43 protein-coding genes and 13 pseudogenes (1 of these 56 running past the window's edge) are annotated in these 57,671 nt (G+C 49.1%); 27 read left to right on the top strand and 29 right to left on the bottom strand.

Annotated elements, in window-relative coordinates; genetic code table 11:
- From KHX94_RS17445 to KHX94_RS17410, 8 genes and pseudogenes are all read right to left on the bottom strand, one after another.
- Positions 1–1,329 (bottom strand): annotated as a pseudogene (locus KHX94_RS17445) (DUF1329 domain-containing protein); it reaches 25 nt to the left of the window's first position.
- 23 nt (positions 1,330–1,352) lie between these two features.
- Positions 1,353–3,391: pseudogene (locus KHX94_RS17440) on the bottom strand (DUF1302 domain-containing protein).
- A gap of 484 nt (positions 3,392–3,875) precedes the next feature.
- Entirely contained in the window at positions 3,876–4,091 is a 216-nt protein-coding gene (locus KHX94_RS17435) for a DUF2835 domain-containing protein (RefSeq protein WP_213681574.1), read from the bottom strand.
- A gap of 25 nt (positions 4,092–4,116) precedes the next feature.
- Positions 4,117–6,689: pseudogene (pepN, locus tag KHX94_RS17430) on the bottom strand (aminopeptidase N).
- A gap of 116 nt (positions 6,690–6,805) precedes the next feature.
- Positions 6,806–8,875, bottom strand: coding sequence for a carboxy terminal-processing peptidase (prc, locus tag KHX94_RS17425; RefSeq protein WP_213681573.1), 2,070 nt, complete (start codon positions 8,873–8,875; stop codon positions 6,806–6,808).
- Positions 8,876–8,913: 38 nt separating this feature from the next.
- Positions 8,914–9,594 (bottom strand): RNA chaperone ProQ, encoded by a 681-nt coding sequence (proQ, locus tag KHX94_RS17420; protein WP_213681572.1) that lies wholly within the window; start codon positions 9,592–9,594, stop codon positions 8,914–8,916.
- Between the two features lie 228 nt (positions 9,595–9,822).
- A complete protein-coding gene (locus KHX94_RS17415; protein ID WP_213681571.1) occupies positions 9,823–10,281 on the bottom strand; it encodes a GAF domain-containing protein in 459 nt (152 codons plus the stop codon).
- A 14-nt stretch (positions 10,282–10,295) separates the two neighbouring features.
- Positions 10,296–10,580, bottom strand: coding sequence for a YebG family protein (locus tag KHX94_RS17410; RefSeq protein WP_213681570.1), 285 nt, complete (start codon positions 10,578–10,580; stop codon positions 10,296–10,298).
- Positions 10,581–10,712: 132 nt separating this feature from the next.
- Here KHX94_RS17410 and KHX94_RS17405 point away from each other — a divergent pair, with 132 nt between their 5' ends.
- Genes KHX94_RS17405 through KHX94_RS17395 form a run of 3 tightly spaced genes read left to right on the top strand, consistent with a single transcriptional unit; the run spans position 10,713 to position 14,617 of the window.
- Positions 10,713–11,396, top strand: a complete 684-nt coding sequence (locus tag KHX94_RS17405; protein WP_213681569.1) for a paraquat-inducible protein A — start codon at positions 10,713–10,715, stop codon at positions 11,394–11,396.
- Positions 11,383–12,012 (top strand): paraquat-inducible protein A, encoded by a 630-nt coding sequence (locus KHX94_RS17400; RefSeq protein ID WP_213681568.1) that lies wholly within the window; start codon positions 11,383–11,385, stop codon positions 12,010–12,012. Before KHX94_RS17405 ends, KHX94_RS17400 begins: the two co-directional genes overlap by 14 nt.
- Positions 11,999–14,617 (top strand): MlaD family protein, encoded by a 2,619-nt coding sequence (locus KHX94_RS17395; protein WP_213681567.1) that lies wholly within the window; start codon positions 11,999–12,001, stop codon positions 14,615–14,617. The genes KHX94_RS17400 and KHX94_RS17395 overlap by 14 nt, the downstream gene beginning before the upstream one ends.
- 43 nt (positions 14,618–14,660) lie before the next feature.
- Here the strand turns inward: KHX94_RS17395 and KHX94_RS17390 are convergent, their stop codons facing one another.
- Entirely contained in the window at positions 14,661–15,887 is a 1,227-nt protein-coding gene (locus KHX94_RS17390) for a nucleoside recognition domain-containing protein (RefSeq protein WP_213681566.1), read from the bottom strand.
- A 71-nt stretch (positions 15,888–15,958) separates the two neighbouring features.
- Here KHX94_RS17390 and rsmF point away from each other — a divergent pair, with 71 nt between their 5' ends.
- The gene (rsmF, locus tag KHX94_RS17385; protein WP_213681565.1) at positions 15,959–17,371 is read left to right on the top strand and encodes a 16S rRNA (cytosine(1407)-C(5))-methyltransferase RsmF; all 1,413 of its coding nucleotides are present in this window, start codon (positions 15,959–15,961) and stop codon (positions 17,369–17,371) included.
- Positions 17,372–17,581: 210 nt separating this feature from the next.
- Here the strand turns inward: rsmF and KHX94_RS17380 are convergent, their stop codons facing one another.
- From KHX94_RS17380 to apbC, 10 genes and pseudogenes are all read right to left on the bottom strand, one after another.
- Positions 17,582–18,373, bottom strand: coding sequence for a TatD family hydrolase (locus KHX94_RS17380; protein ID WP_213681564.1), 792 nt, complete (start codon positions 18,371–18,373; stop codon positions 17,582–17,584).
- 46 nt (positions 18,374–18,419) lie between these two features.
- On the bottom strand, positions 18,420–18,746 hold the full coding sequence (locus KHX94_RS17375) for a PilZ domain-containing protein (RefSeq protein WP_213681563.1): 327 nt from the start codon (positions 18,744–18,746) through the stop codon (positions 18,420–18,422).
- Between the two features lie 9 nt (positions 18,747–18,755).
- Complete coding sequence (locus KHX94_RS17370) at positions 18,756–19,109, bottom strand: hypothetical protein (protein ID WP_213681562.1); 354 nt, start codon at positions 19,107–19,109, stop codon at positions 18,756–18,758.
- Positions 19,040–19,590, bottom strand: a pseudogene (locus KHX94_RS20740) (DNA polymerase III subunit). Before KHX94_RS20740 ends, KHX94_RS17370 begins: the two are co-directional and overlap by 70 nt.
- An 83-nt stretch (positions 19,591–19,673) precedes the next feature.
- Positions 19,674–20,313: pseudogene (tmk, locus tag KHX94_RS17355) on the bottom strand (dTMP kinase).
- Entirely contained in the window at positions 20,313–21,323 is a 1,011-nt protein-coding gene (gene mltG, locus KHX94_RS17350) for an endolytic transglycosylase MltG (RefSeq protein WP_213681559.1), read from the bottom strand. Before mltG ends, tmk begins: the two are co-directional and overlap by 1 nt.
- Positions 21,320–22,153: an aminodeoxychorismate lyase gene (gene pabC / locus KHX94_RS17345; RefSeq protein ID WP_213681558.1), complete on the bottom strand. Its 834-nt coding sequence runs from the start codon at positions 22,151–22,153 to the stop codon at positions 21,320–21,322. The genes mltG and pabC overlap by 4 nt, the downstream gene beginning before the upstream one ends.
- 9 nt (positions 22,154–22,162) lie before the next feature.
- On the bottom strand, positions 22,163–22,744 hold the full coding sequence (gene dcd, locus KHX94_RS17340) for a dCTP deaminase (RefSeq protein WP_213681557.1): 582 nt from the start codon (positions 22,742–22,744) through the stop codon (positions 22,163–22,165).
- Between the two features lie 24 nt (positions 22,745–22,768).
- Entirely contained in the window at positions 22,769–23,407 is a 639-nt protein-coding gene (udk, locus tag KHX94_RS17335) for a uridine kinase (protein WP_213681556.1), read from the bottom strand.
- Positions 23,408–23,413: 6 nt separating this feature from the next.
- Positions 23,414–24,529 carry an iron-sulfur cluster carrier protein ApbC gene (gene apbC / locus KHX94_RS17330; RefSeq protein WP_213681555.1) on the bottom strand — a complete coding sequence of 372 codons (1,116 nt, stop codon included), beginning with the start codon at positions 24,527–24,529 and terminating at the stop codon, positions 23,414–23,416.
- 161 nt (positions 24,530–24,690) lie between these two features.
- Between apbC and metG the strand changes: the two genes are divergently transcribed.
- Positions 24,691–26,715: a methionine--tRNA ligase gene (gene metG, locus KHX94_RS17325; protein WP_213681554.1), complete on the top strand. Its 2,025-nt coding sequence runs from the start codon at positions 24,691–24,693 to the stop codon at positions 26,713–26,715.
- Positions 26,716–26,809: 94 nt separating this feature from the next.
- Here metG and KHX94_RS17320 read toward each other — a convergent pair whose 3' ends face one another.
- Entirely contained in the window at positions 26,810–27,562 is a 753-nt protein-coding gene (locus tag KHX94_RS17320) for a Nif3-like dinuclear metal center hexameric protein (RefSeq protein WP_213681553.1), read from the bottom strand.
- 83 nt (positions 27,563–27,645) lie between these two features.
- Between KHX94_RS17320 and KHX94_RS17315 the strand changes: the two genes are divergently transcribed.
- Positions 27,646–28,101 (top strand): hypothetical protein, encoded by a 456-nt coding sequence (locus KHX94_RS17315; protein ID WP_342345779.1) that lies wholly within the window; start codon positions 27,646–27,648, stop codon positions 28,099–28,101.
- 46 nt (positions 28,102–28,147) lie between these two features.
- Here the strand turns inward: KHX94_RS17315 and KHX94_RS17310 are convergent, their stop codons facing one another.
- Positions 28,148–28,615, bottom strand: coding sequence for an outer membrane lipoprotein (locus KHX94_RS17310; RefSeq protein WP_213681552.1), 468 nt, complete (start codon positions 28,613–28,615; stop codon positions 28,148–28,150).
- Positions 28,616–28,669: 54 nt separating this feature from the next.
- Here KHX94_RS17310 and aat point away from each other — a divergent pair, with 54 nt between their 5' ends.
- The 3 genes from aat to infA are packed head-to-tail and all read left to right on the top strand — an operon-like array spanning position 28,670 to position 30,378.
- Positions 28,670–29,380 carry a leucyl/phenylalanyl-tRNA--protein transferase gene (gene aat / locus KHX94_RS17305; RefSeq protein WP_213681551.1) on the top strand — a complete coding sequence of 237 codons (711 nt, stop codon included), beginning with the start codon at positions 28,670–28,672 and terminating at the stop codon, positions 29,378–29,380.
- Positions 29,370–30,104 carry an arginyltransferase gene (locus KHX94_RS17300; protein ID WP_244859219.1) on the top strand — a complete coding sequence of 245 codons (735 nt, stop codon included), beginning with the start codon at positions 29,370–29,372 and terminating at the stop codon, positions 30,102–30,104. Before aat ends, KHX94_RS17300 begins: the two co-directional genes overlap by 11 nt.
- A gap of 55 nt (positions 30,105–30,159) precedes the next feature.
- Positions 30,160–30,378, top strand: a complete 219-nt coding sequence (infA, locus tag KHX94_RS17295) for a translation initiation factor IF-1 (protein WP_037439960.1) — start codon at positions 30,160–30,162, stop codon at positions 30,376–30,378.
- Between the two features lie 140 nt (positions 30,379–30,518).
- On the opposite strand, the gene clpA is transcribed toward infA, so the two are convergent.
- Together clpA and clpS are read right to left on the bottom strand one after the other, a co-directional pair.
- Positions 30,519–32,777, bottom strand: coding sequence for an ATP-dependent Clp protease ATP-binding subunit ClpA (clpA, locus tag KHX94_RS17290; protein WP_213681549.1), 2,259 nt, complete (start codon positions 32,775–32,777; stop codon positions 30,519–30,521).
- A gap of 30 nt (positions 32,778–32,807) precedes the next feature.
- Positions 32,808–33,115: pseudogene (clpS, locus tag KHX94_RS17285) on the bottom strand (ATP-dependent Clp protease adapter ClpS).
- A 351-nt stretch (positions 33,116–33,466) separates the two neighbouring features.
- Here clpS and cspD point away from each other — a divergent pair.
- Positions 33,467–33,673, top strand: a complete 207-nt coding sequence (gene cspD, locus KHX94_RS17280; protein WP_133039094.1) for a cold shock domain-containing protein CspD — start codon at positions 33,467–33,469, stop codon at positions 33,671–33,673.
- A gap of 95 nt (positions 33,674–33,768) precedes the next feature.
- Here the strand turns inward: cspD and KHX94_RS17275 are convergent, their stop codons facing one another.
- Entirely contained in the window at positions 33,769–35,994 is a 2,226-nt protein-coding gene (locus tag KHX94_RS17275) for an NADP-dependent isocitrate dehydrogenase (RefSeq protein WP_213681548.1), read from the bottom strand.
- 268 nt (positions 35,995–36,262) lie between these two features.
- Here KHX94_RS17275 and KHX94_RS17270 point away from each other — a divergent pair, with 268 nt between their 5' ends.
- From KHX94_RS17270 to KHX94_RS17240, 8 genes and pseudogenes are all read left to right on the top strand, one after another.
- Entirely contained in the window at positions 36,263–36,949 is a 687-nt protein-coding gene (locus KHX94_RS17270) for a pseudouridine synthase (RefSeq protein WP_213681547.1), read from the top strand.
- A gap of 140 nt (positions 36,950–37,089) precedes the next feature.
- A complete protein-coding gene (locus tag KHX94_RS17265) occupies positions 37,090–37,791 on the top strand; it encodes a helix-turn-helix transcriptional regulator (protein ID WP_213681546.1) in 702 nt (233 codons plus the stop codon).
- A gap of 63 nt (positions 37,792–37,854) precedes the next feature.
- Complete coding sequence (locus tag KHX94_RS21265) at positions 37,855–37,980, top strand: VOC family protein (protein ID WP_280529589.1); 126 nt, start codon at positions 37,855–37,857, stop codon at positions 37,978–37,980.
- Positions 37,974–38,231 carry a VOC family protein gene (locus KHX94_RS17260; RefSeq protein ID WP_213681545.1) on the top strand — a complete coding sequence of 86 codons (258 nt, stop codon included), beginning with the start codon at positions 37,974–37,976 and terminating at the stop codon, positions 38,229–38,231. The genes KHX94_RS21265 and KHX94_RS17260 overlap by 7 nt, the downstream gene beginning before the upstream one ends.
- A gap of 487 nt (positions 38,232–38,718) precedes the next feature.
- Positions 38,719–39,843, top strand: coding sequence for a tRNA 2-thiouridine(34) synthase MnmA (mnmA, locus tag KHX94_RS17255; protein ID WP_280529666.1), 1,125 nt, complete (start codon positions 38,719–38,721; stop codon positions 39,841–39,843).
- 27 nt (positions 39,844–39,870) lie between these two features.
- Positions 39,871–40,463: pseudogene (hflD, locus tag KHX94_RS17250) on the top strand (high frequency lysogenization protein HflD).
- A 26-nt stretch (positions 40,464–40,489) separates the two neighbouring features.
- Positions 40,490–41,858, top strand: a pseudogene (gene purB, locus KHX94_RS17245) (adenylosuccinate lyase).
- A gap of 66 nt (positions 41,859–41,924) precedes the next feature.
- Complete coding sequence (locus KHX94_RS17240) at positions 41,925–43,064, top strand: ribosomal protein uL16 3-hydroxylase (RefSeq protein WP_213681543.1); 1,140 nt, start codon at positions 41,925–41,927, stop codon at positions 43,062–43,064.
- Positions 43,065–43,134: 70 nt separating this feature from the next.
- On the opposite strand, the gene KHX94_RS17235 is transcribed toward KHX94_RS17240, so the two are convergent.
- Entirely contained in the window at positions 43,135–43,740 is a 606-nt protein-coding gene (locus tag KHX94_RS17235) for a peroxiredoxin C (RefSeq protein ID WP_213681542.1), read from the bottom strand.
- Positions 43,741–44,018: 278 nt separating this feature from the next.
- On the opposite strand from KHX94_RS17235, the pseudogene KHX94_RS17230 reads away from it, so the two are divergent.
- A pseudogene (locus tag KHX94_RS17230) lies at positions 44,019–45,335 on the top strand (Na+/H+ antiporter family protein).
- A gap of 51 nt (positions 45,336–45,386) precedes the next feature.
- Here KHX94_RS17230 and upp read toward each other — a convergent pair.
- A complete protein-coding gene (gene upp, locus KHX94_RS17225) occupies positions 45,387–46,013 on the bottom strand; it encodes a uracil phosphoribosyltransferase (protein ID WP_213681541.1) in 627 nt (208 codons plus the stop codon).
- A 249-nt stretch (positions 46,014–46,262) separates the two neighbouring features.
- On the opposite strand from upp, the gene purM reads away from it, so the two are divergent.
- The 5 genes and pseudogenes from purM (at position 46,263) to asnB (ending at position 52,578) form a co-directional block, all read left to right on the top strand.
- Positions 46,263–47,300, top strand: coding sequence for a phosphoribosylformylglycinamidine cyclo-ligase (purM, locus tag KHX94_RS17220; RefSeq protein ID WP_213681540.1), 1,038 nt, complete (start codon positions 46,263–46,265; stop codon positions 47,298–47,300).
- Positions 47,300–47,940 (top strand): annotated as a pseudogene (purN, locus tag KHX94_RS17215) (phosphoribosylglycinamide formyltransferase). The gene purM and the pseudogene purN overlap by 1 nt, the downstream one beginning before the upstream one ends.
- Positions 47,941–48,027: 87 nt before the next feature.
- Positions 48,028–48,786: pseudogene (locus KHX94_RS17210) on the top strand (HAD-IIA family hydrolase).
- Positions 48,787–48,926: 140 nt separating this feature from the next.
- Entirely contained in the window at positions 48,927–50,561 is a 1,635-nt protein-coding gene (locus KHX94_RS17205) for a M28 family metallopeptidase (RefSeq protein WP_213681539.1), read from the top strand.
- Between the two features lie 360 nt (positions 50,562–50,921).
- A pseudogene (gene asnB / locus KHX94_RS17200) lies at positions 50,922–52,578 on the top strand (asparagine synthase B).
- 49 nt (positions 52,579–52,627) lie between these two features.
- Here asnB and KHX94_RS17195 read toward each other — a convergent pair.
- Genes KHX94_RS17195 through KHX94_RS17185 form a run of 3 tightly spaced genes read right to left on the bottom strand, consistent with a single transcriptional unit; the run spans position 52,628 to position 53,921 of the window.
- Entirely contained in the window at positions 52,628–52,846 is a 219-nt protein-coding gene (locus KHX94_RS17195; RefSeq protein ID WP_244859218.1) for a DUF1289 domain-containing protein, read from the bottom strand.
- A 20-nt stretch (positions 52,847–52,866) separates the two neighbouring features.
- The gene (locus tag KHX94_RS17190) at positions 52,867–53,211 is read right to left on the bottom strand and encodes a 5-carboxymethyl-2-hydroxymuconate Delta-isomerase (protein WP_213681538.1); all 345 of its coding nucleotides are present in this window, start codon (positions 53,209–53,211) and stop codon (positions 52,867–52,869) included.
- Positions 53,212–53,222: 11 nt separating this feature from the next.
- Positions 53,223–53,921: a DUF445 domain-containing protein gene (locus KHX94_RS17185; protein WP_244859465.1), complete on the bottom strand. Its 699-nt coding sequence runs from the start codon at positions 53,919–53,921 to the stop codon at positions 53,223–53,225.
- A gap of 236 nt (positions 53,922–54,157) precedes the next feature.
- Here KHX94_RS17185 and KHX94_RS17180 point away from each other — a divergent pair.
- The 3 genes and pseudogenes from KHX94_RS17180 to KHX94_RS17170 all read left to right on the top strand — a co-directional run.
- Positions 54,158–55,305, top strand: a pseudogene (locus KHX94_RS17180) (DUF748 domain-containing protein); the annotation flags it as partial.
- 6 nt (positions 55,306–55,311) lie between these two features.
- On the top strand, positions 55,312–57,210 hold the full coding sequence (locus KHX94_RS17175) for a DUF748 domain-containing protein (RefSeq protein WP_483315922.1): 1,899 nt from the start codon (positions 55,312–55,314) through the stop codon (positions 57,208–57,210).
- A 10-nt stretch (positions 57,211–57,220) separates the two neighbouring features.
- Positions 57,221–57,664, top strand: a complete 444-nt coding sequence (locus KHX94_RS17170) for an RDD family protein (RefSeq protein ID WP_213681534.1) — start codon at positions 57,221–57,223, stop codon at positions 57,662–57,664.
- Positions 57,665–57,671: the final 7 nt, after the last annotated feature.

Genomic DNA, 57,671 nt, shown 5'->3' with positions numbered 1-57,671 from the left:
GAGGCAGGAGTGAAGTTAGCTTCGGTAAGCTTGGCATCAAAATCATACATAGGTGACTGATTATCCAGACCTAATGCCAGATAACGGCGGGATTGCAGATCGTGATAAACCTCCAGCGTGCTCCACTGTACTGGCACTTCGTAGTAGTTGATGGCATGAGCCTGTACTACCCGATATAACTCATCACGGTTGTCATACAGATCAGCGACCGAGATTTGCCAAGAGTCCTCGTCCAGATAAAACACCCGGGTTTTATAGATATGACGCATACCCTCTTTGAGCGTCGCCTTCACCAGCCACACCCGATGTTTCTCATAGCGCACTACCTCTGGGTTGATATGCCCTTTCTTGAGGATGTCGCTGTACTGCAATTTGTCAGAATGCAGCCGGTAATCGTTATAAGGGATCAGTAGCTCTTGCTTACCAAGCAACTCCCAGTTGTAACGTGAGGGTGAACCGTTGAACATGTCGAAATCATCGGTGGTACGCAACCCATCAGACACAGTTCCTGGGGTGTCAAATGCCACATTGGGTGCCTTACGGACTCGCCGCTGCCCGGTATTGTAGGTCCAGGCCTGTCGGGGTTCTTTCTCCTGATCCATGGTTTCCTTGACTAACAACGCGGTACCCGCCAAACGAGCTGGCTGGGTAACCACCTGCTTGAAACTGAAGATCAAGTTATCGTTACGCAACTGCGCTAAAGTTTCTTCTGGACGAGAATATTCAAAGCGGATCTCCTCCTCCATCTCTACCAGCGTGTAGTCGCCAGAGGCGGTAGGCGCGGCCTGTCCACGATGCGTGGCAATATCAACGCCACGGAACCTGAGGATGTGGTTCCAAATGGCCTCCAAACCATTGGCGGGGATCGGAAACGGGATACCTTTGGCGGCACCATCGACACCATTGCCTCCGGCAACCAATATTGCCGAAGTGGCGTTGGCGCGAGTCGCATCATAGATGTACTGCGGCACAGATGCCGTGCGGCGAGTCTGGTAAACATGCATATTGAAACTATCAGGATATAGTTCAAACAGCTTCTGTTGTCCTGGACTCAGCAACGACTTGTACTGTGCCAGATTAGCGCTAGTCACCGTATATAATGGTTTGTCATCGGGGAATGGATCCGGGTGATGCATACCTTTTTGATAGCCCGCGGGCGCTTTGGTAATGCCGCCGCTCCAAGCCGGAATCGAGCCGTCTTGATTACCCGCCATCTGTGCGCCTAACGGTGTTAAATCCTGCCCTAACCTAGCAGCTTCTGTTTCGGACACCTGTGCCTGGCACGTTGCTCCCCAGCATCATGATGACCATCGCTGTCAGTTGTGTCATAGCTTTCATCGTTGTTGTCCTCTTTACAGCGAGTACTTAATGCTGAACGAAATATAATCGCGATCAGCCATGGCATTGGTGGTTCCCACACCACCAAAGAAATTGTTGTAAGACAGATCTGCCCCCAACGACTTTGGTAATCAAAACTGATGCCTAAAGCCACCGACTTACGCCCCTCGGTAAACAGAAACAGCGGATCGGGTGTTATCCCGTTTACATCATGAGAAAAAACGATTCTGGGAGAAGCGTTGATACCAGCGTAGAGGTTGTTGAGATCCGCCTTTGCCACTAACCGATAGCCCCAGGCAAAAGCTGTAGGGAACGGGTTAGTTTCAGGGCCATCCTGCAACGCCTGAATTATCCCGGGCATATCTGGATTACCGCCACTACGGCTGGTGCCGGGCCCATTGAGACGCAATTCATCAAAGCTGGGCATATTGCCAATCCAAACCCCGCCGACTTCTGCCAGCATAGTGAGATTGTCAAAGCCCAAGGTTGGGCCAAACAGATGCGTCAAGGTTACCTGCGCCTGGGTGGTGTCGCGGCGAATAAAGCCATCGACAGTTTCTCCCGGTGCCACAGTATCCATCTGCGAAATACCGTCGAGATCAGGACGAATGCCCGCATTTGCCAACTGTTGCGGCATCCCAGCAAACAACAGCTCCACATCATCAATCTGCAACGGTTCATCTTTGCGATAAGCGATTTCACCTGCCACTGAGGTATCGCCAACCAAGGTATTAAAGCTGAAGCCGTAGAGTTTGATATCTTCAGGATAAACTACCTGCGCTTTAGAGAAACTCTGTAGGCTCAGCAGTAACTGGCGGTTGATTTGACCGGCATTCTGCCCCAATACCGCCAAATCACTCATCAAAGCCGGAGTGGTGAAATTGGCTGCCGTACCGCTAATCAGCGGCCTGCGGCTGTGGTAATTCATGAAGTAAAATCCGAATTCGGTCTCGCCAAGTTCTGGTGCGTAGTAATTGGCTTTAATACCGTACTGACCACTGTCACTGGGTTCGGCTTCATCCCGCACCAAGGTGACTTTAGTTGGGTAAGCCAGCGCCATCTGTGCCAGGGTTGCTGCTGGGACAGGTGCACCACTGGCGATAAGGTTGGCCAGATAGCTATATTCTTGCTCGACAAAATCAAGATTGATGTCGGGATTGGCATTAAATCCTAACTGTGCATTCTGTGAATAACCGCCATAGCCAACAAAATCATTGGTCGCAAAAATCGAACCAGGAGCTGGCACCCAGATAGGTTCCCAATCGTATTGATAGAAGGCTTCCAGTGACAGATTTTCAGTAACACTCAAAGATGCCCAGATCATTCCCTGTGGTCTGAAAGCCTCTTTCAACTCTGCACCGGGCACATAGAGAATATTCAAATCAACCGGGTTTATCTCAGCAATACCGTGTGAGATCAGCGAGCTTTCACCCCAAGAAACCACCTGTTGACCAATACGGATTGCCAGCGGATTTTTACCGTCGTTCAGTTCAAAATTGGCATAGACAAAGGCATCCAGCAGCCGGATATCTTTACACTGCACTTCACTGGCACGATCATCGGTACACGGATCATACTCTTTGCCGGTCAACGGATTGGTGTAACCAAAATCACCGCTATTAAGTTTACGGTCATAAAAGTACATGCCACGGGCAAAAAAACCATAATTTTGATACTTCAGTTGTAACTCGTGTAACCCTTTGAAGATCTCAGAGGTAGTATCGCCTTTGGCGTACAACAGGTTACTCATGTCGTTGTTGCTGGAATATGACCCAGGTTGTGCCCAGATTTCTGCGGCGGTGTAACGGGTATCGCCGAATGCGGAGTAACCACTCCAATCAAACTGCGGTTGGTTAACTTTCCCTATCTGACCATGCCAGTCGCGACCCGCAACCCGCCAACTGGCCCCCAATGTCCAGGTAGAATCAAATGAACCTTCAACCTCTCCCCAATTAAAAGACACAGCGGTAGCTGAAGAGAGTAACCCCAGGTTCAGTGCCGATATCACCCCCAATGTGACCACCGACTTTTTGAACGTTGTATTCATCGTCATGTTAGTTTCTCCATCCTACCGGTTGCGTTGTTTAAGATTGAGAACCAACATCTAGTTAGCCGGCAGGTAACATAAGAGTTACAACAATTAACGATACCTAGCAAGTCACAAAATATTAGACTTTTTGGGCACTTATGTGATTTTTATAGGCAAAAAATTGAGGAGATTTTTGAATTGTCTAAATGTAAATTGGTCTGACAACTGAAATTTACATATAACTGAATGATATTCAAAGGATTAAAAAATATACAAACCCATAATAATAATACAGGTACTCATTCAAACGTTTTAAGCTTTTACTCTAGCTTTTTTTACATAAAACTAAATTTTACCTTTACGTAAGATAACGCTTAATTATTACTGAAAAATATGCGGGTTTTCTATGAACAGGCAAACTAGGCTAAGAGAAGATTGAACCGCGAAAACGCCACAAAAAACCCCGGAGTAAATGACCCCAGGGTTTATATTCAATAGGCAGTCGTCATTATATGCGGGTGATAGATTGGAAATTTCCTTGTCCATCAATCACCAGCTTAAACTGCCCGTGGATGCCATCAGCATTGAGAAACTGTCTGAAATGTCGGGCATTTATCTGCAAGATCTTGCCATGAATATCGCGCACTTGAACCGCCTCGGCTGCCCCCTGATAATATGGCTTAAACTCCTCAAAACTCAGATTTAACCGGAAATAGAACTCCATGGTTTTATCCCTTCTTACCGGCGTTTCAAGCCTGCAGAGCCTTACTGACTTTCTCATAGAGGTCACGAGACAAGGTCGGCAATGCCAACAGTTGTTGCAAGCACTGCTTAATCAACTGCTGTCTGCCAGCATCCAGTTTACCGAATTGGATTAAGGGCGTGATTATCCGGGCGGCAACCTGTGGATTGCTGCTATTTAGCTGTTGGATAATCTCCGTCATAAAACGGTAACCCGCCCCGTCTGCCCGATGGAATTGGGCAATATTGGCCGCAGCAAAGGTTCCTAATAAAGAACGAACTCGGTTAGGATTCCCCATGCTGAATGCTGGATGTTGCTGTAACTTCTGCAACCGTGGCAAGATTTCAGGCTCATTGATAATCGCTTGCAATGAGAACCATTTGTCCATAACTAATGGTGTCTGCTGCCAACGCTGTTCAAATGCGTTCAGCAAGGCATCGCGGCAATCACTATTGCCGTCAACTGCGGCACTGAGCGCTCCCAATGCTGCTGTCATGTTATTAGCCTGGGCAAATTGCTGCTCCAGCAGCGCTTCATGACCATCGGCACCGCGGGCTAACAACACTAATAAGGCGTTAGCAAAAGCGCGGCTACCGGCGTCATCAACCCCTGCAATACCCGATAACGCGCCAGCGCTTCCTCTTCACAAGCGGTGGCAATAGCATCTATGACATAGTCACGAGCACACAGCAACGCATCCAAATCCACTTGCGTGACTTGTTCCATCAGCGTTGTCACAGAAGGCATCTTCAAGATTTCCGCAGCCAACGCATGATCCAGCTCGGCACTCAAAATAATGCCACGGAACGCATCAATTACTCGATTATCAAGCAACATCCGCTGCTGTTGCTGTAAGCGGCTGACGTTGTCCCACACCGCGCGACTAAACAGTGTGACTGACGCTTCCCAGCGTGCCACTTCGCTGCTGGCATTAGCCATAAGCACCAGCAGTTGCTCAATGCTGAAGTCATATGACAAGCGCACGGGTGCCGAGAAATCCTGCAACAACGATGGGATCACGACTGCGGGAAGCCCTGAAAACTCAAAAGTCTGTTCACTCTCAGTAAAGTCCAGCACTTGATTAGCCAGTGAGCGCCCCTGCGCATCCAGTAATTCAACACTAAACGGAATATGTAGCGGCAATTTTGCCGCTTCCCCTGCCCGCTGTGGCGTATGCTGTCGCAGCGTTAATCGATAACTCCCCGTCTGTGCGTCATAGCTATCGGCCACGTCAACTTGTGGCGTCCCCGCCTGGCTGTACCAACGGCGGAACTGTGTCAGATCCTTGCCGCTGGCATCCTGCATCGCCTGCACAAAATCATCGCAGGTTACCGCCTGTCCATCATGCCGGGCAAAATAGAGTTTCATACCGGCCTGGAATCCGGCTTCACCAAGCAAGGTGTGCATCATGCGGATGACTTCGGCACCTTTGTTGTAAACCGTCACGGTATAGAAGTTATTCATTTCAATCACTTCTTCCGGCCGGATCGGATGTGACATGGGGCCGGCATCTTCGGCAAACTGTTGGTTTTTGATAACCTTGATCGCATGAATTCGATTCACCGGGCGAGAACCTACGTCCGAGCTGAATTCCTGATCACGAAACACAGTTAAGCCCTCTTTCAGGCTCAGTTGGAACCAATCGCGGCAGGTCACGCGATCCCCGGTCCAGTTATGGAAGTATTCATGACCAATCACTGACTCGATCCCGTGGAAATCATCGTCAGTAGCGCTTTCGCGATCAGCTAAGACATATTTGGTATTGAAAATATTCAGGCCCTTGTTTTCCATCGCTCCCATGTTGAAGAAATCCACGGCAACAATCATGTAGATATCAAGGTCGTATTCCAGTCCAAAACGGCTCTCATCCCAAGCCATCGCCTTTTTCAATGACGCCATGGCGTGATGAGCTTTATGCAGATTGCCTTTGTCTACAAAGACTTGCAATTTCACATCGCGGCCACTCACGGTGCGGAAACTGTCTTGCAGCAGATCCATATCTCCGGCAACCAGCGCAAACAGGTAGCAAGGTTTAGGGAAAGGATCCTGCCAGCAGGCATAATGCCAACCGTCAGGCAGTTCACCACTATCCACCTTATTACCATTGCTCAGCAGGTATTTGAACGACTGCGGCGCTTCAATGCGGACACTGTATTTGGCAAGCACATCAGGGCGGTCAAGGAAGTAAGTAATACGCCGGAAGCCTTCGGCTTCACACTGGGTACAATAAGCACCGTCAGACATGTATAGCCCTTCTAGGCTGGAGTTGCCCTGAGGGTTGATGCGTGTCACCAGTGTCAGTTCAAACTCATCCAGCGTGGTATCCAATTGCAGCTTACCTGGCAATTGCGTCACCTCGACGGTTTCGCCATTGACTTTGGCACTCAGCAATTCCAACGCTTCGCCATCCAGTACCAGTGGCTCAAGATGCTGACCATTACGTTGCACACGACTGGCAGCCGTTACCAGAGTTGCATCGGGTAATAACCTGAATGATAAAGATAATTCAGGGATCAGGAACAAGGGAGGACGGTAATCGGCCAGACGTTTGCTGGCGGGCTGACTAACATTCTGGGACATAAGAACGGACCTTGACTACAAAATGAATAAACACAATTAATGCTAATGACCTGACGCTTCAGCTTAGTGCCGAATTAACAAAAAACGCGCCATCAGCGCGTTTTTTGTCACCGCAATCAATGAAGCCGATTTTGGGCGGTTTTATCGTAATCCACCATATCCAGTGTGATATCTACGGCCTCGTCGAGGAAGGTGTCTGGCTCGGCAATCTTCTTCTCTGCCTCACTGACATTATCTTCATCTTCGAGCGATTTCAGCGCTGCTAGGCCATGAACCTGCCGCCGATCATTCAAGCGCGCCAAGGCCTTGGCATCTTCATCTTCACGATCTTTCAAACGTTCACTCTCTACCAGAGAGACACTCTTTTCCTTGTGATGTTTTTTGAACGTCTTAATGTCATCCATGATATAACCGAATTCAACGCTATTTTTCAGCCGCTGCTCATGGCGCTGTTCCAGATTGGCCACCAACGGCTTGGTAATTTCATTGAGCGGCTGATAATTGGCTGCTGGCACCTGATCCCATGGCAACGCATTATCTTCCTCTGATTCACCATATTCACCCGGTTCCAAAGCGCTCGGGAATGGAATATCAGGTGTTACCCCTTTACGCTGAGTACTGCCGCCATTGATGCGATAAAATTTGGCAATCGTGTACTGCACATGGCCTATCGGCTTGTCGTACATATCATAGATGCGACCTAGGCCTCTATGTTGCTGTACTGTGCCCTTACCAAAAGTTGATTCACCCACAATCAGCGCCCGCCCATAATCTTGCAATGCGGCGGCAAAAATTTCAGAGGCAGAGGCAGAATAACGATCCACCAACAGTGTTAGTGGGCCAGCATAGTAAGTCTTACCATCGTTATCGCTGTTTTCACTAATACGACCACTCGCATCACGGATCTGTACCACAGGTCCCTGATCAATAAACAAACCTGTCATCAGGGTCGCTTCGGTCAAAGCACCCCCACCATTGCCACGTAAATCAATGACAATACCTTCGACCTTATCGGCCTGCAGTTTCTGCAACTCATTAGCCACATCGTTTGACAGATTCATGTAGAACCCAGGCACAGTTATTACCCCCACCTTACGATGAGCATACGGGCCTTGTTCAGGTTCAATCACTTTCGATGTAGCGGCACGATCTTCCAAGCGGATCTTATCGCGCGTCATGGTTACAGTGAACGGCTTAGCGTTAGAGCCACCTTTCTTTGGCAATACCTGCAAGGTCACCTTGCTGCCTTTAGGCCCTTTGATCAATTCCACCACATCATCGAGGCGCCAACCGATAACATCGACCATTTCGCCATTATCCTGACCAACACCCACGATCTTGTCATCAACCGCTAGTTTGCCGCTAAGAGCTGCCGGGCCGCCGGCGACTAAGCTTTTGATGATGGTGTAATCATCTTCCATCTGTAACACGGCACCGATACCTTCGAGGCTGAGATTCATCTCCATCTCAAAACGTTCGGCATTCCGTGGTGACAAATAGCTGGTGTGCGGTTCTATGCTGCGGGCAAAAGCGTTCATGACGCCTTGGAACACATCTTCGCTGTTGGTTTGTTTCATCCGCTTAATCGCGTTGTTATAGCGCTTTTGCAGAATATCTACCGTTTCAGGCCAAGTTTTGCCGGTCAGTTTCAAACTAAGCGCATCGTATTTGACACGCTGACGCCATAACTCATTTAACTCGGCAGCTGTTTTCGGCCAAGCGGCATCCTTACGATCAAACACATATTTATCACCAGGCACGTCAAAATTCATTGGCTTGTCTTTGTCCAACAGACTCAACGCATAAGCAAAGCGCTCGTAGCTACGCTGCTGCACCAGATGAAACATCTTATACGCAGGTTCCAGCTCACCGGTTTTAATCATGTCGTCGAACTGGGTGGCATATGGTTGCAAAGCATCAACATCGCTTTGTAACAGCACATTGCGCCGATAATCTAACTGCTCCAAAAATCGTTCAAAGATTTTCTTAGAGAAGGCATCATCCAAAGCAATATGGTGATAGTGAGAACGGGTAAATAACCCGGCTACACGTTTACTGGTAACCTGATGTTGCGGTTCCTGATGGAGATCAGGCAACTCACTGACCGGAATTGTCGGTGATATAGCAAGCGCCGGGGTTCCCAACAGCATACTGGCCAGAGACGCTGCTATAATAATCTTTCGCATCAGCAAGTTACTCCTTTATCTTTACTTGGATTTCGGTACTACAGCAGAATATGTTCTGCATGTACCTTAACAGTTAAACCGGAATCCAGCTGCACATGAATATCGTCTTTATTGATATTCTGGATAATGCCAGCAACCGGATTAACCCCGAGTTTGACATTAACACGTTGTCCAGGGTTCAACTTAGACAATGTGGCTGGTGTAAGTTTAACCGTAGGCTGTGGCGCCTGGGTACGAGGGGATGCTTTAGGAATCGCTACCTTTTTGCTATCGGCATTGGTACGCGGTTTCTGATGCATTTTAGCTTTAGCAGGCTTAGCGGGTTTGGCATTGGTCGCATTCTGCCCTTCAGCTTTGTCAGCTTTAGCTGCTTCATTACGCCGTGCTTTAGCCTTTTCCTGACTGTCCTTCAGCGTGCTGCGAGCATGTTCGATATGCTCCTGCTCCAACGCACCACAAGGATTACCGTCTAGATCCACCCGCTGTGCACCTTCCTTGAGTGATTTCAGATAACGCCAGCTATTGGTATAACGCCGCAGAGCGACCCGCAGTTGGGTTTTACTGACTCTGGAATCGTTGGCCAACCGTTCTGCCAAATCCTGGAATAATCCTATTTTTAAGGGTTTGGCTTCACCTTCAGCGATAAAACATAAAGGAAAGGTTTCATATAAATACGCCAGAATGGCATTGGTGTCGGTCAACTTTTCTGTTGATTCCATATTACTTCCACGAATTACAGGGGACGCAGGCAGCTCTGGCCCGGTCGTTAGTTCTTTTTATCCCGAAGGATAACCTACAAATTAGCATGCCTTCAGAATTTACCAAAGGATTCTAACCTTAACAATTGTGAGACTCGATTGCCAAGGCAGCGGCCATGCGCTCAAGCGGCCTATTATAAGCCGAGCCACACCGAATGCGACTATCAAATGCACAAAATCGAACGGCTTTTAAGCAAACAAGCAGCTTTCAAAGGTAGAGACCAGTGTTTCCAGCCCCGCTTGATCCTCTGCATCGAAACGCGCCAGCTGCGGACTGTCAATATCGAGCACCGCCACAACCACGCCATTTTGCCGCACCGGCACCACAATTTCCGAACTGCTGGCGGAGTCGCAAGCAATATGTCCCGCAAATTGATGCACATCGGCAACCCGCTGCGTACAGTTTTGTGCAACCGCAGTACCGCATACCCCTTTGCCAACCGGAATGCGAGTACAGGCAACTTTTCCCTGAAATGGTCCAAGCACCAGTTGTTCATCTTTCAAAAGATAAAAACCCACCCAGTTCAGATGTTCTAACGATGCATTGAGCAACGCCGAAAAATTCGCCATGCCAGCAATAAGGTCGGTTTCGCCGTCAAGCAACGCGGCCGTTTGTCGGTTAAGGGTGTCGTACAACTGCGGTTTCATTGTTAATTCCTAGATTATGCATCGGCAGATGCTTTCTTTTTCGGCGTTTTCGCGGTGGGAGCCGCGGACACCGGCGCGCCCTTTAGCAGCGCGGCCAGCGTATCTTTATTTGATGCCATATAAAAAGCAAGTTTTTCCGCTGCTGCGTCATCAATGCTTGCTTCACTTGCCTGAATAAAGGGTATCAGGTTGTCGGCAATGTCCAGCATCCTGTCATATGCATCGGCTTCCTTCTTGGAGGTAAACGTCATCTTTTCCACCCCTTCTCTGACCACAACAAACTGGGTAATAACCGCCATGATCTTCCTCACACTGTTTAAACATACAGTGTTCAGAGTGACATATTTACCGTTGAGGATGCAAGAACTTCGCAGTATCTGCTAACATCGCGTCTGTAAACTTTGTGCAGACAACCGGTTACTTCTTATCTTATGCGCACAGATACCCGGGAAAATCCATCTTCCCGATTAGACTCACACCATAAACAGCTGAATCCAGATTGTTCGGTTGTCTTATGTCGTGCCTGCGATCTGGCGATCAGTCGCCGGGCATTGCCGTCTGGCGTAAAGGCGCTTTGTCCCCGCTGTCAGACACCGCTATATGACACCCCTTATTGCGCGATTGATGGGGTGCTAGCCATGTGTATTGCGGCGCTCATCCTCTATGTGCCCGCCATGTTACTGCCGGTGCTGGAGATGCATTTTATTGGCAGCGTGCGCACCACCACCGTCTGGCAAGGTGCGCTGGCAGTGGCAGATCAAGGCTATTGGGTCGTGGGCTTGGCAGTGTTGGTGGGGGCGGTAATTGGGCCTGGGATGTTACTCAGTTCAATCCTGGCTCAGATGATTATCATCAAGACCCGCCTATATCACAGTAAAACGGGGCGAAAGCTGTTTGTGCTGCTCCTGCGCTACCATCAATTACTATCACAGATGTCTATGTTGGAGATTTATGTCATCAGTTTTCTGGTGACTTCCTTCCAACTCTCTGATTTTGCCGATGTCTATTTCGGAATGGGCACATTCTGCTTTACCATGTTGTTTCTGGTAGTGCTGTTTATGCTAAGGGAATACAAGCTAGAGCATATGTGGAGTTACTTGAATGAAAGCGAGTAACAGTGTGCAGGGTAAAGATTTAGGTTTGTGCCGCTGCAATGATTGCGGTCAGCTCAATAACGCCACTGAGAGCTGTTGTCTGCGCTGTGGTGCCAAGCTGCAATTGCGGGATTACACCAGTTTGCAGCGCAGTTGGGCACTATTGATCACCGCTGCAATTTTGCTGGTGCCGGCCAATCTCTACCCCATCACCACCTTGACCAAGAGTGGCCGAGTTACCCATGACACAATTTTCTCTGGCATTCTACGCTTGGTGCATTCGGATATGTTGCCCATTGCGATTATTGTCTTTACGGCAAGTATTCTCGTGCCGTGGTTAAAAATCATTGGCTTAGGGATCTATCTTTCAGCCATCAGTTTTAATCTTAAATTTTCCAAGAAAAAACTGATGCTGGGGTTTCACTTAATCGAATGGATTGGCCGCTGGTCGATGCTCGATTTGTTTGTTATTTCACTTACGGTAGCACTGGTGAATATGGGTCAGTTGCTGGATGCCAAACCCGCACCCGCAGCAACCGCTTTCGCACTGGTGATTTTGTTTACCCAGGTGTCAGCCAAAGTGCTGGACACTCGTTTGTTATGGGATCAGCTGGAAAAGCAAAATGGCACAAATTGAACAACCCAAAGTGGTGCGTAAAAAATTATTCTCCCCCATCTGGCTATTGCCATTAGTGGCTCTGGCGTTGGGAGCCTGGCTCGGCGTTAAAAGCATCCGCGAATCAGGCATTGATGTCCGCATTCATTTCCCCAGTGCCACCGGCATTGATGTAGGCAAGACCTTAGTTCGCTATCAAGGGCTAAATGTCGGCAAGGTTGTGGATGTGTCCATTGATGATGAACTCAAAGGCGTGAACGTCGATCTGCTGATGGACTACCGAGCAGAACCCTTGCTGCATGCTAACAGCAAATTTTGGTTGGTAACTCCCAAAGCCAGTATCACTGGGGTTGAAGGTCTGGACGCATTATTTTCGGGGAACTATATAGGGCTATTACCCGGTGATGGGGATTTTCGAGACCACTTTGAAGCCGAGCAAGAAGCGCCGCCAGTATTGCCTGGAAGTGATGGCTTGGTTATCGAGCTAAGCGCTGAAAAATTAGGCTCGCTGGATGTGGGTTCCCCCGTGTTCTACCGGCAGATCCCTGTAGGGGAAGTGGTCAGCTATCGTCTTGATCCTCAACACAAAGTGTTGCTGAAAGCCTACATTGAAAAACAATACACCGCGTTAGTGCGCAAAGACTCCCACTTTTGGAACGTATCCGGAGTGCAGATTGATGCATCGCTCTCAGGTATCAAGGTGAACACTGCCAGTCTGGCATCACTGATTGCTGGCGGGATCAACTTTAGTTCGCCTACCGATTCGCCAGCGGCAGAAGTTAATCAAGGCTACAAACTTTACGCCAGTCAACAGGAGGCCAACGGCGGTGTCCGGTTTGTGTTAACGGCCAAAGACGCTGATGGTATCAAGCGCGGAACTGATGTGATTTATCGCGGCGTCACCATTGGCGAAGTGGAAAGTGTGGTCGCAGAGCCACAAATCGTTGCCATTCACACCCGACTGGATGCGCCCTATTCTGAGCTACTGGGTCGGGATGCCAAATTCTGGCGAGAAGGCGCAGACATTTCGTTAAGTGGGTTTAAACATGCTGGCAGGCTGGTGAGTGGTGATGTTATTGAATTTCTGCCTGGCTCTGGCAGTCCGTTAGCACAGTATCCATTGGCTGATATTGCGCCTAAGCTGGACAGTGAAACCCCGGTGCTATTGACCTTAACTGCCGCGGAAAATCCGGGGGTCAATAGTGGCGCGGAGATCCGTTATCGCCAGGTCAAAATTGGTCAGGTGACTCAAGTAAGATTGGCTGATGATTTTGCCGCAGTGTTATACCAAGCCGAGATCTTGCCTGAATTTAAAGCCTTACTTACCGAAGGTAGTGATTTCATTGCTGAAGCGCCGCTGGATATAAAAGCATCACTGGAAGGCGTTGAAGTAAAAAGTGGTGACCTCACCACGCTGACCAAGGGCGTAATAAGTTTACGTCACAGCCATAGCAAGAAGGCGCTCGACACCCATAAACCGCTGGCGCTGTTTGCCTCTGCCGCCACAGCGGATGCTTTTTATCAGCAAGGTCACAAGCTTAAATGGACGCTATACAGTGATGAAGCGGCATCAGTCGTCACCGGTTCTCCGGTGTATTATAAAAAGATGCAAATAGGCGCAGTTACGGCGGTGGACTGGCAAGCAACCTCTGATCGTTTTGCGGTCACCTTAGCCGTGGACAGTACTTTTGCTCCGCTACTGAAAAATAATATTGTGTTCTGGCAAAACCCAGCATTATCGGTAGATGCCAGCCTGACCGGAGTAAAACTGCAAATGGCACCGCTTAATGGGGCCCTAAAAGGCAGCATTGCTTTGGCGAAAATCGATGGCGACAAAGCGGATAGTCAACGCTTGTATACATCTGAATCGCTGGCGCGTAGTCAGGCACAGGCCATCAGTCTAGTACTGCCAGCAGATGCGCCGCTACAAGCACATGCCGCCATCCGCTATCAAGGCACCCAGATTGGTGAAGTCACACAAGTGATACTTGATGCAGACTTACAACATCTGAGCGCCAGGGCTTATCTGTATGGCAAATACGCTGCGCCTTTCCTCAAGCAAGATAGCCAATATCGACTACAACAAGCGCAGATATCGTTAAAAGGCGTAGAACATCCAGAGGCGCTACTGACTGGAGCGTTTATTGCGGCCACGCCCGGCAACGCCAGTAGCAACAGGGTGCAGTTTACTATTCCTAAACTGGCGGATGACTACATGGCCGTAGATGCACTCCATCTGCAATTGAATCGGGCTACGCTCGGGTCAGTCAAAGAAGGAACAGGTATTTTCTTCCGCGGTATTCAGATTGGCCAAATTACCGATTACCGTCTCAAGGAGAATGGCGCTGGTGTATTGCTTAATGCCAGCATTGCTGCGCGCTACCGTCATCTAGTGAATCAAAGCAGCCGTTTCTATGATCTTTCCGGCATTAAAGTGGATTTAGGGCTATTTTCAGGCGCCCAGATAGAAACTGGCTCGCTGGAAACCATTTTGGCTGGTGGCATTGGGGTAGTAACCGAATTGGATAATCAACAAGCGGCACCACTCAATAGCAAGCAAACGTTAGCAATATACGCGAAAGCAGAGACTGATTGGCTGAAATGGCAGCCCAATCTCAACGAATAATCCGTCATGTAGAACAGAGGCCTCTTGAAGGCCTCTGTTGTTCTTAACCATAAAACCAGTAACAAACGGCAATGGCGCTGAGAATACCAACCAGATCAGCGAATAACCCACACGCTAACGCATAACGACCGTGACGGATCCCCACCGCCCCAAAGTAAACGGCTAACACATAGAATGTTGTTTCAGTGCTCCCCTGAAATATCGCCGCCAAACGCCCCGCAAAGGAATCCACACCATAATGCGACATGGTTTCTAACATCATGGCTCGCGCCCCAGAACCGCTGAACGGCTTCATCAGTGCCGTAGGTAAGGCATCAACAAAACGACTATCAAAACCCAATAACTGCACCACGGCGGCAATGCCATGCAGCAGGTAATCTAGGGCGCCAGATGCTCGCAACAACGCAATGGCCAATAGCATTGCCAGCAAATAAGGGATCAGGCGTATCGCCTGTTCAAAACCCGATTTTGCGCCCTCGATAAATTCATCATATACGGCAACTTTGCGAATACTGGCAACCAAGACAAACAACAGTACCAGTGCCAGCAACACGCCGTTGCCTACGGTGGTAGATACTGTGCCTATCGTCTCGGCAGTTTGCTGTAATAACCAGCCAACAATAGCTGCAACGGTTCCCAAGATAACCACACCATAAGCCGCTACCGTGAGATTCCATAAGGGTAAACGCTGGATCAGTGCAACCACCAGTAAACCCGCGAGTGTAGAACCTAAGGTTGCCAACAGAATAGGCAAGAAAACTTCCGCGGGGGCTGCGGCGCCTTGCTGAGCCCGATATAGAAACACAGTGACTGGCACCAGTGTCACCGACGAGGTATTCAGCACTAGGAACAGGATCTGGGCATTACTGGCGCGCTGCTTATTGGGATTCAGGCTTTGCAGATCCTGCATTGCTTTCAGTCCCAACGGGGTGGCAGCGTTATCCAGCCCTAACATGTTGGCGGTCAGATTCATGGTCACACTGCCAAAGGCCGGGTGATGCTTGGGTATTTCCGGCATCAACTTCCGCAGCAGCGGTTCTACGGCCCAAGCGATTGCCGCCACGACCCCGGCTTTCTCACCAACCCGCATCAGTCCCATCCACAAGGTCAGTACGCCGACCAGACCTAATGCGATTTGCGCCGCCAGATTAGCGCTATCAAACATAGCGGTCACGGCTTCGCTGACCACAGCGGTATTGCCCGTAAGGCACTGCAATACAATCGCTAATAGCGCCACCACAAAAAACAGGCTCCAGACCCGATTCAGCACAAATCCACTCCAGTTTTAGCGGGCACCACATGCTATAATGTCGCGCCGAAAAGAAACTCGCTTTAAGTGTTATGGTTCAATTAAATCAGAATTTTATCAACCGTATTGCGCAAGAATTACCGCCGCAGCTGTCTCTGGACGATTTTCTTGCGTCTTGTGATAAACCGCTGCGACCATCTTTACGGGTCAATACCCTTAAAATCGACAGCGCCAGTCTTATCGCGCGGATGCAGGCCAAAGGTTGGCAGTTTACCGCGATCCCCTGGTGCGCCGATGGTTTCTGGTTTTCTGTGCCAGAAACCGTACAACCAGGTAACACGGTAGAACACTTGCAAGGGTTATTTTACCTGCAGGAAGCCAGCTCCATGTTACCGCCCATGGCGCTGCTGTATGACACAGACATGGCGACCGTATTGGATATGGCGTCTGCCCCTGGGTCAAAAACAACCCAGATTGCCGCTATGATGCATAACCGCGGGCTACTCGTCAGCAACGAATATTCCTCCAGCCGCATCAAAGCCCTGCATGCCAACATTCTGCGCATGGGCGTGTGCAACACGGCAATGACGCATTTTGACGCCAGAGTATTTGGTGAGTTTCTTTATGAAACCTTTGACGCCATTTTGTTAGATGCACCTTGCAGTGGCGAAGGCACGATTCGTAAAGATCCATTAGCGCTAAAGAACTGGAATGCTGATGAAATTCAGAGCATTGCCGCCACCCAACGAGATCTCATCGAATCGGCATTTCTGGCACTAAAACCAGGAGGTGTCTTGGTTTACTCCACCTGTACACTCAATAACACTGAAAATCAGGGAGTCTGCCATCACCTCAAACAGACGTTTGCTGATGCGGTTGAGTTTGAATCTCTGGCCACTTTGTTCGAGGCTGCCAAGCAGACTGCCACCCCGGAAGGGTTTCTACATGTTTGGCCACAAGTTTATGATAGTGAGGGATTTTTTGTTGCAAGAATGCGTAAAACTGCCTCAGTTCCACGCCACGTTGCGCCGCCCCAACAGCGCCAGAATTTCCCATTCGAACCAACAACCCAGAAACACTATCAACTACTCAGTCGCGAACTGGAAAACATTTTAGGGGTAACCCTACCCAAAGAACGGCTATGGTTCAGAGATAACGAGTTCTGGCTATTCCCCGAGGGAGTTGCCGAGCTGCTCACGCGAATACGCTTTCAGCGCATCGGTGTCAAAATTGCCACGATGGAAAAGCATGGGATTAAACTACAGCACCAAGCGGTAATGGCACTTGATATTGCACCGTCACTCGCGATTTCAGTGACCGCAGCACAAGCAGCGCAATATATGATGGGGCGAGACATTCCCTTGGAAACGTCCACAAAAGCCCAAGGCGAACGCGTATTGTTATGGCAGCAACAAGTACTAGGTCTGGCAAAACACCTAGGTAATAAGCTTAAAAATCAACTACCAAGAGTATTGGTAAGAGACAACATCAGCAGTTCGGAATAAACATCAGCGCCTTTTTTATTCTATTATGGAATTAGTTATTTCAAAATAAACTAATAAAGCCCCGTCATTCCACGGTGGCTTTAACATGATAGGCTAAAATTCAACCAGAGATCGCAATTCTGTTATATCTCAACTTAAAGCGCACGGCTCGTCAAGAGCCATTCCCTGGGCCCAAAACAATCGGAATAGTTTTGGGCCTTTTTTTATCTTTTAATCACGCCCAGCCAGCCGCGCAGCATCGCGGAACAACCTGAAGAAATTATCCGTGGTATAGGTCGCCAGTTCGCTCAGCGGTTCTTCTCGCAGATCTGCCACAAATTGCGCAACATCCCGGACAAACGCCGGTTGATTTTCCTTACCACGATGCGGAATTGGTGCTAAATAAGGCGAATCAGTCTCAACGAGTAACCGTTCTTGGGGAATTTGTTTGATAACGCTACGCAGCTCATCGGCATTACGGAATGTCACAATACCGGAAACTGAGATATAAAACCCCAATTCCATCGCTGCTTCGGCCATTTCTAAAGACTCAGTAAAACAGTGCAGTACCCCACCACATTTTTCAGCATATCCATTACGCAAAACAGCCAACGTGTCCTCACGGGCATCTCGGGTATGGATAATCAGAGGTTTGCCTATGTCAGTCGCGACCGCGACCTGCTGCTCAAAACACTGCAACTGCGCCGCTTTACTTTCGGGCGCATAGAAGTAGTCCAAACCGGTTTCACCAATGGCAACAACCCGCGGGTCAAGCGCATGTTGCCGTAATTGCTCGATGGACAGCCCCGCTTCTACATCCAGCGGATGTACACCTGCCGATAGAAATACCTGCGAATACGCCGCCATCCGCTCACGCATACGGGTAAAGTCCTGCTGCCGAACGTTGACACAAAGAAACCAGTCCACACCACGGGTTTTGGCATCAGTTAGGATTTGTTCAAGAGAATCTTGATCTGGCGCGGCCTTCAAGCGATCAAGATGGCAATGGGAATCAACTAACACGATCAGTCCCATAAGGAGTTACAAAAAGGGAAGCAAGAATATCCCGCTACATGGTGCAGGTCAAATCGCCCGACGCCAATTCACGCGACAGCAGATTTTCGATGCGTTGTTTATGCTCTTGGGCTTCTGAGAGAATTTTTACCCCAACGCCCGCCGGACGCCCACCGGAAGCGCCAAGTGGATTAATCCAGACCACGACACCCTGAAATTCGTTAATGCCAGTTGCTCCCGGCAAACGATAGCCAATGCGCATCTCCTGCCCCAGGAAATGGCCTTCAGTTGTCGTGACAAACAACCCTGCTGGCTGAATAAACGGCATGTATGCACGATACAATTGATGCAGGGTGTCAAAATTTACAATCAGATCAACCATAGGATACTTTTAATTTTTCAGTCTCTTATATTCTAAGACATAACTTTGGCATAGCGCCAGAAAATTGACATTCGCCATTAACATCAGTTGCTGATTATCCTTCATCACCCGCGCCGCCAATTGTGCCATTTGCAACTGTTGTAGTGGCTCAAGCTGCCCCGATTGCATTTCATCTTCTAACACCTGATACAACAATTTCAGCACATCAAACAGTTGCTCAGCGCTCAGATTACTGAGTTTCTGATGAAGATGACCGCTTGCAAGGCTCTTTTGCCAAGCAGACTTCAACTTTTTCAGCTCGGCAGCATAGCCATCAGCCACATACTGCGCCAGTTGCAGCGCGCCCCAGCGATGGGTAAACACCAGCCTAAATCTTCATCCAATTGCGGGTATTGCTGCCGCAACCACTGGTTGAGTTGTGCTGGTGATGGTCGCGCTATTTTCAGCTGTTGGCAGCGACTGACAATAGTGGGTAATAACGCCGCCGGTCTATCGCTTTGTAATAACAGCAATGTCGCTTGTCCCGGTTCTTCCAATGTCTTTAATAAGGCATTAGCCGCTGCCATATTCATCCGTTCACATTGCAATATTAATGCTACCCGAAAGCCCCTTGCTGAGCCGTATTGGTTAACGACTGGCACAGACTACGCACCTGCTCAACCTTGATCTGATTCCCATCGGCTTGCAGTAGATGAAAATCAGGATGGCTACCCGCATTCACTAACTGGCAACTTTTACAATGGCCGCAAGGTACATCGGCGACCAGCGAGCTACACAAAGCCAGCGCGGCCATAAACTGCCCAAGCAACACACCGCCGTCAGCTTCTGGTAACGGCAACAACATGGCGTGCGCAAGGGTTCCCTGCCGCCGCTGTGCCGCGAACTGCTGTTTGGCATCGTGCAACCATGGCAAATTGGCAGACATCACTAACTCCCCAAACGTTGCTCAAGCACAGCCACAATATCCTGATGCACCTGTGACAGCGGTTGGCTGGCGTCAATCACCACAATAGTGTTATCGGCCGCCGCCAATGAAAGATAAGTAGCTCGTGCACGTTCAAAGAAATCCAGCTCTTGTTGCTCGATACGATCCAGTTCGCCACGACTAGCAGCGCGCGCCATTCCAAGCGCCGGAGGAATGTCCAGATAAAGCGTCAATTGTGGTTTAAAATCGCCAAGAGTAGCTGCGCTGATGGTCTGTACCAATGGCATTAAGCCGCGCCCGCCCCCTTGATAAGCCAATGAAGAAAGATTGTGACGATCGCCCAAAACCCATGCCCCGCGAGCCAATGCTGGCTTAATGACATTGGCGACTAATTGTGCCCTGGCGGCATACATCAACAGACATTCGGCTTCATCACATAAAGGATCACTGGCATCCGTGGTCTTTACCAATGTCCGGATTTTTCCGCCAGTGGGGTGCCCCCGGCTCACGGGTACACACAGGTTGTTGACCAGTCAATTGGCTAATAAAATCACGAACCAAGGCCACCGCACTTGACTTGCCAGCTCCTTCAAGCCCTTCGATGACAATAAATTTGCCAGGATTTTTCAGCGTCGCTTGCATTATTTTCTTCTTCTCTGATAACGGTCAACTGCCCGATTATGCTCCGCCAAAGTGGTTGAAAACACATGAGAGCCATCGTTGCGCGATACAAAATAAAGGTAACTCACCGACTCTGGATGGGCCGCAGCCATTAATGATTCACGACCAGGTGCAGCGATGGGCGTTGGCGGCAACCCCTGAATACGGTAGGTGTTAAATGGGGTTTCCTGCTGCAAATCCTTGCGGGTGATATTGCCATTAAATGCCTCACCCATGCCATAGATCACCGTTGGGTCAGTCTGTAAGCGCATGCCTTTACGCAAGCGATTGATGAAAACTGCGGCGATCAACCGCCGCTCATCGGCCCTTCCCGTTTCCTTTTCAATGATGGAAGCGAGGATGAGCAGTTCATAGGGCGATTCCAACGGTAACCCTTGTTCACGGCTGTCCCAGGCGGCTTGCAACTCTTGCTGCATCTTCAGGTAACTCTGGGTCAGCAGCGTAGTCAGTTCCGTACCGGCGCGGTACTGATAAGTATCAGGGAAAAATTTACCTTCAGCTTTAGCGGAATCATCACCTTGCTGCTGCAATACCGCTAAAAATGGTTGCGATGATTGTTGCAGGTGCGGTAATTGCTGTAGGTATTGCTGCCACTCATTGATGGTTTTCCCCTCAACTAAAGTCAAGCTAAACCGTTTCTCGTCACCCGCCACCAGTTTTTGCAACAAAGATTCCGGCGTATCTTGCGGTGACACTTCGTATAATCCTGAGCGGATCGCCGTTAATTGCGGTTGCAACTTCCCGAGTAACTTCCAGCGCCAGTCATAGGGCAACCAGCCATGCTGTTGCAATTCCTGCCCCAAGCGATGAAAAGAAGTACCATGCTGCAGTTGCAGTTCCTGTGGTGTTGTCAGTGCCAGCGGTGTCTGGCGAAATTGTTGCAACTGCTGGTAGCCCCATAGGCCAACAGCCAGCAGCAGTGTCAGCAAGGTCAGAAAAGTTGCAGTGGTAATCAGGATCCATTTTTTCATAACTGAATGGCGAGATTTTGCCTCAACTGTGAGCTTAGCGGCCAAGGTTGATAACGATAATGGTCAACAGCGGTGACATCTACAATGCCCAATAAACTGTTGCTAATAAACAGGTGTGAAACGCGACTCAAGCAATCACGACTGACAGCTTGCAGCTGCACATCAATCCCCATTGCCAGCAGCGCCATTATCACTTGCTGACGCATAACACCAGACACCCCAGCGTAATTGATTGCGGGGGTCAACGCCAGCCAACCGCCCTGGGCAGTTTTTGTGATTAAAAACAGGTTCGCCATTGAGGTTTCAACCAACTTACCATCCGTGTCGAGCACCAGCCAATCATCAATTCCTGCGGGCAAAGGATAACGTTTTATCAGCACCTGTTCGAGGCGATTCAAATGCTTGATACCGGCAAGTAAGGGTTGTTTTGCCAGTGTCACCACGGAGGTTTGCAGTGTGATCCCCTGCTGTCGCCATTTGCTATAGTGTGCTGGCAGCGTACTAACACTCAGCACCTCGGTAACTTGGGGCTCAACAGGCGGTGTATAACCGCGGCCGCCAGTTCCACGGCTCAGTTGCAGTTTCAAACAGTGAGCCGGGAAGCGTGATGCAGCTTGTGCCAGCAACGACATTAACGCTGCAGATGCTTGCCAATGAAATCCTAGCCGCGCCGCACCATCTTGCAGCCGTTGCAGGTGGTAGGACAGAAATGGGATTTGCGCGGCGGCATCAACCGCCATGGTGGCAAACAACCCATCGCCATAGGTGAACGCGCGGTCAGAGACACTGATTTGTTCAGATACTTGGCCATTCACCCACACTGTTGCCATCAGCGCTAATCAATCCTGGCTGATGCGACTGGCAACCGCATCTTGCTGATCTTTATACTTGGCATTTTTACGTGAGTTGTAAGGTTTAGCCACCGGGTGGTTAAGCTTGTCGAAATTCAATGCGCCAATGGTCATCATGGGCCGCAACGCCAACGGCAATTTACCGCTGTTGAAAAACTCCAACACTATTTTACCTTTCCAGCCTGGATCAATGCGGTGCGCGGTAACATGCACCATCAGCCCAAGCCGCGCTAGCGATGAGCGGCCATCAAGCCACCCCACAACATCTGCTGGCAATTGCACACTTTCATAGGTGACGGCCAATGCCAACTCCCCAGGATGCAGGAAAAACGCCTGACCATCTGCAATATCAATCTGGTCACTCATGACATTGTCCATGGCCGCCTGTACTTCGGCTTTCGGGCCAGACAGATCGATATAGGGCGCAGTGTGATCTTTAAACACCCGAAACTGATGCCCCAAACGAACATCCACACTGACACCACTAATGGCATCGCTGGATGGCCGTGGTTCAATCACGATACTGCCATCATCAAGGCATTGTTCAATTTCGATGTCGGTTAATCTCATTGGGCCCTGTTCTCCTGGGTCGTACTATCTCGAAAGTAAATGCTGAATACGGGTCTTCAGAATATCTGTTGCAATACGGTTTTTCCCGCCGCGTGGCACTATGATATCGGCATATTGCTTAGATGGTTCAATAAACTGTAGGTACATGGGGCGCACCGTATTTTGGTACTGCGTCAGTACCGACTCCATGGTACGTCCACGCTCTTCCACATCCCGCCGCAAGCGGCGGATAAGGCAGATATCCAAAGGCGTATCCATAAAGACACTGGCATCCATCAGTTCCCGCAATTTAGGGTCGGTGAGTAGCAGAATGCCTTCAAGGATAATGACCTTTTTGGGCGTCATCAACAATGACTCGCCAGTGCGGGTGTGTTCCACATAACTGTAACAGGGAATTTCAACCGGCTTGCCATCTTTGAGATTTTCCAGATGGCGTGCCAGCAACTGATGATCTAACGCCTTGGGGTGGTCATAGTTAGTCAGTACCCGCTGTTCCATCGGCAGATGGCTCTGGTCACGGTAATAACTATCTTCACTGATCACCCCGATTTCGTTGGTGCCGAGATCCCGGCACAACTCCTCGTAGATGGTTCTGGCAATCAGGCTTTTGCCGGAAGCGGAAGCTCCGGCAATGCCAATTATCACACTATGGGCCGCGCTCATTCTGCTTTATTCTTCCTCAGAAATCGCAATAGAAACCGTACTTTGTTGCTGCTGCAACGCCAATGATGCGGCTACTTTGCGCGCAATATCGCGATAGATAGCAGCCACTTCGCCGTCGGCATCAGCCACAACTGTCGGTATCCCCTGGTCCATATTTTCCCGAATATTGCCGTTCAGAGGCAGTGCGCCCAACAACGGCACATTATAGCGCTGCGCGATGCGAGCACCGCCGTCGCTACCAAACGGATACTCCTTATGACCGCACTCTGGGCACAGGTAAAAACTCATGTTTTCTACCACGCCAAGCACTGGAATATTGACCTTTTCAAACATGGATATGCCCTTTTGCGCATCCGCCAAGGCAATATCTTGCGGGGTAGTCACAATCACGGCGCCGCTCACGGGCACTTTCTGTGACAATGTCAGTTGGATATCACCTGTGCCTGGTGGCAAATCGATAACCAGATAATCCAGATCTTGCCACAAAGACTCATTCACCAATTGCAACAGCGCACCCGCTGCCATTGGGCCACGCCATACCGCGGCCTGATCATCGGTTAGCAAGAATCCGATACTCTGGGCACTGATGCCGTGAGCATTGGCGCAGGTCATATACTTGCCATCAGGTGACAGCGGTCGGAAATCGGTAACACCTAACATCATAGGAACGGAAGGGCCGTAGATATCGGCGTCCAGAATACCGACATTGGCACCTTCTGCTGCCAGCGCCAGCGCTAGATTCACCGAAGTGGTAGACTTACCCACACCGCCCTTACCAGAGGCCACCGCAATCACTTGTTTCACATTCGGAATTGGCGGGATATTGCCAGTAGCAGAGTAAGACTTCACTTTAAAGTCCATCTCAGCTTCAACCTCGTCAATGCCATCAATCTTGGCTAACGCCTGAGTCAGCGTCATGACGGTGTCACGGTATTGGGTTTCACAAGGATATGGATAAACCAATCCGAGTTGCAGTTGTGTACCATTCATGGCCAGTTTGGTAACACAGCCTGCGTCTACCAGACCTTGTTTAAGGTATGGATCCTGATAAGCATTAAGTGTGGCAAGTACTGGACCAAGAAGTTCGTCATTGAGACGATAGTCCTGAGATGCAGAAGACAAAATATAATCCCCTTCAGATAAAGTTGACCAAGTGTACCAGATATTATCCGCTGATTTGGAATAGATTTACTTCATCCAGTTCACACCATGATGAAAATAGCCGAGGGATCGGTTAGTATCTAGGCCATTATTTTTAGGGCCTTAAACAGATCAGAAACAAGATGTCAGATTCGAAACGCAAGATCCTCGTTACCAGTGCTTTACCTTACGCCAACGGTTCCATTCATTTGGGACATATGCTGGAGCATATCCAAACCGATATTTGGTCACGCTTTCAGAAACTTCGTGGTCATGAGTGCTACTACATTTGCGCCGATGATGCGCATGGTACGCCCATCATGCTCAAGGCCCAGCAGATGGGGATGACACCGGAACAGATGATTGCGGAAGTAAGTCAGGAGCATCAAGCGGACTTTGCCGGGTTTAATATCAGTTATGATAACTACCACAGCACTCACAGCCCGGAAAATCATGAAATTGCTAATGAAATTTACCTAAAGCTGCGCGCCAACGGTTACATCAAACAGCGCACGATTAGCCAACTTTATGACCCAGAAAAGCAGATGTTCCTGCCTGACCGTTTTGTCAAAGGCACCTGTCCGAAGTGTAAAGCGGAAGGCCAATATGGCGATAACTGTGATAACTGTGGTGCCACTTACAGCCCAACCGAGCTAATTAATCCACGTTCTGCCGTGTCTGGTGCGACCCCAATTCTGAAGGAATCTGAGCATTTCTTCTTCGACTTGCCCGCCTTTGAGACCATGCTGAAAAGCTGGACACGTTCTGGCTCGCTGCAAACCGAAATCGCCAACAAGCTGAATGAGTGGTTTGAACAAGGGCTGCAACAGTGGGATATCAGCCGCGATGCGCCTTATTTCGGCTTTGAAATTCCCGACGCACCCGGTAAATATTTCTACGTGTGGCTGGATGCGCCTATCGGCTATATGGGCTCGTTTAAAAACCTCTGCGACAAGCGTCCAGAGTTGGATTTTAATGAGTTCTGGGGCAAAGACTCCACCGCGGAAGTGTATCATTTCATCGGCAAAGACATCGTTTACTTCCACAGTTTGTTCTGGCCGGCAATGCTTTATGGCAGTGGTTATCGGCAGCCAAACAGCGTATTCACCCACGGTTATGTGACAGTGAATGGCGCGAAGATGTCCAAGTCCAAAGGGACATTCATCAAAGCACGTACTTATCTGGAACATTTAGATCCAGAATACCTGCGTTATTACTACGCCGCGAAGCTCTCCAATGGCATTGACGATCTCGACCTCAACCTGGAAGATTTCGTCAGCCGGGTGAACTCAGATTTGGTCGGCAAGCTGGTGAACCTTGCCAGCCGCACCGCAGGATTTATCACTAAACGCTTTGATGGCAAGCTGGCCGCCGTTAGCGATAAGTCACTGCAAAATACCTTTCTGGCGAAAGCCGAGGTGATTGCTGAGCTGTATGAAAATCGAGAGTACAGCAAAGCCATCCGCGAAATTATGGCGCTGGCAGATTTAGCCAATGCTTACGTAGCCGAAGAGGCGCCTTGGCAGTTGGTGAAAGCGGACGAGACTTTGAGCCGCGCTCACGAAGTATGTTCAAACGCTATCAATCTGTTCCGTATTCTCAGCACTTTCTTGAAACCTGTGCTGCCACGACTGGCGACCGATGTGGAAGCGTTTCTAGCGTTGGAGCTCACTTGGGACGGCTTAAGTCAGGATCTTGCCGGGCATGTTATCAATCCATTTAAACCTATGATGCAACGCGTAGAAATGGATAAAGTGCAAGCCATGGTTGAAGCCTCTAAAGAAAATCTACAGACAACGGCGGCCACACCACCCGCCGCAGCACCAGTAGAGCCAATCAGTGCTGAAATCACTTATGATGATTTTGCCAAAATTGATTTGCGGATTGCCTTGATCAAACACGCTGAACTCGTGCCGGAAGCAGACAAATTGCTGAAGTTACAACTGGATATTGGTGGAGAAACCCGTCAGGTATTTGCCGGTATAAAATCCGCCTATAATCCAGAAGATCTGGTAGGTAAGCTCACGGTGATGGTTGCCAATCTGGCTCCGCGTAAAATGCGGTTTGGCATGTCTGAAGGCATGGTGCTGGCTGCGGGCCCTGGCGGTAAAGATTTATGGATCTTGGAACCACATGCAGGCGCACAACCGGGAATGCGAGTGAAGTAAATCACTTCGCGTTATCTACTGAAAAGGCCGCATCTGCGGCCTTTTTCATTACTTCATTTTTATTATTCAACTTATATCATTCAAACATACAGTTCTAAACTGGATTATCAATATCAACAAATTTGTGTTCCAAACCAAACTGCTGCGCCAAGTGTTCTCCGAGTGCCTGAATGCCATAGCGTTCAGTGGCGTGATGCCCCGCGGCATAGTAATGGACGCCCTGCTCTGCTGCACTATGAAACGTCCGTTCCGAAGCCTCACCACTGATAAACGCATCAACACCGAGTGCACTGGCCTGATCGATATAATCCTGAGCACCACCAGTGCACCAAGCTACCGTCTGGATAACGTCACCTACGGCAGGTAGATGCAATGGCTCACGCCCAAGTTGCTTAGTTATCCATTCAGCAAAACCTTCGGCAGACATGCGCTGTGGCAACTGTCCTCGCCACAGCAACTCTTGTGGTGAATCGGTTACCGGCCGAGCATCCTGTAGCGCCAACTGATGTGCTAATCTGGCATTATTGCCCACGTCTGGGTGTGCATCTAGCGGCAAATGATAGGCGAACAGATTCATATCGTGTGCTAATAAGGCTTTGATACGCCGCTGTTTCATGCCCACCAACACCTGAGGCTCGTTTTTCCAGAAAAAACCATGATGCACTAACAACACATCCGCTTGATAAGCTATGGCAGCATCAATTAACGGCTGGCAAGCCGTCACCCCAGTCACAATTCGCTTTATCTGCGCCTTTCCTTCCACCTGTAGGCCATTGGGGGCGTAATCCCGGAACTTATCAACCTGCAAAAATGCCTGCAAATACGCTTGTAATTCTGCTCGCTGCATACTGTTATCCAATGCTATGAACTGCCGTTGATGGTAACACAAGCGCTGGAATTGCGGCGCTTGCGTTTACTGCAAATAGGGCTATGCCGACAAAAAACACAATCATTCCAACAATTTCCGCCGCAAAATTGGACAATTGCAGAATTTGCCCGATAAAATTAACCCTACAAGACAAAGTCACCACAGAAATAATACGGATTAAAGCGATGACAACACTGACTAAAGAAGAGGTAATCAGCCAGCTGGAAGCTCAGCTCAGCGCCAAAGAAGGCAAGAAAATCATTATCGAACAAAGTGGCAGTTGGTACAAAATTGATGGCGGAAAGTCTTTACGCTTTAGCGAACTAGAACAGCTGCTAGAGCCAAATGCCGCAACAACAGCAGAAAACCTGACCACTACAGTCGCGCCGACTAAAACAGTGGCTAAATCGGTCAAAAAGGCTAAAGCCACAGCCAATCATGGTGGTAAGACGCCTAAAGAAATTTGGCGCGAGAAGCTTGCAGCCAACCCGAGTAACCAGTTACCGCGTGGTTTCTAACCCAAGCGATTATTCGGTAAAAGGCGTCTTCCGGCGCCTTTTCGTTTCACATGGCTTTATCAACTCGCACACTACCAGTTAGATAAACCACCCTGACTTCATCACCAGGGTTAAATGGCATTCCCGGATCTTTGTCTTGGATGATCATCACCTGCGTATTGTCTTCCTGACGGATCATCAACTCAATCAACTGAGTTTGGCGATAATAACTGCCACGACCACTATTGTTACCCACCCCGGCACCCACAATCGCACCTAATACCGTGGCAACATCGCGACCATGACCACTGCCGAACTGATTGCCAATGACGCCACCCAACAATGCGCCGCCAAAGGTACGCCAGCCGCTGTTTTTATCTTCCACTAGCTGTTGCTGGGTGATATCCCGTACCGATTCCACCTGGCCATACAAAACTTTTTCAACAGGTACGGCCTGATTACGATCATAACCTGCTTGTGCTGAGGCTATCAGCACCACAGATAACACAAATACACTGAATAATGTTTTCCACATAGCCGGATTTCCGCTAATTTAATAGGTAAGCCCGTTAATCAATAATACGCAATCGTGAACTCGCTGTCCTTCATTAATAATACACTGGATCCCTTTCCTTCTCCTGAACTGGCGCTGAAGGATCCCAATGGTTTGCTGGCCATCGGTGGTGACTTGCATCCACAACGATTATTGAACGCTTATTACGAAGGTATTTTCCCTTGGTTTAACCAGCATGACCCTATTCTTTGGTGGTCACCCGATCCGCGCGCAATATTCACGCCCGGCAGTGTGAATATTGCCAGAAGTCTACGTAAATACCTCAAAAAACAACCATGGCGGATCACTATCAACCACGCGTTTGCTGATGTGGTAGCCGGTTGTGCCATGCCTCGCGCAGGGCAGGATGGAACCTGGATTACCAGCGAAATTCGTTTAGCTTATCAGGAGTTACATCGTCTAGGCCGAGCCCATTCTTTTGAAGTCTGGCAAGATGAGCGGCTAATCGGTGGCTTATATGGGCTAGATGTGGGTCAAGTATTTTGTGGTGAATCAATGTTCCACCGAGAAACCAATGCCTCAAAAGCGGCTTTTATCGCCTTACACCAGCATGCCTTAGCTAAAGGCTACAAACTGATTGATGCCCAAGTGATGAATCCCTATTTGTTGTCGCTTGGGGCTAAAGCGATGGAGCGCAAACAGTTTTTAGCGTTACTTCATCGTTATCGTGATGGTGACGCGCTGCCAGGAAGTTGGAGTGCAAGTGAGGTGCATCTTGAACTCTGATCCACAAACCGTTGCGGTAGGAATTACCCCAACATTCAGCTGTAGTTACTTTGCCGAGCGTCAGGAACAATTACTGGTGATCAAACAGGAGTTATTACAGTTACCCCTGTACGAGAGACTGCTGGCGATGGGATTTCGGCGCAGCGGCGAAGCAGTGTACCGGCCGCGTTGTCCCGCTTGTAACGCCTGCCAGTCGTTGCGGGTGCCATTGACGGACTTTATCCCATCCAAACGTCAGAAACGTACGCTGGCACATAACCGGGATATCGAAGTCCAGGTTACCGACAGTTACAATGATGCACATTATGCACTGTATGATCGTTACATTCGTGCCCGCCATCATGATGGCAGCATGTATCCGCCGACTCTGGAACAGTACCAACATTTTCTGCAATGCCAATGGATAACACCCCATTTCATTGAACTCTATCTTGATAAACAGTTAGTTGGCGTTGCTGTAACCGATATCCTGCCAAACAGCTTATCGGCTGTTTACAGTTACTTTGCCCCGGAGATGGCAAAACGTTCCCTTGGAGCCTTGATGATCCTCCAGCAATGTCGTTTGGGACAACAGTGGGGCAAACAGTATCTTTATATGGGATATCAGATAGATAACCATCCTAAAATGGGCTATAAGCGACTTTATCGCCCTTATGAAATTTTGACCGACCTTGGCTGGCAAAAAAACGATTGTCCGGACACCGACCCTTTACACTCTCGGTAATTTGCGGCATGATACGGCGGTTTTTTACCTACCAGGCTAACAGGACAATTTATTAATGGCGAAAGAAGACAGTATTGAGATGCAAGGAACCATTTTGGAAACCTTGCCAAATACGATGTTCCGGGTGGAATTAGAAAATGGTCATGTAGTGACCGCCCATATCTCCGGCAAAATGCGTAAAAACTACATCCGAATTCTGACTGGTGACAAAGTTACAGTTCAATTGACCCCATACGATCTGAGCAAAGGCCGCATCGTATTCCGCGCACGCTAATCATCTTCTTCATCGACAACCTGGCACTGTAGCATGGCTATAGGTGTTTTCGGCGGGTATTATCCTGCGATTGCCTGATGTACCGGATTTTCTGCATAAAAAATGGCTGCAATAAGCAGCCATTTGCGTTGTGGTTGATGTTATGAGACTTTTTCCAGAGCATCTATCTGGATATCCAGTTCACCGTCTTTGACATCGACACGGGCAATACCGCCCGCTTCCAGTTTGCCAAACAGGATCTCATCCGCCAATGGCCGTTTAAGCAGATCCTTGACAACCCGAGCCATCGGTCTAGCGCCCATGGACTTGTCATAACCCTTCTCGGCCAACAGGATTCTGGCTTCGTCACTGACTTCCAAGCTAACACCTTTCTGATCCAACTGTGCCTGCAGTTCCACCAGGAACTTATCCACCACCTTAGCGATAATGGTCATATCCAGACTGTTGAACCAGATGATGGCATCCAAACGGTTACGGAACTCTGGTGAGAAGATACGGTTGATTTCAGACATCGCATCCGAACTATGATCCTGCTGTTTAAAGCCGATAGATTTACGCACAGTTTCCTGAACCCCGGCATTGGTAGTCATCACCAATGTCACATGGCGGAAATCAGCCTTACGGCCATTATTATCAGTCAAGGTGCCGTGATCCATCACCTGCAACAACAAGTTATAGATGTCCGGATGGGCTTTTTCGATTTCATCCAGCAGCACTACACAATGCGGATTTTTAATCACGGCATCGGTTAACAAACCACCTTGATCAAAACCCACATATCCAGGAGGCGCACCAATCAAGCGCGACACTGTGTGGCTTTCCATGTATTCCGACATGTCAAAGCGCACCAGTTGTAATCCTAGGCATTGGGCTAGCTGGTTAGTGACTTCCGTCTTACCCACACCTGTCGGCCCGGCGAACAGGAAACTGCCCACTGGGCGGTTATCGTTGCCAAGACCACTACGAGCCAGACGAATCGATGCACTTAAGCTTTCAATCGCTTTATCCTGACCAAACACCACCATTTTTAGGTTACGTTCAAGATTTTTCAGCATATCTTTCTCGGTAGAAGATACTGATTTTTCTGGAATACGTGCCATTTTGGCAATTACGGCTTCGATTTCCGGTTCACCAATCGTCTTTTTACGGCGGCTCTGCGGCATCATCGCCATGCGCGCGCCCGCTTCATCGATGACGTCAATCGCCTTATCGGGCAGATGGCGATCATTGATGTGGCGGTCAGACAATCTGGCAGCGCTGGCCAATGCCGCGTGGGTGTAACGTACATTGTGATGTTGCTCGTAACGAGATTTCAGCCCTTCAAGAATTTTGGTGGTTTCAGCCACGCTCGGCTCAACAATATCCACTTTCTGGAAACGCCGAGCCAATGCGCGATCTTTCTCGAAAATACTCTGGTATTCCTGGAAAGTGGTTGACCCCATACAGCGCAAGCTGCCAGATGACAACAGCGGTTTCAGCAGATTAGACGCATCCATCACGCCACCAGAAGCCGCACCTGCGCCAATGATGGTATGGATTTCATCAATAAAGAGGATTGCGTTGTGATCGGAAGTCAGTTCCTTGAGTAGGCTCTTGAAGCGCTTTTCAAAGTCGCCACGATACTTGGTTCCCGCCAGTAATGCGCCCATATCTAGTGAATAGACGGTAGCATCCTTGATGATTTCGGGAACGGCATGATTCACTATCCGATAGGCTAACCCTTCGGCAATGGCAGTTTTACCGACACCCGCCTCACCGACCAACAATGGATTATTTTTACGGCGGCGACAAAGGATCTGAATCGACCGTTCAATTTCATTATCACGGCCAATCAGCGGGTCAATTTTACCTTGTAGCGCCAACTCGTTCAAATTGCTGGCGAACTGCGACAGCATACTGCGCTCTTCTGCATTTTCGCTCTGATCTTCAATATTTTCCTGAGCTGGGCGGTTATCGCTCTCTTCGTTTTTCGCAAAACCATGAGAAAGATAGTTCACCACATCCAAGCGAGTCACATCGCAACGGCGCAGCAGATAAACCGCCTGAGATTCCTGCTCACTAAAAATCGCCACCAGCACATTGGCACCGGTGACTTCATTATGCCCTGATGACTGCACATGAAATACCGCCCGCTGCAACACTCGCTGGAACCCAAGCGTTGGTTGGGTTTCCCGGTCATCGCTAGGATCGGTGATCACTGGCGTAGTCTGAGCAATAAACGCTGCGACATCTTCTCTTAACTTGTCGATATTGGCACCACAGGCCAATAACGCATCCCGTGCTGCGGGGTTATCGATCAGTGCCAACAACAGATGCTCAACAGTCATATATTCATGCCGGGCATCCCTGGCCTGCTGAAACGCCAGGTTCAAGGTCACTTCTAAATCTTTGTTCAGCATACGCACCCCTAACCACAGTGATAAGCTTATTCACGCTTTCTCTAACGAACACAGTAACGGATGTTGGTTTTGCCTGGCAAACTGATTTACCTGAACCACTTTGGTCTCAGCAATCCCGAACGGATATAGTCCACATACTGCTTTTCCTTGATGATGAACCATCAACATCAGGTCGGTGGCCTCCTGTTCATTTTTACCAAAAATAACTGAATAACGTCCACAACAAAGTCCATTGGTGTGTAGTCGTCGTTATTCAAAATGACTTTATACATTGGTGGTGGCTGCAACTCCTGCTCAATGCCACTTTCCAACTGTTCAATCTGACCGCTCTTGCTCATGCTTCAATATTAGCCTCTGTCCATAACCCATACCAATTTCTTGGGTCAGTGGCGTGCTTGGGAATAAAGTTGATCCGGCTCTCACTATAACGCGCTTTTGACAAAATTGTCTAAGCCCATAATTAGACAAATATGGCCTCGCACCGCCGCATTCAATCCCTGAGATCAATACAATAGCTTATGAGGTAATGTCTGGTATAAAGTTTAACCACAATTGGTGTTGATTTTTTGTTAACTTAACACTTGACTTCCCATGTAACTGCTTACATCCTGTACAACGAGTGGTGAACAGTCGGCCATAATCAGTGTCGACAGTTTAGTTGGATGCAGACATAAGAAGGAAGTAGATGTATGGCAAGCGGAACTGTTAAGTGGTTCAACAACGCCAAGGGATTCGGGTTTATCTGCCCCGATGAAGGTGGTGAAGACGTATTCGCACACTATTCAACCATTGATATGGATGGCTATCGAACCCTGAAAGCCGGCCAGCCAGTTGAATTTGAGGTTGAGAAAGGGCCCAAAGGCATGCATGCCTCGTCCATTTCTCCCGCTAAATAAAAGCTGAAAATATTGTATAAAGGCGGGTATTCACCCGCCTTTTATTTTGCGTAACGGCGGCGGTGTTGCTAGATGGCAACACCGCCGAACTCGTCTTAAGCGTCCATCAAAGCATTCAGCGTGGCACTCGGGCGCATTGCGGCAGAGGCTAACTGATGATCAGGCCGATAGTAACCATCCATAGCAACGGCAACACCCTGCACACTATTTAACTCAGTCACAATCTGTGTTTCCTTGGCGACCAGGGCAGCAGCCAATGGTGCAAAATATTGTTGCAGTGCAGCATCTTTGTCTTGCGCAGCTAACGCCTTAGCCCAGTATTGCGCCAAGAAATAATGGCTGCCACGGTTATCAATTTCCCCCACTTTACGCGAAGGCGATTTATTACAGTCAAGGAATTCACCAATCGCCTGATCCAGACAATTCGCTAACACCTGTGCTTTGGCATTGCCTGTGGTCTGACTCAAATGTTCCAGCGAGGCACCTAAGGCCAAGAATTCACCTAAAGAATCCCAACGCAGATGGTTTTCTTCCACAAACTGCTGCACATGTTTGGGGGCGCTACCACCAGCACCGGTTTCAAACAGACCACCACCATTCATCAATGGCACAATAGATAGCATCTTGGCACTGGTGCCCAATTCCAGAATCGGGAATAAGTCTGTGAGATAATCACGCAGGACATTACCAGTGACAGAAATGGTGTCTTGGCCAGCTTTCATGCGGGTTAACGACAAGCGCGCGGCCGCCTTAGGTTCCAGGATCTGGATATCCAGACCACGGGTATCTTCTTCAGGCAGATAAGCTTTGACCTTAGCGATAACCTGCGCATCATGGGCGCGATTTTCGTCCAACCAAAATACCGCTGGAGTATTTGATAAGCGAGCGCGGCGCACCGCCAGTTTGACCCAGTCTCGGATAGGCGCATCTTTGGCCTGACACATGCGCCAGATATCCCCTTGTTCCACTTCGTGAGCCAACAACACGTCACCAGCAGCGTTGTAAACTTTCACCACCCCGGCGGCTGAGATTTCGAACGTCTTATCATGGCTGCCGTACTCTTCGGCTTTCTGCGCCATCAAGCCCACATTAGGCACAGTGCCCATTGTGGCCGGGTCAAATGCACCATGTTCTTTACAGAAGTTAATCGCTTCGTCATAGACACCCGCATAGCAACGGTCAGGGATCATCGCCTTGATATCATGTAACTGACCATCTGGCCCCCACATCTTGCCTCCTGCGCGGATAGCCGCAGGCATAGAAGCATCGATAATGACATCACTTGGGACATGCAGGTTAGTGATGCCCTTGTCGGAGTTCACCATAGCCAGTGGTGGCTGAGCCGCATAAATCGCCGCGATATCTGCTTCAATGGCGGCTTTCTCGGTTGATGGCAATTCAGCAATGCGGGCAACCACATCGCCAAAACCATTATTAACGTCAACCCCAATCACTTTAAAAGTGTCAGCATATTTGGCAAACAGTGCCTTGTAATAGGCTTTAACGGCATAACCAAACAGCACAGGATCAGACACCTTCATCATGGTGGCTTTCAGATGCAGTGACAGCAACACCCCTTCTGACTTGGCAGCAGCAATCTCTTTCTCATAAAAGGCGCTGAGTTCGCGGACATTCATTACCGAAGCATCAATAATTTCTCCCGCCAACAGCTTAAGACTCTGTTTTAGCGTAACTTTTTGTCCATCGTTCTGTTCCAGCACAATAGAGACGGTATCGGCAGCTGGCATAGTGACAGATCTTTCGCTGCCATAGAAATCACCATGATACATGTGTGCTACGTGCGACTTGGAATCCTGACTCCAGGCGCCCATAGAATGTGGATGTTTACGCGCATATTGCTTCACAGATGCGGGCGCACGGCGGTCAGAGTTACCTTCACGCAGCACCGGATTTACGGCACTGCCTTTAATTTTGTCGTAACGAGATTTAATCTCTTTTTCTTCAGCAGTTGCTGGCTCCTCTGGGTAATCTGGCAGCGCGTAGCCCTTTGCCTGAAGTTCTTTGATGCAGGCTTTTAACTGTGGAATTGAAGCGCTGATGTTAGGCAACTTGATGATATTGGCGTCTGGAGTGGTCGCCAGTTGTCCTAGTTCTGCAAGATGATCAGCAATTTGCTGTGCTGCGGTCAGCCGTTCGGGGAAAGCCGCAATCATTCGACCAGACAGCGAAATATCACGGGTTTCAACATTAATCCCGGCAATTTTGGTAAAGCGCTGAATAATAGGTAGCAGTGACAGGGTCGCCAACGCAGGCGCTTCATCTGTTTCCGTATAGATGATGGTGGGAGTTTTATCAGTCATTTTGGGTCCTACGTTCATTTGCAAGAAAGAGAGACAACTGCTTCCCGTTTTAAACTTCGTCCCAACGATGAATAAAAGCCCTTCTATCTATCGGTTCGACAAAATAATCCATGGTTACAAAACGGGTTTCAGATCACATTTTGGCGAACATCATAGAGCATTCTGCCCAAGATTCAAATTCCCACAGAGGGCCACGCCCCTTAGACGAATGTCGCAGATATGTTAGGATCTCTCCCACCTTATCTTTTAGTCATCACCCACTTACGCCATGCACGCCAGAGTCAAACGCCCGCCGCATGACAGCCGTCGAGGCTTCACCACATCCCGCCCCATTTCGGGTAACGCATTGCGCCGCAAGCCGCTGGTAACACCACCAGACACCAAAGTGATAGTGTTCAATAAACCCTTCGATGTGCTGTGCCAATTTACCGATGAAGCGGGCCGCAAGACGCTGAAAGATTTTATTGATGAACCGCAAGTGTACGCAGCGGGACGTTTGGATCGTGACAGCGAAGGTCTGTTACTCCTAACCAACAACGGCAAGTTACAAGCAAAACTGACGGCACCGACTCGCCACACCTATAAAACTTACTGGGTTCAGGTGGAAGGAGAGATCACCGAGGCAGCGCTTGAACAATTACGCTGCGGTGTACGCCTCAAAGATGGCATGACACTGCCAGCACGAGTGCAGCGGATAGACGCCCCCGACATTTGGCCGCGGTTTCCTCCCGTACGTGAACGCAAATCTGTTCCCGACTGTTGGCTGGAGCTGCAGATCCGCGAAGGACGCAACCGACAGGTGCGGCGTATGACCGCCCTGGTAGGTTTTCCTACGCTGCGGTTGATCCGCTACGCCATCGGCACCTGCTCGCTCGATATCAATGGCGAGCGTTTGCCCAATGGTGAATATTGCTCATTAACAGCGGCACAGATTGAGGCGCTATGGAATGCGTAATGTGATGGCCGCGAGATAGCCCAGAGATAAGCCAATATTGACACAATCACTTATGACGGAGTATTGCGTCAAGGCTGCCACTTCCCACGGGAACACGCTAAAATGCCACAACGCCTCCGCCGCAAACAGATGGTTTAACCATGTCGCGAACGCAACGCTTGTTCGATTTACTGCAATTGCTCCGCTGCCATAAATATCCAGTAGCGGCCACAACCCTAGCGGAACAGTTGGGAGTAAGTGTCCGAACCGTCTACCGCGATATTGCCACGTTGCAGTCACAAGGAGCAGAGATTGCAGGTGAAGCTGGGCTCGGTTATCTCTTAAAGCCCAATTTCATGTTGCCACCACTAATGTTCAGTTATGAGGAACTGCAAGCCTTGCGGTTGGGGGCTAACTGGGTTAGCAAACAGGACGATCAACAGATGACACTCGCGGCCCAAAATGCGCTCGCAAAAATCGCGGCCATTTTGCCTGATAGCTTGAAGTTACAGATGGAGCGGGAAACCGTTAGGGTTGGCCCGAGTGCCGAAAAAGCGGCCGTTGCCGTACCGCTATCACAGATCCGCCAGTCAATCCGCCGCGGAGTCGTGGTCGATATCTGTTATATCGATGCGCAGGCACAGCTGACAACCCGGCGCATCTGGCCCGTATTACTGGGATTTATGGAATCTTGCTACATGCTGGTCGCTTGGTGTGAAACCCGTCAGGCATTCCGCCATTTCCGGGTGGATCGACTTAAGCAATACCATGAAACAGACCAGCGTTACCCGCAGAGTCAGCAACAGTTGTTGCGTGCGTGGCAGGCGATACAAGGGATACCGGATAACCCCATCGCCTACTGACAAAAACTGACAGCTACTCAGGATAGGCTCCTTATCGTCATTAACAACAACAGGAGTCATATCATGTCAGTTGCAAGAGCTACCGTGGTGTTTTATGTCGCAGATGTGCCCAAGAGTCAGGCATTTTATACCGCATTGTTCGGGCAGCCCCCGTACACACTTCCAGTGAATTTGCGTTGTACATGCTGAACGAATCCCTATCTTTGGGCATTTGGCAGCAAGCAGCCGTTATTCCACCACTCACAATAACCCAGGGTACGCCAGGGGAACTCTGTCTATATGCTGACGATCAATTGGCGTTTCAGGCACAGTATCAGCACTGTTTGGCGCTGGCAGTACCGCTGCTCCAACCACCGACAGCTATGGACTTTGCTACTGCATTTACTATCGCCGATCCTGATGGTTATCGCATTCGTTACGCTGTCACCGCTGCGAAATGAGTCGTTACTGGTTGTCACAGCAGCAGATCACATCTGTTTAAGGAGCCAGAGGGGCATTTTGCCATGGCAAAAATGCCCCACTCCAGCGCCTGACAGATAGCAATTACATCGTTTATTACTCGCCCAACTGGCGTTTGCCAGCAACGGAAAAGTGCTAGGCGACAGCTATTCTCAGCTCATCATCCCCCCCGCCTATCGAGTCGATACGGGCAATAACAAGCGGTAGCAAACACTGCCGCTATCAGGCTGGGCGCTACCGGCCCAAAATCAGACAGCAATCATCACCAATAAATGCCAACCTGTTTGGCAATGAACCATTTCAGGCATTAGCAGCTAACGCCAAGCCGTGCTAGAATACGCGACCAATTATCCGGGTTAACTTTTCTCTGATTGTCGCCAAACCCTTGCGCGGCAAGTGGCTTTTCATTGTAGCGTTACTCATATGCAAGCTAACGGGAGAAGCAACCCAGTCTGTGTTTAACGGTGAATCAGCTTTTATGACTTTTATCGACTCTCATCCTTCTACAAAAAAGTTATCGTTGGCATGTCCGGCGGCGTCGACTCCTCGGTATCGGCTTATCTGCTAAAACAGCAGGGATACCAAGTTGAGGGATTGTTTATGAAAAACTGGGAAGAGGACGATGGCACCGAGTATTGCTCAGCCGCAGCCGATCTGCAGGACGCGCAAGCGGTATGTGACAAATTAGGCATCAAGCTGCATACCGTCAATTTTGCCGCAGAATATTGGGACAATGTATTCGAATATTTTCTGGCGGAATACAAGGCTGGTCGCACCCCAAATCCAGATATCATGTGCAATAAAGAGATCAAATTTAAAGCATTCCTAGATTTTGCGGACGACATTCTGGACGCGGATTATATTGCCATGGGCCATTATGTGCGCCGCGGCGAACTCAATGGCAAAACCACCATGCTACGTGGTGCCGATGCCAATAAAGACCAGAGCTATTTCCTCTACACGCTTGGCCATGAGCAGTTGTCCCGCAGTCTGTTCCCGGTAGGCGATATTGAAAAGCCGCGGGTCAGGGAAATTGCCAAAGAATTAGGGCTGGTCACCGCCGATAAGAAAGACAGCACAGGTATCTGTTTTATTGGTGAACGTAAATTCAGTGAATTCCTTAGCCGTTATCTGCCAGCACAACCGGGTAATATTGAAACCGTAGCAGGTGAAGTGATCGGTACGCATCAAGGCTTGATGTATCATACCCTGGGTCAACGCAAGGGGCTGGGTATTGGTGGCACCAAAGAAGGTAGCGAAGAACCTTGGTACACAGTCGACAAAGACCTCAAACGCAATGTGCTGGTAGTCGCTCAAGGGCATAATCACCCACGCTTGATGTCACAAGGTTTGATCGCCCACCAATTGCATTGGGTTGATCATCAAGGCCCGGCTGATGGCCAACGCTTAACCGTTAAAACCCGTTATCGTCAATCTGACGTTGCCTGTCAGGTTCACTATAATGGCGATGATGAGATCAAAGTGAGCTTTGACAACCCGGTCGCAGCTGTCACACCAGGGCAGTCCGCGGTATTCTATGATGGTGATATCTGCCTTGGCGGCGGCATCATAGACAGTTTGATAAGAGAGTGATCAGTGAACACACTGCATGACAGAACCATGGCACTGGCGGCAACACTGCAAGCCGTGGCTCAGGTTCAGTACATTGCCCGTCACGGTGAAACCGATGATGAGCAACTGGCTGCGGCGCTAAATACCATTTTGGTGACAGACCCAGACAGCATCGATGATATTTATCCCGACAAAAAAGTGTTGGCTAACGGTTACCGCTGGGTGATCAACCAGCTTGGCGACAATCATCAGAAAGACGTGGAAATCACCCGTTATCTGGTGGGACTGCTGGCATTGGAGCGTAAGCTCAGCCGTAACAATGCCGCCTTGGCAATGATGTCTGAGCGCATCCAACAAGTTCGTCGCCAGTTACAGCATTTTGCTGTCACCGATGAACAAGTGATTGCCAATCTTGCCGATATCTACAGCGATATCATCAGTAATCTGGGGCCAAAAATTCAGATTTCCGGCAATCCCAATATCCTGCAACAAAAACAGGTACAGAATAAAATACGCGCACTGCTGTTAGCAGCGATGCGCAGTGCCGTGCTTTGGCGTCAACTAGGGGGAAACGCCGCCAACTGGTGTTCTCCCGCAAAGCTATCGTCGATACGGCCAATAACAGCCTCTCCCTATATTAAAAGCCAAGTTCATCAAGGAGCTTACAATGGATCTTTCCGCACTGACTGCTATCTCCCCGGTTGACGGGCGCTATGGCAATAAAACCACCGAACTCCGGGGATATTCAGCGAGTACGGTCTCAGCAAATATCGTGTTCAAGTTGAAATCAACTGGTTAAAACTGTTGTCTAGCTGCCCAGATATTGAAGAAGTGCCCCTTTTAGCGAACAAGCCCTAGCATTACTGGACAACATCCGCGACAACTTCAGCGTAGATGACGCCCAGCGGGTAAAAACCATTGAAGCCACCACCAACCACGATGTAAAAGCAGTTGAATACTTCATCAAAGAAAAAATTGCCGACAATGCTGAACTGAAAGCCGTCAGTGAATTTGTACACTTTGCTTGCACTTCAGAAGACATCAACAATCTGTCTCATGGTCTGATGCTGACAGAAGCGCGTGCGAATGTTTTACTGCCCTACTGTCGCAAAATTGTCGATGCAGTAAAAGCCTTAGCCAAAGCCTACAAAACCGTACCGCTGATGTCTCGCACCCACGGGCAACCCGCCTCGCCTTCCACTTTGGGTAAAGAGATGGCGAATGTGGCGGTGCGCCTCGAACGACAAATAAAACAGATTGAAGCAGTTGAAATCATGGGCAAAATCAACGGCGCAGTCGGTAACTATAACGCGCATTTGTCAGCCTATCCTGAAGTCGACTGGCACACTATGTCACAGCGCTTTGTTACCAGTCTCGGCTTGAACTGGAATCCCTATACTACCCAGATTGAGCCACATGACTACATCGCCGAACTGTTCGATGCCGTGGCCCGTTTCAATACCGTGTTGATCGACTTTGACCGAGATATCTGGGGTTATGTAGCCCTGGGCCATTTCAAGCAGAGAACCATTGCCGGGGAGATTGGTTCCTCCACCATGCCACACAAAGTCAATCCCATCGATTTTGAAAATTCGGAAGGTAATCTAGGGATTGCCAATGCGTTGATGCAGCATCTAGCAGCAAAATTGCCGGTATCTCGCTGGCAACGCGATCTGACAGATTCCACTGTGCTACGTAATCTTGGCGTTGGTTTTGCGCACTCGCTGATCGCCTATCAGGCCACCTTGAAAGGCATCAGCAAACTGGAAGTCAATGAAGCGCATCTGCGTGATGAACTGGATCATAACTGGGAAGTGCTAGCTGAGCCAGTACAGACAGTAATGCGTCGTTACGGCATTGAAAAACCATATGAAAAACTCAAAGAGCTGACACGCGGTAAGCGCATAGACGCAGCGCAGATAGCGGCGTTTATTGACAACCTGGCATTGCCAGAGGAAGTCAAAGCGGAACTGAAAAAACTAACGCCTGCCACCTATATCGGTCGTGCCGAAGCCTTTGTTGATGACCTGAAATAACTGGTCGCAGAATTGTAACAGGCGGTGCCATCAGGTACCGCCTTTTTTAAACCACACGAGTGAATTATGTATCAGCTCACCATTGATAAAGAAAAATTCCTGAAAGAGATCTGGCAGAAAAAGCCGGTGATTTTCCGCCAGGCATTTAAAGATTTTACGGACCCCATTGCCGCTGATGAACTTGCTGGCTTGGCCTGTGAAGAAGAAGTTGCCTCCCGTGTGGTTGTTACCCAGGCGCAAGGTAACAACTGGCAGGTGATCAATGGCCCATTTGAAGATTACGATCAATATGGCGAAGAAAACTGGCAACTGCTGGTACAAGCCATCAATCACTGGTATCCAGACTCACAGCCGTTAGTTGAAGCTTTTCGCTTTCTGCCGGACTGGCGCTTTGACGACCTGATGGCATCCTTTGCCACCCCAGGCGGTGGCGTTGGCCCCCACATAGATCAATATGATGTGTTTATTATTCAAGGTGAAGGCCGTCGCCGCTGGACCGTAGGTGATATTGGCCAGTATCAACAACGGGGTGGTGTGACAACTTCTCCGCTGATTGAAAACTTCGAGCCGATTATTGACGATATCCTTGAAGCTGGCGACATGCTCTACATTCCACCAGGATTTCCCCATCAAGGCTTTACCTTGACGCTAGCAATGTCCTACTCCATTGGCTTCCGTGCACCCAGCCAGCAAGAATTGCTGTCGTCGATGGCCGATTACCTGATTGACAGCAATCAAGGTCAGCAACGTTTTACTTCCACATCTGAACCCACACAGCCCGGCTTGGTTCCCGCCGCACAACAACAAGGGCTGATGGATTTGCTGGTTTCATTGGCAAAACAACCCGCAGCTTATCAGGCAATGTTAGGCAAACTGCTGAGTCAGAATCGTTTTGAGCTGGATATCTGTGAAGCCGAGCGTCTTGATGCCGCGGAACTACAACAAGCGTTACAGGATGGTGCGGTGCTCAGCCGGATTGGTGGTCTGAAAGTGCTGCTGTTAGAAAACGATAGCGAAAACCGGCTGTTTATTAATGGCGACAGTTTTGAATTTGCCGCAACCGACCGCGATTATGCCGAAATGCTAGCAAACCAAACCAGTGTTGCCAGTGAGCAAGCCCTGCTGATGCTGCAACGCGAAAGCATCCAGCCACTGCTACTAAAATTGATTGAGCTGGGTTACTATTATTTGGCAGACGCCGAGTAAATCAGAATTTAATCAATCTGTTACCAATAAAAAAGCTGCCATACGGCAGCTTTTTTTAGCTCAATAACGATTACAGCTTATCGGCATTTTCGGCCAGATATGCGGCAACACCATCTGGGCTGTCTTTCATACCTTTTTCGCCTTTCTGCCAACCGGCTGGGCAAACTTCACCGTATTCTTCGTGGAATTGCAGCGCATCAATCATACGCAACATTTCGTCTACGTTACGGCCCAGAGGCAGATCATTTACCACCTGATGACGCACAATACCATCTTTATCAATCAGGAATGAACCACGGAAAGCCACACCTGCTTCTGGATGTTCTACATCGTAAGCTTTGCAGATGTCATGACGAACGTCGGCAACCAGAGTGTATTTCACTGGGCCAATACCGCCTTGATTAACCGGAGTGTTACGCCAAGCGTTGTGAGTAAACTGAGAGTCGATGGATACGCCGATGACTTCAACGCCACGTTTCTTGAACTCTTCCAGACGGTGATCAAAAGCAATCAATTCGGAAGGACATACAAAAGTGAAGTCCATTGGGTAGAAAAACACTACTGCGGGTTTTCCTTTGATTGCGGCAGTCAGGTTGAAGCTATCAACAATTTCACCGGTTCCGAGTACTGCGGCAGCAGTAAAATCAGGGGCCGGACGGCTAACTAATACGCCCATTATATTTCCTCCATCTATGGATTGAGTAGTGACTTGCAAATCCTGCTTAACTAACAGGCATTATAAAACCTGCGGGTTAACTCACAACCTATTTATGATCGATATCACCTTTTTCAAGGGGCAGCACGTCAACTTGCCTAAATATCACCCATTTTAGCTTAGTGATTGTCACCGCAACTGCCGTAGTTCAAGATTTTTAAGCATTTTATGATCAGAAGCTTTACAGCACCGTAGCAGTTACTGAGAATATCCTTTTAACAAAAACGATAAATTCGCTTATGAACGCTGTTGTTATTGCCGTGTGCCTGATGCTGCTATTGAGCATCTTGCGGGTCAATGTTGTGATTGCACTGACCATCAGTGCGTTGGTTGCCGGGTTGTTGGGGGGTAGGACTGAATGCAACCATTGCGGCGTTTAATACCGGCCTCGGTGGTGGTGCCCAGATCGCCTTGAGCTACGCCTTATTAGGCGCTTTTGCTGTTGCCTTATCCCATTCAGGACTCACCAGTCTGATTTCTGGTTCAGTCATTAAATTGCTCGGTCAGGAACAAAACAACCGCAATGAACGCTTGGTGAAAGCAACGCTACTGGTTACGCTGCTGGCAATGTCAATCAGTTCGCAGAACCTGCTGCCGATCCACATTGCATTTATCCCGATTTTAATCCCACCCTTATTACAGTTGATGACTCGTCTGCAACTGGATCGTCGCTTGGTAGCCTGTGTACTGACATTTGGCCTCGTCACCACCTATATGGTGTTACCCATCGGCTTTGGCGGCATCTTTCTCAACGATATTTTGCTGGCAAACCTCAACCATAATGGTCTGGCTGTCAGCGCTGGTGATATTCCCAGCGCCATGTTAATCCCTGGAGCCGGCATGTTGCTGGGCTTGCTCGTAGCGGTATTCATCTCTTATCGAAAACCACGGCATTACCACATGCCAGAACCCGCTGCTGGCATACAAACCGTAGCGCCATGCAAGCGCAATATCGGGATCGCCATCGTCGCAGTGCTGACCACGCTAGTGGTACAACTGACAACCGAGTCAATGATCTTCGGGGCATTGGCCGGCTTTATGATCTTCAGTGTTACTGGCGTACTAAAACGCAGTGACAATGAGGATATTTTTAACCGTGGCGTACGCATGATGGCCAATATCGGCTTTATTATGATTGCCGCCTCGGGTTTTGCGGCCGTCGTCAATCAGACCGGTGAGGTAGCCACATTGGTCAACACCATTGGCGACTTGATCGGCAATAACAAATCACTGGCAGCATTCCTGATGCTATTGGTGGGATTGCTGATCACTATGGGGATTGGCTCCTCTTTTCCACCATCCCAATTATTGCCACCATCTATGTGCCACTGGCACTGCACTTTGGATTTTCTGCACCCGCGGTGATTGCGTTAGTGGGCACGGCGGCGGCACTCGGGGATGCGGGCTCCCCAGCCTCTGACTCAACATTAGGGCCAACCTCCGGGCTCAATGCTGACGGGCAACATGATCATATCCGTGATAGCGTCATTCCAACCTTTATTCACTACAACATCCCGTTGCTGATATTTGGCTGGATTGCGGCCATGGTGCTGTAACCGAGCGTAAAAAGCCCGCACAAATGCGGGCTTCTTCATTACTTATCAAACTTATTTGGTACCGAAGATTTTGTCACCGGCATCCCCGAGACCCGGCAGAATATAACCGTTTTCATTGAGACAACGATCGATTGACGCACAGTAAAGCTCTACATCAGGATGGGCTTTTTCCAATGCTTTCAAACCTTCTGGCGCCGCCACCAGCACCAAGGCTTTGATAGAGGTACAGCCCCGTTGTTTCAGCAAATCGATAGTTGCAATCATTGAACCACCGGTTGCCAACATGGGGTCGACCACTAATGCCAAGCGTTCATTCAGATCGCTGGCGAGTTTTTCAAAGTAAGGTACTGGTTCCAGTGTCTTTTCATCGCGATACATGCCGACAACGGAAATTCGGGCACTGGGAATATTTTCCAGAACCCCGTCCATCATTCCGAGACCAGCGCGCAAAATGGGCACTACAGTTACTTTTTTGCCTTTGATCTGTTCCACTTCGACCGGACCATTCCAACCCTGAATAGTGACAGTTTCGGTTTCAAAATCGGCTGTTGCTTCGTAGGTTAATAAACTGCCCACCTCTGAGGCCAGCTCACGAAAACGCTTGGTGCTGATGTCGCCTTCGCGCATCAGACCAATTTTGTGACGGACCAGTGGGTGTTTAACCTCGACAACTTTCATTGTGTTTCTCCTGAGTTTTTTGCGGGCAGGTAGCCAGTCAGGGCAGGTATTGCAGGGCCTGCACGAGCCAGGCAAATCCTTGGGATTTTAGTAGATTTACCTGAAGGGGAAAACATAAAGTTTCTGTTTTACGCCGATTCGTGAACAGTATCAGCCCATTCCTGCGCCATCTTTGGCTTTCGACCCTAAGACCAAACTGTTAGAATATTGCCGCATTAAAACCCATAACCACGTACCCGAGAGGATCAAGTGAGTAATCCTACCCCACTGAGTTATAAAGATGCCGGTGTTGATATCGATGCAGGCAACGCTCTGGTCAATAACATTAAATCTGTCGTTAAACGCACGCGGCGCCCAGAAGTGATGGGCAACCTCGGCGGTTTCGGTGCCTTGTGTGAACTGCCTTCAAAATACAAACATCCGGTGCTGGTATCAGGCACTGATGGTGTCGGCACCAAATTGCGTCTGGCCATTGATTACAAAAAACACGATAGCGTTGGTATTGATCTGGTGGCTATGTGTGTCAACGACCTGATTGTACAAGGGGCTGAGCCACTGTTTTTCCTCGATTATTATGCGACAGGTAAGCTGGACGTCACCGCGGCCACTGCGGTCGTCAGCGGCATTGGCGAAGGCTGTTTTCAGTCAGGTTGCGCATTGATTGGTGGTGAAACTGCGGAAATGCCCGGGATGTACGAAGGTGCAGATTACGACTTGGCCGGTTTTTGTGTTGGCGTAGTGGAAAAAGAAGCCATCATCGATGGCAGCCTGGTCAAACCTGGCGATGCACTGATCGCACTTGGCTCAAGTGGCCCACATTCAAATGGTTATTCGCTGATCCGCAAAGTGCTGCAAGTCAGCCAAGCAGATCCGGCACAGCTGCTGCAAGGTAAACCTCTTATTGACCATTTGCTGGAACCGACCAAAATTTATGTCAAATCCTGCTTGAAGTTACTGGAACAGCATACGGTACACGCGATGGCACATATTACTGGCGGTGGTTTCTGGGAAAATATTCCGCGCGTATTACCCGCTGACTGCAAGGCCGTCATCAAAGGCGCTTCTTGGCAATGGCCAACGATTTTCCATTGGTTGCAGGATAATGGCAATATCGACACGCACGAAATGTACCGCACCTTTAACTGTGGTGTTGGCATGGTGATAGCGTTACCCGCAGCTCAACTCGACTCAGCATTAGCCTTGCTCAACGCCAATGGTGAAAATGCTTGGCATATTGGTGAAATAGCCGCATTAGGTGATGCCAGTGAGCAGGTGGAGATTATTTAATGCCGGTGTGTCGCGTCTTGGTACTGATTTCCGGCAACGGTAGTAATTTGCAGGCCATTATTGATCACGCTTTACCGAAAGCCCCTATCAGGTGGTTGGGGTGATCAGTAACCGAACAGATGCCTATGGTTTAGTCAGGGCTCGTGACGCCGGGATCGACACTCACTGCATAGTGGCTAGTCCTGGAGAATCCCGTGCAGACTATGATGTACGACTGCATGCAGCGATTGAACAGTGCCAGCCAGATCTGTTGGTGCTCGCTGGTTTTATGCGCATTCTTAGCGATGAACTGGTCACCGCCTTTCAAGGCCGGATGATTAACGTGCATCCTTCACTACTGCCTAAATATACCGGCCTGCACACGCATCAGCGCGCCATCGATGCGGGAGAGCAAGAACACGGCGCCAGCATACATTTTGTCACGCCAACGCTGGATGCCGGCCCGGTTATCCTGCAAGCCAAAGTGCCCGTATTTGAGGATGATACCGCCGAGTTACTGGCCGAGCGAGTGCATGAACAGGAACATGCCATCTACCCGCTGGTCATCAAATGGTTTGCCGAAGGACGACTCAAGATGACTGACGGCAAAGCCTGGCTGGATGATCAGCCACTAGATGCTGGTGGTTATGCCGCCGATTGAACATTGACAGGGAACCTTCGGGTTCCCTGTTTTTCTATAACTTGCTAAGTTAGCAGAACTAGCCGTAACACTTCGCATAGGAAGGCAATGAAAAACATTATCTGTGATATCGATGGCGTACTGATGCACGACAACAAGCTGGTGCCCGGTAGCGACAAATTTATTGCCAAAATACTGCAACAAGGAAATCCCTTGGTTGTGCTCACCAATAATCCTGCACAAACTGGTAAAGATCTGCAAAACCGCCTAGCGGCTGCCGGGATCCCGGAAATTCCCGAGCAATGTTTTTATACCTCTGCCATGGCGACCGCCAATTTTCTTAAACATCAGAATGGCGAAAACAATGCCAAAGCCTATGTGATTGGGGGAAGGCGCGTTAATTCATGAGCTCTACAATGCCGGCTTTACTATCACAGATATCAACCCAGATTTTGTGATTGTGGGTGAAACCCGCACTTATCACTGGGATATGATCCGTAAAGCCGCCGCCTTTATTGCCAAAGGCGCCCGTTTCATTGCCACCAACCCCGATACCCACGGCCCCAGCTTCAGCCCGGGTTGTGGTGCCTTATGTGCTCCAATTGAGGTGATTTCTGGTCGTAAACCATTTTATGTAGGCAAACCCAGCCCGCTGATCATTCGCTCGGCGCTGAATCATATGGGGGCACACTCAGAAAATACCGTGATCATCGGTGACAACATGCGCACCGATATACTTGCGGGCTTCAATCCGGCCTTGAGACGATTCTGGTACTGACCGGTGTCACGCGCCGTGAAGATATCGAGCTGGAACCCTTCCGCCCTAATCACGTATTTGACAGCGCTGTCGATATTGATGTGGTGTAAACGCGCAGTTGACTGTTGACACATTATGTAACATTAGGGTTACCGCCTGAGGTTGTCGAAACCAAAGTTTTTCCGCCATCATAGCGACAACATCAGGTGCATTGGGCACTTAATCACTTCAACTATCAACAGGTTCCTTTATGCGTTTATTGGTTCCACTCTGTATGCTGGCACTCGTTGCTGGCTGCACGCACGACAGTGGTGACGCGGCTGTCGGTTTTCATTTTGATGAACAGCGATATCGCAACGACATAAAAACACTGTCTTCTGACGCGTTTGAAGGCCGAGCCCCCACCACCCACGGCGAGCAGATGACACTGGATTATCTGGTGGCGGCTTTTAAATCTATCGGCATGCAGCCAGGCCCCGATGGTAGCTATTTACAAAAAGTCCCCATGGTCAGTTACAGCGCCAGCGAGCAGCAACAGATCACGCTGGCCGGGATGCCGTTGCAATACCGTAAGGACATTATTCTCAACAGCCATCACGATGTTAAACAAGTGGATATTAAAAATGCACCACTGGTTTTTGTGGGCTATGGTATCAACGCCCCGGAATATGGCTGGAATGATTACCAAGGGCTAGACATGCATGGCAAAATTGCACTGATCTTGGTGAACGACCCAGGATTTGCAAACCCTGAATCTGGAAAATTCGACGGTAAAGCCATGACCTACTATGGCCGCTGGACTTATAAGTATGAAGAAGCCAGTCGTCAGGGAGCACTTGGTGCCATTATCATTCATCAAACAGCAGCTGCGTCCTACCCTTGGTCAGTCGTGGAACACAGTTGGACTGGGCCGCAGCAAGACTTGGCCGTTGCGAATGAGCAGTCTCGAATTGCCGTAGAAGGCTGGATGACGTTAGAGAGTGCCAAAGCCGTGTTTGCTAAGGCGGGGCTGACATTAGACACTGAACTCAGCCGCGCAGCACATGAGCCGATGCAGTTACCCTTGGCCCAAACCGCCAGTATAAAATTTACCAACAGTGCCAGTTATGGTGAAAGTTATAACGTTATCGCTAATCTGCCCGGAACGATGAGCGCTGATGAACATATCCTGTTTACCGGACACTGGGATCACTTAGGTAAAGACAACTCACTGGAAGGTGATAAGATTTTCAATGGTGCGATGGATAATGCCTCTGGCGTTGCTGGCATGCTGGCGATTGCCCGGCAGTTTATCGCTGCCGCCAAGGCGGGACACGGCCTTAAACGCTCCGTGACGTTTGTGGTCACCACCGGTGAAGAACAGGGGTTGTTAGGCTCCCGTTATTATGCAGAACACCCCTTGTATCCGCTCAAACATACGATTGGGGTGTTTAATCTCGACAGTACCAACATCTATGGCCGAACCAAGGACTTTACTATCGTTGGGAAAGGCAAGTCGGAGTTGGAACTCTATCTTGCTGCCGCCGTTAACCAGCAACAACGCCAAGTAAAAAGTGAGTTGCACCCAGAATCCGGCGGTTACTTCCGCTCCGATCATTTCAGTTTTGCCAAATATGGTGTTCCAGCAGTGTTTGCCGGCAGTGGCAACGAGCCGATTGACGCAGCCACAGCCAAGTACAAAGCACAGATGCAACAACGCATGAAGAGCTGTTATCACAACACCTGTGATGAATATCAAGCCGATTGGGATCTTTCCGGGGCCTTGCAAGATCTGGCGGTTTATTACCGCGCAGCCACCATGTTAGGGGATAGTAATGCTTATCCAGGTTACTACGAAGGCACAGAATTCCACGCACTACGCCCTGCCACCCACATCAAACTATAATTTTCAGAAAGCGCCTACGGGCGCTTTTTTAAACACGGTAGCCCGTTCTTCCCCACCCGCCGAAATAAACCGGAAGTTGTATATTCATCAGCCAGTTAGTTTATTGCTAAACCATGATATTTTCTTCGCGCTGAGTGTAGTTTCCCCAATCGAATCCACCTCACAGCAAAACTAATTATCATTTATTCATTAATTTTTAATTTATATTGGATAATATTTATTTTTATCAGTTTTAAATCTTATCTATATTTATATTTTTAGCCATTTTGTGGAATTTTTAATAAAAATGAAACTTGGCTTTTAGCGCTAACAATGGCAAAGTGACCCGCAGTAATGGTGGTTTTCTCGGAGTCATATTGTATGTGTTCAATTTTCGCTATTCTTGATATCCAGTCCGATGCTGCGTCGTTGCGCCCGGTCGCCCTGGAGATGTCTAAACTGATGCGCCATCGTGGCCCCGACTGGTCTGGCATTTTTACCTCCGACAATGCCATTTTGGTTCATGAACGGTTGGCAATTGTCGATATCGAACACGGCGCACAGCCACTTTTCAGCCAAGATGGCACTCTGGCGCTGGCCGTTAATGGTGAAATCTATAACCACAAGGAACTGAAAGCCAAACTGGGTGACAAATACACTTATCAGACAAACTCTGACTGTGAAGTGATCCTAGCGCTGTATCAGGAGTACGGCTGTGAGTTTCTCGATATGCTCAACGGTATCTTCGCCTTTGTGTTGTATGACCAGAAATTGAACCGCTACCTCATCGGTCGGGATCATATTGGCATTATTCCGCTGTACACCGGCCGCGATGCTGCTGGCAACTTTTACGTGGCATCGGAAATGAAAGCGCTGATGCCAGTATGCAAAACCGTTGACGTATTTGCCCCTGGGCAATACCTGCTCAGTGGTGGCGAGCCAGTGAAATATTATCAACGGGAATGGCGTGATTACGATGCGGTAAAAGACAATCCCGCTAGCAAAGAGGAACTAAAAGCAGCGCTGGAAGCCGCAGTTAAACGCCAGTTAATGTCTGATGTACCCTACGGTGTACTACTATCTGGCGGTTTAGATTCATCAGTAGTGTCCGCCATCACCCAAACTTATGCAAAACGTCGCATTGAAGACAATGATGAATCAGGCGCCTGGTGGCCCCAGTTCTTTTGCCGTAGGCTTGAAAGGTGCCCCAGATCTGATTGCGGCCCAAAAAGTAGCCGATGCCATTGGCACTATCCATCATGAGATCAACTTTACCTTCCAGGAAGGTCTGGATGCGATTAAAGACGTGATCTACCACCTAGAAACGTACGATGTTACCACCATTCGTGCGGCCACCCCCATGTATCTGATGGCACGAAAAATCAAGGCGATGGGGATCAAAATGGTACTGTCTGGTGAAGGTTCTGATGAATTGTTTGGCGGGTATCTATATTTTCACAAGGCCCCCAATGCACAAGCATTCCACGAAGAATTGATCCGTAAGTTAGATAAACTGCATCTCTATGATTGCCTGCGCGCTAACAAAGCAATGGCGGCCTGGGGACTGGAAGCTCGCGTCCCCTTCCTCGACAAGGAGTTTATGGACGTGGCAATGCGCCTCAATCCAGAAGCCAAAATGTCGAAAAATGGCCGTATTGAGAAACACATTCTGCGTGAAGCCTTTGAAGATATGCTGCCAGCTGAGGTGGCTTGGCGCCAGAAAGAACAGTTCAGTGATGGTGTAGGTTACTCGTGGATTGATGGTTTAAAAGCGCATGCCGCGGTGTTAGTCGATGATAAAGAATTGGCAAATGCTCACTTCCGTTTTCCATACAACACTCCGGAGACGAAAGAAGCCTATTTCTATCGCTGCTTTTTTGAAGAAAGCTTTCCCTTGGAATCCGCCGCTAAAACCGTTCCTGGTGGCAAATCTGTTGCCTGCTCTACTCCCGAAGCATTGGCTTGGGATGCCAGTCTGCAAGGGGTTATCGATCCATCTGGCCGCGCGGTACGTTCGGTACATACGGCAGCCTATTGATAGTTTGCTTGCGCAAAAAGTAAGGCACTCGACTTTGAGTGCCTTTTTGTTATCGATACCGCTTGGGTCTTAGCTGTTGCCGTTTTTGGCAATTGTTAAGGATCTGAGTCTTGCGCACATCACTGGCATCATGCCAAGCGAGGATTTCATCTAAAGTACGTCCGCAACCAAGGCATACATCCTGATGATCAAGACAGCAGTTACGAACACAGGGGGAACTCGGTGATGTCACCACTTTTAGCTTATCGACTACAGTTTCACTATTCACATGCTTCCCTGTCAAGAATACTAATGTTCCTGCTTAAGATAGCTCGGTTGATGCAATTCGGCCACTTCCACTGACACACAACTCACATCTGCGGCCAGCGCGCTCATTGCCTGCCAGACACTTTGTGTCAGTTGCTGCTTCTGCGAGTCACTACGCCCCGGCATAATACTCATGCGGATATGAATAAAGTCATTGGCATCACCTTGTCCGAGCAGATAATCATCGCACGCGTAAGCCCTGGTTTTTACAGCATCAGGGTTAAATAACCCACTGGCGATTGCACCTTTATGAACCTTGCTAACTAGCTCACCGATATCCAGTTGTTGGCGCAATACTGCGGCATATTCAATCACAATGTGTGGCATATTAACTCCTATTAACCCAAAACCAAGGCATTCAACAGGCCAATCAGCCCGCCAAAAACACCGCCCCAAACAACCAGCCAGCCGAGGTGACGACGGATCATTCGCTGCACCATCTCTTTGACCATCATAGGTGTCAGTTCCTGCAATCGTTGCGCGACTATTTGTTGGATTTGCTCACGCATATCGGCCATCACGCCGGGTTTTTCCAGCTCCTGTCGTAGCAACGCATTGAATTCATCACTATCCGCAATCTCTTGTAGTGACAGCTGCATTTTCTCGATAAACGGCTGCTTTAACGGCATTAAGGCCTCTGTACCACCAAACATGGACAACATGCCACCAAAGGACGATTGCGCCACCGTTGATAGCAACGCATCAAACGCCGGGGCAAGATCCAATTTTCCGAGCAATGCCTTGACGTCTAATAAGGGAGCGTCGGTTTTGCGAGACAAGAATTTATCAATGTTGGCCTCGGTAAAAAACTGCTCCATGATCAGATTGGCAATAGCTTGCTTAATCGCCTCAAAACGCGCCGGAATAACGCCCGAACCGTACAAACCTGGGACTTTTTCAAACAACATGTAAACCGCTAACCAATTGGTAATCGCGCCAGACAAGGCAAACACACCTATGTTCCAAACCACATGATTACCACTGATCCAGCCAATAATGACCAATAACACTGCCAGCATATTGGTAGTAACACTCATGTTCCAGATGCCAGTTTCTGTATGTGTCTGCTTCAACGTCAACTCTCCCAAATAACTCATATGGCTAATGTTAACAACAGCGCATGACGGATAAAAGTCCCTGACTGTTGGATTAATGGCACCGTTACCTATTAACTTCGGCAGCCTTTACACACGGTTACATACCACTATTCGGGTAAACGCAGTACAATGATCACGTTAACATTTTTCTGTTTTTACTGTTTCAGGAAACCTCCATGATATTGTCCAGATTCAAAGGAATGGTCGCGGCGTATAAAAAAGCACCGAGGATCTTAAGAATCGCCAGTTGGCTATCAGCCTTTTATCTTGGTTACGCTTTTTTACTCGGGTTGGTCACACCCGCGGTGGTGCGTGCAATTGCCCCCGAAAAGCTAACCCAGCTGTTGGGGCGCCAAGTATCGATACAGGACGTGCAGATCAATCCTTTTTTACTCCGGGTTCGGCTGGACAATTTGGTTATTTCCGGGAAATCCGCGACACCGCTGTTGGCCCTGACACATGCAGAAACTGAGTTTAACCTGTGGCAATCTCTGTTTAGCCGAGCTTGGTGTGTTGATCATCTACAACTTGATGGATTACAAGGCCAGGTTATACGAGCCGCTGATACCAAAGGGAATATCGGCTTTAACTTCGACGATATTGTGGCTCGCTTACAAACACCAGCGGCACCAGCAGCCGCGCAACCGGCAGAGGATTCTCAGCTACCAGACTTCCGTATTAATGCGCTAACCCTGTCAAATAGCAACATGGTATTTGAGGATAACAGCGCCAATACTCACCTCAGTTATCACGATATCAATTTCAGCCTGCATAATTTCGGCACCCGCAATACAGTGAGTAGCAACAACGAAAAAACGCTGTCGAATCAATATCAGTTATCATTTCATGGACAGGACAAAGGTACTTTAGCGGCTGATGGGCAATTGTTACTACAGCCATTACAGATTAACGGTCAGCTGCAACTGCAAAATATCACCCTGCCCCCTTCTGGGGCTATGTGCAACCTATGTTGAAAGCACAGTTGACCGATGGTGCTGTTTCATTAAAAACCCACTATGTTATCGCTCAAACACCGGGGCAACCGCTGTCTTATCGCCTTGATAACACCTTTGTCACCGTTAACAATGTGCAACTTACCGATGGCAGTACCCCCGTCATCAAGCTGCCAAGCCTCCGCGTTGGTGAGATTGCGTTAAGCAGCCAACCACAGCAAGTGAACATTGCAGATGTGACGATTGAGGGGTTATGGCTGCATAGCCGTTTTGATAAAAACGGACTGGCGTTAGTGCCACTATTTGTCCCAACCGCCACCGAGTCACAGCCAGCAGCAGCGAGTGCAGATCAAGCCTCTTCAACACCCCAATGGCTGGTGAAACTTGCAGCCTTTCACCTAAAAGCTGCCGATATAAATGTACATGAACAACAACTTAGCAACGGCGTTGATTGGCGAGTATACCCGCTGACAGTCAACACTGGTGGCATTGACAGCCAATTATCAACACCGCTGAGCTATCAAATAGCGCTGGACGTATCACAGAATCATGCAACAGACAGTGGCGGCAATTTCAGCAGTGAAGGCACTATTGATCTTGCCAGCAAGCAAGTTAGTGGCAAACTGACATTAAGCAAATTGTTGCTGAACCAGTTCCAGCCGTATCTGACTCACTATCTGAATATCGAGCTGCCAAAAGGCCAGATTAGCAGTACGGGGGATTTCAGCGCAGATACTGCGGGACACGCCAGCTATAAAGGGGATATTGCTGTCAGCGATCTGGAGATCAAAGATCTGCAGCAAAAACGGCCGTTACTTAAATGGCAGCAACTGGCGATCGATTCCGTGGACTTTGATGCGGACAAAAAACAACTGTTGCTCGGTAATGTCACTTTAGAAAAACCATACGCCAAAGTGACTATTAATGAAGACCGGACCACCAATATTGGTGAGCTGATGGTCAAGCAAACCGCTAGCGATACCACTGCGGCGGCCACCGCCCAACCGACAGTGGCAAGTGCCACCGCACCAGCCAAGACTCCAGCTGAACAGCCATTGAAAATCACCGTTGCCAGTATCAACTTCAGCAATGGTTCGGCCTATTTTGCCGACAATTCACTAACGCCTAATTTTGCCACCGGCATTGAGCAACTACATGGCAAAATCAGCAGTTTGTCTTCCGTCCCAGGAACCAAGGCCACAGTGGATATTGCCGGTAAGATTGACCGTTATGCGCCTATGTCTCTCAAGGGCGAAATCAATCCGCTATTGCCACAACCCTATTTGGATCTGGATCTATTATTCAAGAGTGTAGAACTCACCACAGTGAACCCTTATTCGGGAACCTACGCTGGCTACTACATCGATAAAGGCCAATTGACGCTGGCACTGAATTATCAACTGCAAGATAACCATCTTAAAGGCAATAACCATGTTGTCATCGACCAGTTGCAACTTGGGAAACCGACTGATTCAAAACTGGCAACAAGCCTACCTGTCACCTTGGCTATCGCATTACTGCAGGACAGACACGGTGTGATTGACCTTGGTTTACCCGTTTCGGGCGATCTAGACAATCCAGACTTCAGTTTTGGTGGCATTATTCTCTCGGCATTAACCAATGTGATAACCAAAGCTGTAACGGCGCCCTTTTCATTCCTCGCGGGCTTACTTGGCAGCGATGAAGAGCTCAATCTGGTAGCATTTGATGCCGGTTCCGCTAAGCTCTCGCCATCCGAGCAGGACAAATTGCAAAAACTTGCCGGAGCGCTCAGTGAACGCCCGAAACTGACATTGAGTATCGAAGCCTCTGTCAATCCACAACAAGACAGCCAAGCGATGGCAGAACATAAATTACAACGGCAACTGTTACAGCAAAGTGGACTTGACAGTTTACCCGCAGATTTCAGCGCCAGCCGTATTCCAGCATCGGGCAAACTCACCGATGCGCTACTAGCACTATATCAAAAGCAATTTAATGCGGATCCCAACGCTGAAAAAGCTAATGCTGAAAAGGTGGCCACTGACGATAAAGGAAACATCGACCAGGCCAAATTGACCACTTTGTGGCATATAGGTTTGTATAACCAGCTGTTAAATGCCGAAGTCATCAGCGATGCCGACCTAGGGAACCTAGCTCAGCGTCGCAGCCAAGCTGTCAAAGCTTTTCTGGTAGATAACGTCGCTGTAGCCCCAGAACGAGTATTTTTGCTGGACAGTAAAACCAAGCTCAATAAGACTGAAGCTCAGGCTCAGTTAAACTTGAGCGCAAACTAAGAATCGATTAATGATGGCAGCAATTACCGAAAACTATCAGTATGTTGGCTTCTGGGAACGCTTTGCAGCTACCATGCTGGATGTATTGCTTATCCTGTTGCTGACGCTGCCATTATCCTTTTGGATATACGGTGACAGACTTTTCTATGACAATTCACTGGTACACGGCCCAGCAGATGTGATCATCAACTATCTGCTCCCGCCAGTGCTAGTATTGGTGTTTTGGCGCTACCGTGCAGCGACTCCGGGGAAAATTCTCATAAAAGCCAAGATAGTTGACGCAAACAGTGGTGGTAAACCCAGCATGCGCCAATGGCTTATCCGATATTTTGCCTATATCCCAGCGACGCTGCCCTTAGGTTTAGGGTTACTGTGGGTTGCATTTGATGCCAGAAAACAGGGATGGCATGACAAACTGGCGGGAACGCTGGTCATAAAGCAAGATAAATCCTGAACTAATA

Origin of the sequence: Shewanella dokdonensis, from assembly GCF_018394335.1 — a bacterium.
Lineage (GTDB): Bacteria > Pseudomonadota > Gammaproteobacteria > Enterobacterales > Shewanellaceae > Shewanella > Shewanella dokdonensis.
The sequence above is the reverse complement of the archived record's forward strand: the minus strand, read 5'-3'. Positions and strand labels throughout refer to the sequence as shown.

Coding starts and splice junctions, on each gene's coding strand:
- KHX94_RS17435 (WP_213681574.1), bottom strand. CDS start 4,091: ATGGAGTTCTATTTCCGGTTAAATCTGAGTTTTGAGGAGTTTAAGCCA.
- prc (WP_213681573.1), bottom strand. CDS start 8,875: ATGCGAAAGATTATTATAGCAGCGTCTCTGGCCAGTATGCTGTTGGGA.
- proQ (WP_213681572.1), bottom strand. CDS start 9,594: ATGGAATCAACAGAAAAGTTGACCGACACCAATGCCATTCTGGCGTAT.
- KHX94_RS17415 (WP_213681571.1), bottom strand. CDS start 10,281: ATGAAACCGCAGTTGTACGACACCCTTAACCGACAAACGGCCGCGTTG.
- KHX94_RS17410 (WP_213681570.1), bottom strand. CDS start 10,580: ATGGCGGTTATTACCCAGTTTGTTGTGGTCAGAGAAGGGGTGGAAAAG.
- KHX94_RS17405 (WP_213681569.1), top strand. CDS start 10,713: ATGCGCACAGATACCCGGGAAAATCCATCTTCCCGATTAGACTCACAC.
- KHX94_RS17400 (WP_213681568.1), top strand. CDS start 11,383: ATGAAAGCGAGTAACAGTGTGCAGGGTAAAGATTTAGGTTTGTGCCGC.
- KHX94_RS17395 (WP_213681567.1), top strand. CDS start 11,999: ATGGCACAAATTGAACAACCCAAAGTGGTGCGTAAAAAATTATTCTCC.
- rsmF (WP_213681565.1), top strand. CDS start 15,959: ATGGTTCAATTAAATCAGAATTTTATCAACCGTATTGCGCAAGAATTA.
- KHX94_RS17375 (WP_213681563.1), bottom strand. CDS start 18,746: ATGGTTGATCTGATTGTAAATTTTGACACCCTGCATCAATTGTATCGT.
- mltG (WP_213681559.1), bottom strand. CDS start 21,323: ATGAAAAAATGGATCCTGATTACCACTGCAACTTTTCTGACCTTGCTG.
- pabC (WP_213681558.1), bottom strand. CDS start 22,153: ATGGCAACAGTGTGGGTGAATGGCCAAGTATCTGAACAAATCAGTGTC.
- dcd (WP_213681557.1), bottom strand. CDS start 22,744: ATGAGATTAACCGACATCGAAATTGAACAATGCCTTGATGATGGCAGT.
- udk (WP_213681556.1), bottom strand. CDS start 23,407: ATGAGCGCGGCCCATAGTGTGATAATTGGCATTGCCGGAGCTTCCGCT.
- metG (WP_213681554.1), top strand. CDS start 24,691: ATGTCAGATTCGAAACGCAAGATCCTCGTTACCAGTGCTTTACCTTAC.
- KHX94_RS17320 (WP_213681553.1), bottom strand. CDS start 27,562: ATGCAGCGAGCAGAATTACAAGCGTATTTGCAGGCATTTTTGCAGGTT.
- KHX94_RS17315 (WP_342345779.1), top strand. CDS start 27,646: ATGCCGACAAAAAACACAATCATTCCAACAATTTCCGCCGCAAAATTG.
- KHX94_RS17310 (WP_213681552.1), bottom strand. CDS start 28,615: ATGTGGAAAACATTATTCAGTGTATTTGTGTTATCTGTGGTGCTGATA.
- infA (WP_037439960.1), top strand. CDS start 30,160: ATGGCGAAAGAAGACAGTATTGAGATGCAAGGAACCATTTTGGAAACC.
- clpA (WP_213681549.1), bottom strand. CDS start 32,777: ATGCTGAACAAAGATTTAGAAGTGACCTTGAACCTGGCGTTTCAGCAG.
- cspD (WP_133039094.1), top strand. CDS start 33,467: ATGGCAAGCGGAACTGTTAAGTGGTTCAACAACGCCAAGGGATTCGGG.
- KHX94_RS17275 (WP_213681548.1), bottom strand. CDS start 35,994: ATGACTGATAAAACTCCCACCATCATCTATACGGAAACAGATGAAGCG.
- KHX94_RS17270 (WP_213681547.1), top strand. CDS start 36,263: ATGCACGCCAGAGTCAAACGCCCGCCGCATGACAGCCGTCGAGGCTTC.
- KHX94_RS17265 (WP_213681546.1), top strand. CDS start 37,090: ATGTCGCGAACGCAACGCTTGTTCGATTTACTGCAATTGCTCCGCTGC.
- KHX94_RS21265 (WP_280529589.1), top strand. CDS start 37,855: ATGTCAGTTGCAAGAGCTACCGTGGTGTTTTATGTCGCAGATGTGCCC.
- KHX94_RS17260 (WP_213681545.1), top strand. CDS start 37,974: ATGCTGAACGAATCCCTATCTTTGGGCATTTGGCAGCAAGCAGCCGTT.
- KHX94_RS17240 (WP_213681543.1), top strand. CDS start 41,925: ATGTATCAGCTCACCATTGATAAAGAAAAATTCCTGAAAGAGATCTGG.
- KHX94_RS17235 (WP_213681542.1), bottom strand. CDS start 43,740: ATGGGCGTATTAGTTAGCCGTCCGGCCCCTGATTTTACTGCTGCCGCA.
- upp (WP_213681541.1), bottom strand. CDS start 46,013: ATGAAAGTTGTCGAGGTTAAACACCCACTGGTCCGTCACAAAATTGGT.
- KHX94_RS17205 (WP_213681539.1), top strand. CDS start 48,927: ATGCGTTTATTGGTTCCACTCTGTATGCTGGCACTCGTTGCTGGCTGC.
- KHX94_RS17190 (WP_213681538.1), bottom strand. CDS start 53,211: ATGCCACACATTGTGATTGAATATGCCGCAGTATTGCGCCAACAACTG.
- KHX94_RS17185 (WP_244859465.1), bottom strand. CDS start 53,921: ATGAGTGTTACTACCAATATGCTGGCAGTGTTATTGGTCATTATTGGC.
- KHX94_RS17170 (WP_213681534.1), top strand. CDS start 57,221: ATGATGGCAGCAATTACCGAAAACTATCAGTATGTTGGCTTCTGGGAA.